Source organism: Acetobacter garciniae, from assembly GCF_017377735.1.
Taxonomy (GTDB): Bacteria; Pseudomonadota; Alphaproteobacteria; order Acetobacterales; family Acetobacteraceae; genus Acetobacter; species Acetobacter garciniae.
This window is the reverse complement of record NZ_JAFVMH010000001.1, coordinates 226,871-284,541: the sequence shown is the minus strand read 5'-3', so window position 1 is coordinate 284,541 and position 57,671 is coordinate 226,871. Positions and strand designations below refer to the sequence as shown.

General features: G+C 65.6%; 41 protein-coding genes (1 of these 41 cut by a window edge). 19 read left to right on the top strand and 22 right to left on the bottom strand.

Annotated features, from left to right (window positions below; all coding sequences use genetic code 11):
- The 4 genes from J2D77_RS01280 to J2D77_RS01265 all read right to left on the bottom strand — a co-directional run.
- Positions 1–357, bottom strand: the 5' end (the start) of a protein-coding gene (locus J2D77_RS01280) for a hypothetical protein (protein WP_207844320.1). 951 nt of this gene lie to the left of the window's left edge; 357 of the gene's 1,308 nt are visible here — the first part of the coding sequence; it begins with the start codon at positions 355–357; the stop codon falls past the left edge of the window.
- The gene (locus J2D77_RS01275) at positions 354–1,388 is read right to left on the bottom strand and encodes a hypothetical protein (protein ID WP_207844318.1); all 1,035 of its coding nucleotides are present in this window, start codon (positions 1,386–1,388) and stop codon (positions 354–356) included. Before J2D77_RS01275 ends, J2D77_RS01280 begins: the two co-directional genes overlap by 4 nt.
- 46 nt (positions 1,389–1,434) lie before the next feature.
- Entirely contained in the window at positions 1,435–3,465 is a 2,031-nt protein-coding gene (locus J2D77_RS01270; protein ID WP_207844316.1) for a hypothetical protein, read from the bottom strand.
- Positions 3,466–3,554: 89 nt separating this feature from the next.
- On the bottom strand, positions 3,555–4,463 hold the full coding sequence (locus J2D77_RS01265; RefSeq protein ID WP_207844314.1) for a class I SAM-dependent methyltransferase: 909 nt from the start codon (positions 4,461–4,463) through the stop codon (positions 3,555–3,557).
- Between the two features lie 125 nt (positions 4,464–4,588).
- On the opposite strand from J2D77_RS01265, the gene gloB reads away from it, so the two are divergent.
- The gene (gene gloB, locus J2D77_RS01260; RefSeq protein ID WP_207844312.1) at positions 4,589–5,314 is read left to right on the top strand and encodes a hydroxyacylglutathione hydrolase; all 726 of its coding nucleotides are present in this window, start codon (positions 4,589–4,591) and stop codon (positions 5,312–5,314) included.
- Positions 5,315–5,459: 145 nt separating this feature from the next.
- Here the strand turns inward: gloB and J2D77_RS01255 are convergent, their stop codons facing one another.
- Positions 5,460–6,617 carry a DUF2125 domain-containing protein gene (locus tag J2D77_RS01255; protein WP_207844310.1) on the bottom strand — a complete coding sequence of 386 codons (1,158 nt, stop codon included), beginning with the start codon at positions 6,615–6,617 and terminating at the stop codon, positions 5,460–5,462.
- A gap of 375 nt (positions 6,618–6,992) precedes the next feature.
- Entirely contained in the window at positions 6,993–7,703 is a 711-nt protein-coding gene (locus J2D77_RS01250) for a lysophospholipid acyltransferase family protein (protein WP_207844978.1), read from the bottom strand.
- Between the two features lie 258 nt (positions 7,704–7,961).
- Between J2D77_RS01250 and ahcY the strand changes: the two genes are divergently transcribed.
- Positions 7,962–9,251: an adenosylhomocysteinase gene (ahcY, locus tag J2D77_RS01245; RefSeq protein ID WP_207844308.1), complete on the top strand. Its 1,290-nt coding sequence runs from the start codon at positions 7,962–7,964 to the stop codon at positions 9,249–9,251.
- Positions 9,252–9,410: 159 nt separating this feature from the next.
- Here the strand turns inward: ahcY and J2D77_RS01240 are convergent, their stop codons facing one another.
- From J2D77_RS01240 to J2D77_RS01230, 3 genes are all read right to left on the bottom strand, one after another.
- Positions 9,411–11,936 (bottom strand): TonB-dependent siderophore receptor, encoded by a 2,526-nt coding sequence (locus J2D77_RS01240; RefSeq protein ID WP_207844306.1) that lies wholly within the window; start codon positions 11,934–11,936, stop codon positions 9,411–9,413.
- Positions 11,937–12,074: 138 nt separating this feature from the next.
- Positions 12,075–13,067: a FecR family protein gene (locus J2D77_RS01235; protein WP_207844304.1), complete on the bottom strand. Its 993-nt coding sequence runs from the start codon at positions 13,065–13,067 to the stop codon at positions 12,075–12,077.
- Between the two features lie 67 nt (positions 13,068–13,134).
- Positions 13,135–13,647, bottom strand: coding sequence for a sigma-70 family RNA polymerase sigma factor (locus tag J2D77_RS01230; RefSeq protein ID WP_207844302.1), 513 nt, complete (start codon positions 13,645–13,647; stop codon positions 13,135–13,137).
- A 161-nt stretch (positions 13,648–13,808) separates the two neighbouring features.
- Between J2D77_RS01230 and J2D77_RS01225 the strand changes: the two genes are divergently transcribed.
- Both J2D77_RS01225 and J2D77_RS01220 read left to right on the top strand, forming a co-directional pair.
- Positions 13,809–15,005 (top strand): PepSY-associated TM helix domain-containing protein, encoded by a 1,197-nt coding sequence (locus J2D77_RS01225; RefSeq protein WP_207844300.1) that lies wholly within the window; start codon positions 13,809–13,811, stop codon positions 15,003–15,005.
- Between the two features lie 220 nt (positions 15,006–15,225).
- Complete coding sequence (locus J2D77_RS01220; protein WP_207844298.1) at positions 15,226–15,399, top strand: hypothetical protein; 174 nt, start codon at positions 15,226–15,228, stop codon at positions 15,397–15,399.
- Positions 15,400–15,444: 45 nt separating this feature from the next.
- On the opposite strand, the gene J2D77_RS01215 is transcribed toward J2D77_RS01220, so the two are convergent.
- From J2D77_RS01215 to zapE, 5 genes are all read right to left on the bottom strand, one after another.
- A complete protein-coding gene (locus tag J2D77_RS01215; protein WP_230975452.1) occupies positions 15,445–16,437 on the bottom strand; it encodes a L,D-transpeptidase in 993 nt (330 codons plus the stop codon).
- Between the two features lie 675 nt (positions 16,438–17,112).
- Entirely contained in the window at positions 17,113–18,831 is a 1,719-nt protein-coding gene (gene lpdA, locus J2D77_RS01210; protein WP_207844296.1) for a dihydrolipoyl dehydrogenase, read from the bottom strand.
- An 80-nt stretch (positions 18,832–18,911) separates the two neighbouring features.
- The gene (gene odhB / locus J2D77_RS01205) at positions 18,912–20,126 is read right to left on the bottom strand and encodes a 2-oxoglutarate dehydrogenase complex dihydrolipoyllysine-residue succinyltransferase (protein ID WP_207844294.1); all 1,215 of its coding nucleotides are present in this window, start codon (positions 20,124–20,126) and stop codon (positions 18,912–18,914) included.
- 158 nt (positions 20,127–20,284) lie between these two features.
- A complete protein-coding gene (locus J2D77_RS01200) occupies positions 20,285–23,152 on the bottom strand; it encodes a 2-oxoglutarate dehydrogenase E1 component (protein WP_207844292.1) in 2,868 nt (955 codons plus the stop codon).
- A 203-nt stretch (positions 23,153–23,355) separates the two neighbouring features.
- Positions 23,356–24,576, bottom strand: coding sequence for a cell division protein ZapE (zapE, locus tag J2D77_RS01195; protein ID WP_207844290.1), 1,221 nt, complete (start codon positions 24,574–24,576; stop codon positions 23,356–23,358).
- 127 nt (positions 24,577–24,703) lie between these two features.
- Between zapE and J2D77_RS01190 the strand changes: the two genes are divergently transcribed.
- Positions 24,704–25,042, top strand: a complete 339-nt coding sequence (locus J2D77_RS01190) for a carboxymuconolactone decarboxylase family protein (protein ID WP_207844288.1) — start codon at positions 24,704–24,706, stop codon at positions 25,040–25,042.
- 53 nt (positions 25,043–25,095) lie between these two features.
- On the opposite strand, the gene J2D77_RS01185 is transcribed toward J2D77_RS01190, so the two are convergent.
- Positions 25,096–27,465 (bottom strand): ComEC/Rec2 family competence protein, encoded by a 2,370-nt coding sequence (locus tag J2D77_RS01185; protein ID WP_207844286.1) that lies wholly within the window; start codon positions 27,463–27,465, stop codon positions 25,096–25,098.
- Positions 27,466–27,611: 146 nt separating this feature from the next.
- Between J2D77_RS01185 and gltX the strand changes: the two genes are divergently transcribed.
- The 10 genes from gltX to J2D77_RS01135 all read left to right on the top strand — a co-directional run bounded on the left by gltX (position 27,612) and on the right by J2D77_RS01135 (position 42,403).
- Complete coding sequence (gltX, locus tag J2D77_RS01180) at positions 27,612–29,015, top strand: glutamate--tRNA ligase (RefSeq protein WP_207844283.1); 1,404 nt, start codon at positions 27,612–27,614, stop codon at positions 29,013–29,015.
- On the top strand, positions 29,008–29,949 hold the full coding sequence (locus J2D77_RS01175; protein WP_207844281.1) for an aspartate carbamoyltransferase catalytic subunit: 942 nt from the start codon (positions 29,008–29,010) through the stop codon (positions 29,947–29,949). The genes gltX and J2D77_RS01175 overlap by 8 nt, the downstream gene beginning before the upstream one ends.
- Positions 29,946–31,238, top strand: coding sequence for a dihydroorotase (locus J2D77_RS01170; protein WP_207844279.1), 1,293 nt, complete (start codon positions 29,946–29,948; stop codon positions 31,236–31,238). Before J2D77_RS01175 ends, J2D77_RS01170 begins: the two co-directional genes overlap by 4 nt.
- On the top strand, positions 31,235–31,879 hold the full coding sequence (gene plsY / locus J2D77_RS01165) for a glycerol-3-phosphate 1-O-acyltransferase PlsY (RefSeq protein ID WP_207844277.1): 645 nt from the start codon (positions 31,235–31,237) through the stop codon (positions 31,877–31,879). The genes J2D77_RS01170 and plsY overlap by 4 nt, the downstream gene beginning before the upstream one ends.
- Positions 31,880–32,032: 153 nt before the next feature.
- Positions 32,033–33,367: a DNA-processing protein DprA gene (gene dprA, locus J2D77_RS01160; RefSeq protein WP_207844275.1), complete on the top strand. Its 1,335-nt coding sequence runs from the start codon at positions 32,033–32,035 to the stop codon at positions 33,365–33,367.
- Positions 33,368–33,410: 43 nt separating this feature from the next.
- Positions 33,411–36,242 (top strand): type I DNA topoisomerase, encoded by a 2,832-nt coding sequence (gene topA / locus J2D77_RS01155; RefSeq protein ID WP_207844273.1) that lies wholly within the window; start codon positions 33,411–33,413, stop codon positions 36,240–36,242.
- A gap of 5 nt (positions 36,243–36,247) precedes the next feature.
- Positions 36,248–38,446, top strand: a complete 2,199-nt coding sequence (locus J2D77_RS01150; protein WP_207844271.1) for an RNB domain-containing ribonuclease — start codon at positions 36,248–36,250, stop codon at positions 38,444–38,446.
- Positions 38,447–38,609: 163 nt separating this feature from the next.
- Positions 38,610–40,697, top strand: a complete 2,088-nt coding sequence (locus J2D77_RS01145) for a S41 family peptidase (RefSeq protein WP_230975388.1) — start codon at positions 38,610–38,612, stop codon at positions 40,695–40,697.
- A gap of 8 nt (positions 40,698–40,705) precedes the next feature.
- Positions 40,706–41,047, top strand: coding sequence for a DUF1491 family protein (locus J2D77_RS01140; protein WP_207844269.1), 342 nt, complete (start codon positions 40,706–40,708; stop codon positions 41,045–41,047).
- Positions 41,048–41,176: 129 nt separating this feature from the next.
- Positions 41,177–42,403, top strand: coding sequence for an OmpA family protein (locus J2D77_RS01135; RefSeq protein ID WP_207844267.1), 1,227 nt, complete (start codon positions 41,177–41,179; stop codon positions 42,401–42,403).
- A gap of 80 nt (positions 42,404–42,483) precedes the next feature.
- Here the strand turns inward: J2D77_RS01135 and cysK are convergent, their stop codons facing one another.
- Complete coding sequence (gene cysK / locus J2D77_RS01130; RefSeq protein ID WP_207844265.1) at positions 42,484–43,470, bottom strand: cysteine synthase A; 987 nt, start codon at positions 43,468–43,470, stop codon at positions 42,484–42,486.
- 180 nt (positions 43,471–43,650) lie between these two features.
- Here cysK and J2D77_RS01125 point away from each other — a divergent pair, with 180 nt between their 5' ends.
- Entirely contained in the window at positions 43,651–44,103 is a 453-nt protein-coding gene (locus J2D77_RS01125; RefSeq protein WP_207844263.1) for an RrF2 family transcriptional regulator, read from the top strand.
- Positions 44,104–44,400: 297 nt separating this feature from the next.
- Here J2D77_RS01125 and J2D77_RS01120 read toward each other — a convergent pair whose 3' ends face one another.
- Positions 44,401–44,934, bottom strand: coding sequence for an Ig-like domain-containing protein (locus J2D77_RS01120; RefSeq protein ID WP_207844261.1), 534 nt, complete (start codon positions 44,932–44,934; stop codon positions 44,401–44,403).
- A 543-nt stretch (positions 44,935–45,477) separates the two neighbouring features.
- On the opposite strand from J2D77_RS01120, the gene J2D77_RS01115 reads away from it, so the two are divergent.
- From J2D77_RS01115 to J2D77_RS01105, 3 genes are all read left to right on the top strand, one after another.
- Positions 45,478–45,990 (top strand): hypothetical protein, encoded by a 513-nt coding sequence (locus J2D77_RS01115; RefSeq protein WP_207844259.1) that lies wholly within the window; start codon positions 45,478–45,480, stop codon positions 45,988–45,990.
- Positions 45,991–46,338: 348 nt separating this feature from the next.
- Entirely contained in the window at positions 46,339–48,363 is a 2,025-nt protein-coding gene (parE, locus tag J2D77_RS01110) for a DNA topoisomerase IV subunit B (RefSeq protein WP_207844257.1), read from the top strand.
- Positions 48,364–48,400: 37 nt separating this feature from the next.
- The gene (locus tag J2D77_RS01105; protein ID WP_207844255.1) at positions 48,401–49,318 is read left to right on the top strand and encodes an EamA family transporter; all 918 of its coding nucleotides are present in this window, start codon (positions 48,401–48,403) and stop codon (positions 49,316–49,318) included.
- A gap of 290 nt (positions 49,319–49,608) precedes the next feature.
- On the opposite strand, the gene J2D77_RS01100 is transcribed toward J2D77_RS01105, so the two are convergent.
- The 5 genes from J2D77_RS01100 to ileS all read right to left on the bottom strand — a co-directional run bounded on the left by J2D77_RS01100 (position 49,609) and on the right by ileS (position 57,543).
- Positions 49,609–51,165, bottom strand: coding sequence for a complex I subunit 4 family protein (locus J2D77_RS01100; protein WP_331000039.1), 1,557 nt, complete (start codon positions 51,163–51,165; stop codon positions 49,609–49,611).
- A 198-nt stretch (positions 51,166–51,363) separates the two neighbouring features.
- A complete protein-coding gene (gene mutL, locus J2D77_RS01095; RefSeq protein ID WP_207844253.1) occupies positions 51,364–53,517 on the bottom strand; it encodes a DNA mismatch repair endonuclease MutL in 2,154 nt (717 codons plus the stop codon).
- Positions 53,504–54,025 (bottom strand): DUF3035 domain-containing protein, encoded by a 522-nt coding sequence (locus J2D77_RS01090; RefSeq protein ID WP_207844975.1) that lies wholly within the window; start codon positions 54,023–54,025, stop codon positions 53,504–53,506. The genes mutL and J2D77_RS01090 overlap by 14 nt, the downstream gene beginning before the upstream one ends.
- A 72-nt stretch (positions 54,026–54,097) precedes the next feature.
- Positions 54,098–54,598 (bottom strand): signal peptidase II, encoded by a 501-nt coding sequence (gene lspA, locus J2D77_RS01085; RefSeq protein ID WP_207844974.1) that lies wholly within the window; start codon positions 54,596–54,598, stop codon positions 54,098–54,100.
- 11 nt (positions 54,599–54,609) lie between these two features.
- The gene (gene ileS, locus J2D77_RS01080) at positions 54,610–57,543 is read right to left on the bottom strand and encodes an isoleucine--tRNA ligase (RefSeq protein WP_207844252.1); all 2,934 of its coding nucleotides are present in this window, start codon (positions 57,541–57,543) and stop codon (positions 54,610–54,612) included.
- Between the last annotated feature and the right edge of the window lie 128 nt (positions 57,544–57,671).

Sequence of the window (57,671 nt, the reverse complement as noted above, 5' to 3'; positions counted from 1 at the left end):
TGTCTGGCGGCAGGCGACTGCCACAAGACCGGCCAGGGCCATGCACAGCCCGGCCGGAAAACCCGCAACGCCCGCGCGCATGGTGGTGAACTGCAACAGCACCATCAGCCCAAGGGCCACGAACGGCACCGCGGGCCGCGGGCTTTCGCGCGAGAGATCGGGCTGGTAGCGGCTCAGAAACACCAGCGGCAGAACGCCGATCAGCACGGCCAGGCCGGATGCTGCCTCACACACGGGATCGGGGTTGCCCAGAAGCATTGCTGCGGCACTGGCGACACCCAGGGCGGGCAGGAAACCCATGCCCCACACCACCATGCCCAGGGCAAGCAACTGCGCGATCATGGCAGCAAGCGTCATGACAGGCCCCCCTGGCCGTCGGGCACGCGGTCCGATGCTGCGGGAACGGGTGCGGCGCCCTCGCTTTCCTGCATGACGGGCTGGGGGGCCAGCGCCCATGTCACCTGCCAGGCCAACGCACCCAGGAGAAAAACCACCCCAAGCCTGATTCGTATGCGGCGCAGGGCCGGCAGCACAACCAGCCGCCCGAGTGCGAGAATGACTGCGGCCACCACCAGCTTGCCCAGCCACAGACCGGCCCCTTCGGCACATTGCAGCAGCCACGGCCCCACGCCCTGCCCGCCGGCGCCCCCCCCATTCTGCCCCGGCACACCGGCCAGGCTTGCCGACCACGCCACATCCGCTGCCAGGCTGACCCAGCAAAGCTGAACGCAATCCGCCGCCAGCAGCCACATGGCCCTGTCCGGCCCCGCCAGGGGTGCTGCCACGGCTTCGCGCTCCGCCCCCTGGGCGGACAGGGCTGTCACCACGAACAGGGCGACACCCGCCAGCACGTAGGGTGCGCCGTCCCGCAGGGGGGAAAGCGGGGCAAGACCCGCCAGAAAGGTGGACAGGTCCTGCGTGCCCGCCAGCAGCATGACCGGGCAAAGAACGGGCAGCAGCAGCGCATTGCCCAGCAGGGCGGCACTGCCGGGATAGGCCCCCAACCCGCCCTGCACGGCCAGCGGCAGGTCAAGCAGCAGCATGGCCACAACCAGCACGCAGCACACCAGCAGCAGGCCGGGGGCGGGAAAACCCGGGGGTGTCAGGGCAAACACCGGCACCAGCCCGCAGGCCAGGACCGCCAGGACCAGTGCGGAAAAACAGAACACGCCATTCAGCGCATCGGCCGGGCCGCGCAGGACCGGCCTGCGGGCCTGATGGTGGATTTCGGGCCAGCCTGCCCCTGCATGGAAGCGCTGCCGCCCGCTGACACGCCCTGCCAGGCGTTCGCACAGCCCGGCGAACCAGGGGGCCAGCACCACCATAAGCCCCGCCTGCACGGCCAATGCGAACAGCCAGGCCACGATCCAGCCTGCCTTCAGCGCCATGTCTTTATCCTGTCGGCACCCTGGTGGCGCCCTTGCGGTTCCTCTCTCATGTTCCCACAAACAGCCCCACCAGCAAACCCAGCCCCAGCAGCAGCACGACCAGCACCATGCCCTGGCTTTCGCACCATTGCGTATAACGAAAAACCAGGCGCCGCAGGGAGCGCGCCATCACCCTGCCCCGCCGGGCGACATCGCGCGCGGGGGCCCTGCGCGCATGCCGCCCGCCCCTGCCTGAAACCGTACCCGCAATCATGCCCGGCATAGTAACTGCAATCGTGCCACGGCCCGTATCCATGCCGCTCAACCCCATGACCGCGGGCCATAGCGGCATGACGGATGCGCCCTGGCCTTCGCCGGGCCCGTCGGAAGAAAGGGGGGCCCCCTGCCGCCAGAACGGCACGCGTACGACACCCTGCCCGAACGGAACAAACCCCAACGCCCGCACCAGCACAGCCGCCACGGCGACCGCGCCCAGCATGGCGGCCAGCACCAGCAGCGGCGTAAGCTGGCTTTCCCCCTGGGCCAGACGCACGACAAAACTGCTCCCCACTGTCAGGGGAAGTGGCTCATCCCCCATGGCGGTGGGGGCGACCATGGGGCCCGCGACGAACAGCCACACACCCGGAAAGGCCGAGACAAGGCCCGCCGCCCCGGCACAGATCCAGCCAGGCCATGCGAACGCCCCGGCCGGGCCAGCCCGGACAGGGGTAAAAGACAGTGTTTCGCGCGCGGCCGATGTGTCGGCGGGGGGCAGGACCAGTTGCAGCCCGGCCCGCAGCAGGCCGAGGCTTGCCAGCACGATCACCCCGGCCTGGAAGGCAAGGAGCACAACCACGCCCACCGCCACCACGGGCCTGGCCCCCTGCACGGAATAATCCCCCGCCAGCAGCAGGCTCCACAAAACTGCAAAAATGCCAAAGGGCGGGGCCGCCGAAAGCTGGCAAAGGCACAGCCCGGCCAAGACACGCCCACCGCGCCCCGCCATACCGACCGCGCCCGCCCCGCCTGCCGCGAAAGACCCGCCTGCCAGCCGGGCGGCCAGAAACTGCACAGCCAGCAACGCCAGAAGGGGTGCGCCCATACCCAGTTCCACCGCCATGCGAAAGGCATCCGCGCCGTCCAGGGCGGATGTCAGGGCCAGCACAAGGTCGATCACCAGCCCGCCATACCAGGCCGCGGCAAAGCCGCCGAGCATGGCCTGCACCGAACGTTCACCCAGCGCCCGCAGGCAGCCGCGCAGGGCCACCCACGCCCCGCACGCCAGGAGCACCGCCGTCTCCCCCACCGGCAACATCCCCATTTCCGCCAGGATACGCCCCAGCAGGAACAGCCCGATACAGGCGGGCAGCAGGGCCACGGGCCCCTTCTGGACCGACACCGCCCAGCCGGTCTGCACAAGGCTGAGGCACAGCAGCGGGACGGAAAGGATATTATCGGCCGAAATGCAGACCGGCAGCACGGCAAAAGGCAGCCACAGCGCGCGCCTGCCCCGCCCGTCCAGCAGGGCCAGCGCCATGGCGGCGAAAAGACCGAACACAAGTGGCGATAAAGCAAGAAAGGCGAACCCGGCCAGCACGCAGGCCAGGCCATGCGCCCCGCCTTGCCCCGGTCCCGTGGATGGCACGCCTTCCTGTGGCTGGCCATATGGCTGCACCATGGGCCGGGCCTGGGCCACAGAGTCGCTCCATGGCTGGTCCCCCTGCTGAACCGGCCCGTCGCCCGGCGCGTGATGCGTTGCTTGTTCCAGGGGCTGCGCCAGGGATTGGCCCGAAAACTGCCCCGCCGGCTGAATTATTCCATGCTGCCGGGGTCGCATTCCGCCTTGCAGGCCCCCGGCGCAGATACCAATAAAGGCCAGCAGCACCAGCATGGGAAGTGCCGGACCATCCAGCCCGAAGACGGGGAACCAGTCCGGCGCGCCCGCAAGCCCGAACACGGCACCCGCCAGGGCGCCTATGCCCGCAAGCCCCCACAGGCCGCCCGCCAGTCCGGGCCGCAGCAAGACGGCAAGCCAGGGGCGCGTCGTGCCTGCAAGGGATGGCGGCAGCACGCACAGGATACCCAGCGCGCCCAGCACAAGCAGCAGACCACATGTGACAAAAGAAACCAGAATGAAACCGCCCTACCCTGCCAACACAAAAAACCGCCACATGCCCTTCGATAACATCATGCGTGGGGGTTCATGGCAATCTGTTCAGCCCCATGCTGCGCGAGCCCATGCCGTTCAAGGCCAAGCCGTGTGGGCCCAAGCCGTCTGGGCCCGTGTGCCAGATCATCCTGCGCTCCCTGCCGCGCGGTACCCGCTGCGGGCAGCACAACGCGGGAGAACCAGCGCCGCCCGCGCCTGCCCGATGTTACGGGCTGTGCGAAATAGACATCGCGCACGGCTTCGACCAGAATCAGGCTTCCCGCCCCGGGACACACGATCCTGCCGATCCGATCGACCGACAGGCGACGATGCGTGGACGACCCACCCCCCAGCCGCGCCATCAGGGATGGCAGAACGCCACCCCGCCCAGCGCCGGCACCCGGCCTGACGGGCAGGAACAGGGCTTCATCCCAGCGTTCGGGGCGCAGCATGGCGGCGGCCAGCACCTGCCTGACCCCGCCGCGCGTAAATGCCGCATCCGCCCCGAAAGGGGTTTTGCGCAGCCTGGCCCGCCCCGCAAGGCGACTGGGGATGACAAGAAGCAGCCGCCCGTCATCCTTCATGACCCGGCTGGCCTCCCGCAGGACGGGCAGCGGATTGGCCCTGGCGCCCAACGCATGCACCAGCACAAGCCGGTCGAATTCCCCATCCTGGAAGGGCAGGCCGCATTCATCGGCAATGCAGGCCGGAACGGGGCAAGCCGGCGGCATGTCCGTGTTCGCATCCCAGGCGGTCCATGCGGCAATGCGGCGCGTGCCGGAATCACCCAGACGGAACAGGTAGGGTGCCGCATTCCCCACCCCCAGGACGGACAGCCCGCCCAGACCCGGCCAGATCCGCACCATCGCGTCCGCCACCTGGCTGACGCTGGCAAGCCCTTGCGGGGTTGTGTAAAAACTCTGTGGCGACTGCGTGACATCGGGCATGGTGCCTGCCTACCATAAGGCCCGTGCCCAAAGCCATGACCCTGCCGCTCCAGATGGTGCGCACCGGATGGCACGCTCCACCTGGCCCCCTCCACTTCGCACGCCGCATTTCCGGGAGAACCGCCGTGACCCTGCAAATCCACGCCATTCCCGTTCTGTCCGACAATTACGCATGGTTGCTGCACGACAGCACGGAAGGCACCACCGCCATTGTCGACCCCGGAGAGGCAGGGCCTGTGGAACGGGCGATCGAACTGCGGGGTGGCAGGCTGGACCTGATCCTGCTGACCCACCACCACCACGACCATACGGGCGGCACCCAGGCCCTGCGCGAACGCTACGGGGCGCGGGTGATAGGCCCGGCCAGCGAACAGGACCGCATGCCCCGGCTGGATGAAGCCGTAAGGGATGGGGACAGCGTGGCCGTGGGGGCAAGCATGGGCCGCGTTATCGCAACCCCGGGGCACACGCTGGGTCATGTGTGCTATTATTTTTCGGACCCGCCGGTCCTTTTCTGCGGCGATACGCTGTTCAGCCTGGGCTGTGGCCGCCTGTTCGAAGGCACGGCCGCCCAGATGTTCGACAGCCTGCACAGGCTGGACACCCTGCCGCCCGAAACACTGGTGTGCTGCGGGCATGAATATACGCTGAGCAACAGCGCCTTCGCCCGGCATGTGGACCCCGATAACGCAGCCCTGCGCAGCCGGATCGAAACCGTGCGCCGCCTGCGCCATGACGGCCAGCCCACCGTGCCCAGCACATTGGAGATCGAACGCGCCACCAACCCCTTCCTGCGCGCCCCCGATATCCAGACCTTCGCCCGGCTGCGGGCGGAAAAGGACAATTTCTGAGAAGCGGGATTCTGACGCGCCTGATTTTGACGCGCCGGATTCTGACACGACCGGCCCCAACCCGCCGGCTGACGCCCCCCGCTGCATGATTGTGTCGGCGGATTATGCCCCAGGTTATCCGCCACCGGATCATTATCCTGCTGGATCAGTGTCCCGTTGAGTTATTGCCCACCGCGGCATTACTCGCGGCCCGCAGGGCTGGCAGCACGGCGTCAAGCGGCAGCGTGCCCAGCCGCACTTCGCCCGCGCGCAGCATAAGCGGCACGGTGACCGCCCCCGCCTTCATGCCGCTCTGGCTGGCGAGCCTGTCCAGTGCGCCCTCAAACCGGTCCATCTGCGGTTCCGGCACCACGCTCTGCTGTCGCAGCAGGTGGGCCAAAGGCTTCCAGTCACGCAGGGTCAGCCAGAAATCGCCCGTGGGGGCTGCAACGTCACCACCAAGGAAATGGCCCGTCAGCGCAAGGGGAACGCCCCGCCATTGCCCGGACAGGTGCTGCACCAGCAGCGGCGGCCAAACCAGTGGCCGACCGGATTGGGCGATTGGCGGCCTTTCCTCCCCCGCGTTGGGGGCCTGTGGCACAACAAAAGGCCCGGGCATGGAAAACGCTGCCTGCACATGTTCGAATGCGACCTGCCCCGATGGCATCTGCCCGGCAGGAATAATGACCTGCCGCGCTGAAAGGGCGAGCCCCACGGCGCTGGCCTGTGGCGTGGCGTCGGTATTCCACAGGACATGTCCGTCCAGCCCGCGCAGGATAACGCCAAAGGGCAGCACATGCACAAAAGCGGCTTGCACGACACCCTGCCCCGCCCCTGTTGTCAGATGCGGCAGGACCACGTCGATCGGCTCGCCCTCAAGGCGCAACAGGCTGCGCAGGGCGGGCGGCGGCCCCGACTGGAACGCGTTGGGCTGGGGCGGACCAGACTGAAGGATCTGCATTCCGTACACACGCAGGGCCACCCCCGACGGCGCCCAGGGGCTGAGCGTCAGTTCCGCCCGGCTGGCCGCGTAGATCAGCTTGCCCGCCCTGTCCTGCCCCGCGAGCAGGGCGCAGGACAGTGCCGGATGGTCCAGAACGAGCCTGACCCGCCCCATGCCACGGAGTATGGTGCTGCCGTCATGGGTCAGGCGGCAGCCGGCGGGGGGGCGGGTTGCCAGCCGTTCAAGCCGCGTGGTGGCCAGCCTGTCGAACAGGGCATTCGCACCGACAAGGCCTGTCATGGCTACAACACCCAGCACCACTACCCACCGGGCGGTCCTTGATGCCATAAGCCCGGCGAACAGGCTGCTGGCCGCCTTCATGCGCGCTGTCTCATCGGGCGGGCCACACGGCCGGAAAGCTGTGGCGGGTCAGCGTTTTTCCCCAGCCCGGGCAAGATATCCACATTGCGCCAGCAAACCTCTCGCCCTGGGTCGTGAAGGTAGGCGCGGTGCCGTCCCGTGGCGGAAGGCTTGCGAAAATATTGAAAAAATTGCCGCTCCTGCCGTGCAGAAAGCGAATAATTCCATATTCGCCATGCGTTATAAGGATAAATGGTCCTGTCCCGGTTTTTATGCACAGGGCCTGTCCTGCCTGCGCGGATCAGGGCAGAGCACCATTCATCCACAAAGTCATCCACAGAGTCCACATGACATCCGCACGGCCCTGTGGGGCCCGCGCATACGACAATCCGCGCCCTATCCCGCAACGCCAAAACGCTGTTCCAGGCCGCGCCAGCTTTGTTCGATCTGGCCCAGAAGGTCCGCCCGGCGGGCTGGTCCCACGGCCGGGCCGATGGCCACCTGCAACACGCCGGGGCGTTTGAAAAAGGCGTTGCGCCCCCAGAACAGGCCCGAATTGGTGGCCACGGGAATAACCGGCAGCCCCACATGGCTGGACATGGCGGCAATGCCGGGCTTGAGCGCCACATGCTCGCCCGGGAGGGTGCGCGTGCCTTCGGGAAAGATCACGATCTGGCGCCCGGCCTTGATGGCCCTGTCCGTGCCATGCAGCAAAAGGCGCAGGGCCTTGGCCCCCGCCGCGCGCTCGATCGGCATCATGCCCGCCAGCACCAGCATGGGGCCCAGCAGCGGAATGCGCCGCAACTCCCCTTTCATGACATAGCACGGCCGGGGCAGAAGCAGCATCCAGACCAATGTGTCGAAGGCGGACTGGTGTTGCGATGCGATCAGGGCCGGGCCGGATGCGGGCAGGTTCTCAAGCCCGGTCACGCGCACCTGCACCCCGCACAGGGTGCGAAACAGCCACAGCACCGCGCGCGACCACAGCTTGGCATAGGCCAAAGCCTTCGCGCGCATGAACCAGCGGATGGGAAAAGCCCCCACCCCCATGACCCCGGTCAGCACGAACGCGACAACATTGAACAGGATGGAACGAAGCACAACCATGACATGCAACCCGGTATTGCCAGAATTCAACCCAAGCAGGTCCGGCTTGGACACCAGAAAAAAACCATTCTGGCAAGGCTTGGCCCGTATTGCCCTGCGGCCTGCCCCCTCCGCCTGCCCCTGGCCTGCCCTTAGCCTTCCCTCTGGCCATGGCCCCATGGCCCGCCCGGACATACCCCGGGCGCATCGGTTTCATCTGGCCAGCAAACGCCGCAGCCTGTATAGAAACCGACGATCTGCACAGGAAGACAGGACAAGATGACCGACTACAAGGTAAAGGACCTCTCGCTCGCCGAATGGGGCCGCAAGGAAATTTCCATCGCCGAAGGCGAAATGCCCGGCCTGATGGCGCTGCGTGAGGAATTCGGCAAGAGCCAGCCGCTCAAGGGTGCGCGGATCGCCGGTTGCCTGCACATGACCATCCAGACCGCGGTGCTGATCGAAACACTGATCGCGCTGGGGGCCACGGTGCGCTGGTCGTCTTGCAATATCTTCTCCACCCAGGACCATGCCGCAGCCGCCATCGCTGCCGCGGGCATTCCGGTCTTTGCCTGGAAAGGCCTGTCGGAAGAAGATTTCTGGTGGTGTATCGAAGCGACCGTGAAAGGCCCCGACGGCTGGACGCCCAACATGATCCTGGACGACGGCGGTGACCTGACCGTGCTGATGCACGACAAATACCCCGAACTGCTCGACCACGTGCGCGGCCTGTCGGAAGAAACCACCACGGGTGTGCACCGCCTGTGGGAAATGCAGAAAAAAGGCACGCTCAAGGTTCCCGCCATCAACGTGAACGACAGCGTGACCAAGTCCAAGTTCGACAACCTGTATGGCTGCCGCGAAAGCCTGGTGGACGCCATCCGCCGTGGCACGGACGTGATGATGGCCGGCAAGGTCGCCGTCGTGGCCGGGTATGGCGATGTGGGCAAGGGTTCCGCCGCGTCCCTGCGCAACGCGGGCTGCCGCGTGCTGGTGACCGAGGTCGACCCGATCTGCGCCCTGCAGGCCGCCATGGAAGGCTATGAAGTCGTCACCATGGAAGACGCCGCACCGCGTGGCGATATTTTCGTGACCGCGACCGGCAACGTGGATGTGATCACCCTTGATCACATGCGCGCCATGAAGAACCGCGCCATCGTGTGCAACATCGGGCATTTCGACTCCGAAATCCAGATCGACGCGCTGCGCAACTTCACGTGGGACAACATCAAGCCGCAGGTGGATGAGGTCGTGTTCCCCGATGGCAAGCGCCTGATCGTCCTGTCCGAAGGCCGGCTGGTCAATCTGGGCAACGCCACGGGCCATCCGTCCTTCGTCATGTCCGCGTCGTTCACAAACCAGACGCTGGCCCAGATCGAACTGTGGACCGCACCGGAAGGCAAATACGAGGTCAAGGTCTATACCCTGCCCAAGAAGCTGGACGAAAAAGTGGCCTCCCTGCACCTGGCCAAGGTGGGTGCGCATCTGAGCAAGCTGAGCGAAAAACAGGCCGACTATATCGACGTGCCGGTCAACGGCCCGTTCAAGCACGAAGAATACCGCTACTGATCGCCCTGGCTGTGCGTGCCCGGGCCTAACCGGCACGCATAGTTCGGCAGGGGCTTTAAGGGCACACACCTTTGCCCCCGCGCGGGTCCGATAGACGATAAAAAAAAACCGCTCCTTATGGAGCGGTTTTTTTGTGCCCGTTCCGAAAAGATCAGAAGCCTACCAGGTGTAGGTCACCTTGCCGATGACATTGCGGTTGGCACCGATATAGCAACCCGTATCCGCCGATGCGCAACCGGGATAATAGCGCTTGTTCAGCAGGTTCTGGGCCGTGACCTGAAAGAGCATGCCCTTCAGCCGTGGTGCTATGGAATCGAGCGCGTACTGAGCCTGTGCATCCACCAGCGTATAGCTGGGGGTGACATATTCCAGCGTGTTGTCCACCAGCGTATTGCCGTTGTAGCGCACACCCGCGCCAAAGCCGAGCCCGCGCAACGGGCCGTTATGCAGGTCATAATGCCCCCAGATGGAGAATGTCTGCTTGGGAACGGATGTCGGGCGCTCCCCTGTCAGGTCGCCGCTTCCCCTTGTGTAGGCCACGTCCTGGTACGTATAGGCCGCAATGACATTGAGGTTGCGGGTCAGGTCGACATGGGCTTCCACCTCCACCCCGCGTGAGCGAATGCCCCCGGTCTGGATATTGAAGTCCAGATGCTCGGGGTCGGTGGTCAGCACATGGGTCTGCTTGAGATCGTACAGGGCCAGGGTGAAAAAGCCGTTGAAACCATGCGGCTGGTATTTCAGCCCGACTTCGAACTGCCGCCCCCGCGTGGGCCGGAAGGGCGTGCCGTCGAACGACAGGGAATTGGTTGGCTGGAAGGATTCGGCATAATGGAAATAGGGAGAAAGCCCCATGTCGAACGCATAAAGTATGCCGCCGCGCCACGTCGTGGCCTGGTCCGTCTGGTTGAAGCTGCCATCATCCATCACATCCCGCGTGTCGATGCGCGACCAGTCATGCCGCACGCCGCCCTGAACATGCAGCCTGCCCCAGCTCATCTGGTCTTCGGCGTAAATGCCTTCCTGGTTCGTGGTAATGCCCTGGGCCGTGATTTCGGACAGCCCGTCCACCGCCACCCCGTAACTGGGTGAGAACACATCCAGTGCCGGGGCATCGCCTGCGTAAAGATTGGCCGAATCGCGGATGTTCTGCCAGTTGCCACCGATGATGACGTCATGCTTCACCGCCCCAGTGTGGAAATGGCCCAGGATCTGCTCCTCGACCGTCACCGTGTCGAAATGCTCTTCCGATGCATAGGCCTCGCGCTCAAGCGTGCGGTTATCGTCATCGAGCATGCCGCCCGAGGACACCTGCCGGAAAAATGCGCCCACATTCGCGTAGCGGGCCAGCGAACGGAACGTCCAGTTGGGGGCGAACCGGTAGTCCAGATGGTAATTGACGGCCGTCTGGGTGCGGCTATAGGTCTCGAAATTCGGATCGCCCGGGTAGAAATGCGTTGAAATCCGGCCGTTCGGGTTGGGCAGGATGGTGCCCTGCAACGGCGCGGTATCGAAATTGCCACCACGCGGGTCGCGTTGCCAGAAGGCGGAAAGCGTCATGCTCAGCCGCTCATTGGGCGTCCATGTCAGCGAGGGCAGAACACCCACCCGCTCGTTCCGGGTATGCAGGTCCTGCGTGCCCGACGTCGTGGCTGTTGCCGCGATTCGGTAGAGCCACTTGCCCTCCCTGTCGATGGGGCCGCCAAAATCGGCAGTACCGCGCACATAGCCGTACGTTCCCCCTTCGACCGAGACGGAATGAACAGGCGTTGCCACCGGCTGCTTTGTGGTCAGCACAATGGCACCTCCCGGATTGGACTGGCCATACAGGACGGAAGGCGGACCCTTGAGAATATCGATCCGGTCGAGCAGATACGGATCGATCTGCTGGGTTGCGTAATACGCGCCGTTGAACAGGCGCAGGTTGTCGACAAATTCGTCAGCCCCCGCGGCACCCTGGAAACCGCGAATTTCGACCATATCGAAACGGGTCGTATAGCCTGACGCGACATCGCCCGAAACACCGGCATTGTAGCGCAGCGCCTCGGCTATGGTGCGGGCATTCTGCTGATCAAGCTGCGCGCGGGTCACGACCGAGACGGATTCCGGCGTCTCGATCAGCGGCGTGTCGGTCTTGGTGGCGGCGCTGGAATTCTTGGGCACCAGCCCGGCGCGGCGCGACAGGCCGAAAACCGAAATCCGCTCCGCCCATTGTTCATCCGCCAGATCCTTCTTCGAACGCGCCTGGCCTTCCACCCGCACGGGTGCCAGGGCGATGGCCGAACTCGGCCGGGTCAGCACCACCGAACGGGCCCCGGTTTTCTGGTAGGCAATGCCCGTTCCACCCAATAGCTGGGACAAGGCCTGTTCACCGGTCATGCGCCCGGCAACGGCCCCCGATGTCACGCCCGACACGGTCGCACTGTCGAAGGCGATCTGCATGCCGCTCTGTTCACCAAATGCCGCAAGCGCGCGCGGCAGCGACTGGGCCGGAATGTTGAAATACACCGATTGTGACGACGCCCCCGCCCCACCCGATACCCCACCTGATATCCCGCTGGCCGCCACTGCCTGACGCGTGGCAAGGGGGCAGGCAACGGCCAGCAGCAGGGAAGATCCGCAAAGCAGAACGCGCGGGGAATGCCGCACAGCCTTGCGGTGGGAGGGCGGAAAAACACACAGCATGGTTTGGTCCCACGGACGAACGGTTATCAAAAGATGCAAACGAATTGCATTCGCGTATATCCATGTCCGTTGGGGCGTCTGTTTTTTAACGGGGGTGGGTGATTTTTTTTCACGCGGCCGCATGGCCGGGCAGATGGATCAGGGTTTTGCAGGCCCCGGCAAAGCCAAGACAAAGCCCGCGGGCAGCGAGACAAGCCGCCCCCCATGCACTGCGCAAAGCGCTTGCAGCGCCTCCAGCGGGCGGTGAAGGTCATAAACACCGCCGATCGGCGTCCTGTCCCGGCCCAGCCCGTGTGTCAGGACCGTTCCAGGGTAATAGCGCCCCAGCACATCCACCGCTTCGGACAATGTAAGCCCGTCCAGCACCAGATGGCCCGACTGCCATGACCCCACGCTGTCGGGATCGACCTGGCTGCTGCCGACCCGGCCTGTCTGCCGGTCCAGCGTCCATTGCTGGCCGGCATTCAGGCGGCGGGGGATGTCCGCAGCCGTGCGGGAGACACTGACAACCCCTTCGCGAACAGCAACGGCCACGTGCGGCCCCGCCATGCGCACATCGAAAGCCGTGCCGATATCGCGGGTGGTGACACCCCCCGCCGTGACGGCAAAACCGCGTGCCCCGTCATGCGCGACCCTGAAAAAGGCTTCCCCCGCCAGAAGGGCCACGCCACGCTCTTTGGCGGAATACCGTAACGCGATGGCCGATCGCGCCGCCAGAACGACGGATGAGCCGTCGGCCAGGACGATGGTGCGGGTCTCGCCCGTTGTCGTGTAGTAATCGGCTTGCCAACGCAGCAGAAAATCCGGCGGGGCAAAAGCCAGGAGACAGGCCAGGACGGGCACGATCGCACAGGCCGCAAGCCGCAGGGCCCGCCCCCCGACCGTGTGGGGCGGTGGCGCGGGTAACGGCCCGACTGGGTAATCGGGGGGTGCCGTATTATCCGCCAGCATGGCCGTGGCGCCCCAGACCTGCTCCATCTTGCGCCAGGCCCGATCATGACGCGCATCCAGCCCGCGCCAGGCTTCGAATTCCGCTGCCAGGCCCGCGTCATGCGGGTTCTCGTGCAGGCGGATTTTCCAGGTGGCCGCCTCCAGCATCGCACTATCGGCCTTGCGGTTCTGTGTGCTCATGCACGGGCACTCCCGCTAACCCGCACGTTCAGGCGCAGACTGTTTCCCCGCAAGGGGGGCTGATGCATCATGGTTCCGCATCCGGCAGGGCAGCGGCACAGGCGACCAGCGCGATCTGGATCATCTTGTGAACACGCGGGGTGGATACGTCCAGAACGCAGGCGATTTCGTGCAAGGTGTAGCCGCCGATACGGTACATCTCGAAAGCACGGCGCGTGCGGGGGGGCAATGCCGCCAGCGCCTGTGCGACAGTGTCCAGCTCCTGCCTGTGTGCCAGTTGCGTTTCCGGGCAGGGGGTGCTTGCACCGCTGACCGCCAGCATGGCGTGGTCGATCGGGGTGGGAACCTGCCTGCGGGCCGCCCGCATATGATCGAATGCCAGGCGACGAACGATGGTTGTCAGGTAGGCAAGCGGGCTGAAAACGACCACGCCCTGCTTTCTGGCCGAGGCAAGCTGGATAAAGGCGTCCTGGACGATGTCCTCCGCATGGGCGGTGCACCCGACCATCGAGGCCGCAAGCGAGACAAAACGCGGGCGGTTGGCAAGATAGGCTTCCAGAAGGCGATCGGTGGACACCACGGCCTGAAGTTTCCCTGACAGAGTACTCCAGCAGCGCTGTGCCGCCCCTGGGCTCCGCCTGTGCGGGGTGCCCGAAGCGGGAGCAGGCACGTCTTTTATATGCGATTTATTCTTAGTTGCTTCTATTGCCCCTTTTTGCCCGACATGGCAAGCCGTGGGGAATGGCTGTCCTGACCCTGAAAACCATTCGCCCCACCCTTGTGCGGATGCACCGCTATACGGGCCTGCTCCTGGCCGCCATCCTGTTCACGGCTGGCCTGACGGGAAGCCTGTGCGCTTTCCAGGGCGAGATCGACGCCGCACTCAATCCCGATCTGTTCAGGGCCGCCCACCCTGACGGGCATCTGGCACTCTCCCACGTGGTGTCGCGCCTGAACGCGCAACGCCCGGCCGCACAAATTACCGCCCTGCTCTACCGGCCCGCACCCGGCCACGCGATCGAGGCCTTCGCCACCGAAGACAGGCCCGGCCAGCCAGCCCCGCTCGAGACCGAAATTTTCCTAGATCCGTCCGATGGCACAATCCAGGGAATGCGCGCGACGGAAGGCTGCTGCCTCAACCGCCGGGCCCTGATGCCGTTTTTATACCGGGTTCATTATTCGCTCGACCTGGGCAGGACCGGCACATGGATCATGGGGCTGAGTGCGATCCTGTGGTCGGTCGACTGCGTTGTCGGGCTGATCCTGACACTGCCCCCCCGCCCTGCGCCTCTGCGCCCGGCAGGGTTCTGGCGCCGGTGGGGCAAAAGCTGGAAGATTGCCATGGGGCGGTCATCGATCAGGCTCGCCTTCGACCTGCATCGGGCCATCTCCCTGTGGCTGCTGATCGTCCTGCTGGGTGTGGCTATCAGCGGTGTGGCGCTGGCTTTGGGTGATGAAATTTTCAATCCCGTCGTGCGGGCCGTCCTGCCCACAACCCCACCGATCGCGGCAGTACAGGCCGACACACCACCGCCACGCGCCGTCACGCTTGATGAGGCCGAAGCCATAGCCGCGGCGTTTACCCGCACCCATGGCGATCGGGAACCACCCGCCGCAGTGCTGCTGGCCCCCGACGGATCGAGCGCTACGTTCTATCTTTTCAGCCATAACGGCGCCCCGCCACCCGGCCTGGGCAGTGCGCGGCTGAGCGTGGACCTGAAAACAGGCCGAGTCACCGAAGCGGAGATTCCCGGCCAGGGCAGGCTCGGCAATCTGGTTCTTCAGATGCAGTTCCCCTGGCATAGCGGGGAAATTGCCGGGCTTTTCGGGCGAATCGTCATCTGCACATCAGGCCTTGCGGTCTGCGTGCTTACGGTTACGGGCGTCATGATCTGGTGGCGCAAGCGCAAACCCGCAAGAACGCGGCACCCACGCTGAATTTCAAAACCCGCAAATCTTTCTACGCCATTCGCTGGACGCTCCGTCACGAGGTCATGCCGCCCCCAGGCGGTGTTACGACCACGGGGCAGCAGGGAGGCCACGGCTGTGAGGGATTCATATTGGAGGCCCACCACTTTCGCGGATCGGTGCTGTGGAAACCGCCAGCCGCCCGGCAGGGCCGTGCCAGCACGGTTCGAACCACCTGCCACCCCGATGCATGAGCCGATCCGGCGGGCTGGTGGCTGGTGGCTGGTGGCTGGTGGCTGGTGGCTGGTGGCTGGTGGCTGGTGGCTGGTGGCTGGTGGCTGGTGGCTGGTGGCTGGTGGCTGGTGGCTGGTGGCTGGTGCAAAAATCAGCAGCGCGGAACCGGCAAGTGATTTTTCACGCCTGACCCGGGCCGCCACACCGGGCAGGGGCGGTTTCCGATACCGTTCCCTTACCCGTTGGCCGGTGCCCTGTGCGCTGCCTCATCCCGCAGGCCCGCCGTTTTTCTGGCGTCCGCAGGGGGTGGGGCGGTATCCAGCACCAGCACGGCCAGCCCCGCCAAGGGCGAGGGCGTTCTGTCAGGCCGCAGCAGGGCGCGAAAACGCCGGTCCACCGCCGCCTTCTGTTCGTAGGCGACATCCAGCAGGCCGTGCCGGTCCAGAAAGACATTCAGCGTTGCGGGAATGCGAATACACCCTTCGGATGCGGTGCGGCCTAAACGGCGTTCCAGAAAATCGGGGTCGGTCGCGTGCATTTCAAGCCGGATCTGCCCTTTTTCGCGGCTGGGCAGCCAGCCTTTTTCCGCCCATTGCCACCCGAAATCCCACACGCGCATGCCCTTCGCACCAATGCCCCTGATCCCGTTCTCGTTCTTGGTACCCAAAGCGCGATAGCCCAGCCGATCCGCCGTGTTGGTGAAAATCCCGGTCGGGGTGATGTAGTAATATTTGCGTCCCGTCGTGCCGGTTGAAACACGCGTGCCGCCAATGACCTGCCAGTCCGCCTGGCCGGGCATGACCAGCAACAGGCACAGGCGCTGCACGGCCGGGTTGCGGTCAACCACGATCATGACCTGGGGCCGGTCTATCACGTAACCGGCCTGCTCGACCTGCTGGCGCGCCAGTGCGATCCACTGTGCCTGCTGCTCCGCCGTCAGATGCAGCGCCACGGGAACTTCCCTGTGAAAATCCGCACGCAGCCGCATGGCTTCTTCGAACGCCTGGCCCTCATCCAGCATGGGAATGGGGGGAAGAGGAACCTCCGCCCCTGGCGCGGGAGAACCGGCGGCCACATCCGAAGGTGGCAACGCGGATGCCGGCGGTGGCAGGAGCGGGGCCGACTGATCCAGACCCGGCGCGGCTTGGGGCGGCGGGGTCTGGGCTGATGGGGTCTGGGCTGGTGGGGTCTGACCCGACTGGGCCTGAACCGGCGGCAGCGGCGGCAAAGGCTGAGCCTGAACCGAACGGGACGCTGAGGGAGCCTGAACCGCGCCATATACGGGCTGCGACACCGGAGCCGGGGACTGAGCCGCATAGGCGGACGGAGACGGCAGCCCAAACCGGGACTCCGGCTGAGCCTGCGCCGACGTGGATGCCTGTGCGGATGCCTGCGCCAATGACGCTGCGGGCGGAGTGGCCAGCCCCGGCTGTGGCGTGGCTGTCAGCGTAGGGGAAGGCAATGCGGCATGCGCGACCTCCGAACCCGAAGCCGGTATGACCGGGCGAGAAGGGGACGGCAGCGGTGGCAAGGGCACCGAAGGCGGAACCGGCCGGGGTGTCAGCGGTAACGTGGAAGGGCTGGCTGGCGAGGTCGGATGTGACAAAGCCGCCGGAGCAGATGCCGCCCCGCCCACCGGCGCCGACCAGCCTGCCCCCACATCCCCATCGGGGAAAAACGCAGGCGGGGGCTGCCCGGAATCGGTTTTGGGGCGGCTGGCCACCCCGTTTGCCGGGGCGGGGCTTGAAAGGGCGGGCGCGGTCGCGGTCTGTGCTACCGCCGGCATGGCCTGCACGGCCAGCAGGCCGCCAACCGCCAGACATTTCAGCGTATTCATGCCGTAGTCTCTCCCGCAATCCAGTCAGCAGAGACTACGCCATTTCTTCTAACAGGAGAAAAACAATCACATATTCAATGCACGATTATCGGCAGCCAGGGCAGCTTCCTTCACGGCTTCGCTCAGTGTCGGATGCGCGTGGCAGACACGGCCGATATCTTCGGCGGACGCGCCGAATTCGATCGCCATGGTTGCCTCGGCAATCAGCTCACCCGCCGCCGGGCCGATGATGTGCACACCCAGAACGCGATCGGTCTGCTTGTCAGCCAGCACTTTGACAAAGCCGTCCGTCATGCCCAGGGCGCGGGCGCGGCCATTGGCCAGGAACGGAAACTTCCCGACCTTGTAGGCCACGGATTTTTCCTTGAGCTGCTCTTCCGTAAAGCCGACGGACGCCACTTCAGGCCAGGTGTAGATCACGCCGGGAATGGCGTCGTAATTCACATGCCCCGCCTGCCCGGCCAGAATTTCGGCCAGGGCCACGCCTTCTTCCTCGGCTTTGTGGGCGAGCATGGGGCCCGCGATCACGTCGCCAATGGCGTAAATGCCCGGAACACTGGTGGCGAAATGGGCATCCACTTCCACACGGCCACGCTTGTCCAGCGCAATGCCGGCTTCTTCCAGCCCCATGTTCTTGCTGGCCGCGGTCCGGCCCACGGCCACCAGAACCACATCGGCTTCAAGCGTTTCAACCGTGCCACCGGCGGAAGGTTCGATGCTCAGCACCACACCTTTCTTGGTTTTTTCGGCCTTTGTCACCTTGTGGCCCAGCTTCATCTTGAAGCCCTGCTTGACCAGCAGCTTCTGGAACTGGGTGGCGATCTCGTTATCCGTGCCGGGCACCAGACGGTCGAGGAATTCCACAACCGTCACATCCGCACCCAGGCGGCTCCAGACACTGCCAAGCTCAAGCCCGATCACGCCGCCGCCGATCACCACCATGCGCTTGGGCACTTCGGACAGTTCCAGCGCACCCGTGGAGGTGACGATAACCTTCTCATCCACCTCGATCCCCGGCAGGTTCGCACTGTCGCTGCCGCTGGCGATGATGATGTGCTTGGCGGTCACCGGCTTGCCGTCCACGCTCAGGCGGCCCGTGCCTTCGACCTTGCCGTGGCCTTTCAGCCAGGTAATGCCGTTTTTCTTGAACAGGAATTCGACACCCTTCACGTTGGCGCCGACAATTTCCGCCTTGCGGGCCTGCATGCGGGCCAGGTCGAGCTTCACGCTGTCGATCACCACGCCATGGGTCGCGAAATCATGCCCCGCCGCGTGATAGTTTTCGGAAGACTGCAACAGCGCCTTGGACGGAATGCACCCGACATTCAGGCACGTGCCGCCCAGCGTCGCGCGCTGTTCGACGCAGGCCACCTTGAAACCAAGCTGCGCTGCGCGAATGGCGCACACATACCCGCCCGGCCCGGCCCCGATCACGACCACGTCGTAATCGGTTTCGGCAGGGGCCGGTGTTGCGGCAGCCGGTGCGGGGGCAGCGGCCTTGGGCGCTTCGGCCTTGGGGGCGGGGGCTGCCGGCGCAGCACCTGCGGCACCCGCTTCGAGCGTTGCCAGCACGGCACCCACTTCAACCTCGTCGCCTTCCTTCACGGCGTGGCTGACCAGCCGACCGGAGGCAGGGGCGGGAACCTCGACACTGACCTTGTCGGTCTCGAGTTCTACAATCGGTTCGTCTTCCTTGACGGCGTCACCCGGCTGCTTGAGCCACTTCCCCACCGTGGCAGTGGTAACACTTTCGCCAAGGGTGGGTACTTTGATTTCAGTCGGCATGGATCTTGTCTCGCTCACGTTTGGGGGCAGAAAGGAACAGGCCGGGCGCGCGTCTGGTGCGCCACCCGGCCGGGCCGGCCTCAGACCACAATCAGCAGGCGGCGCGGGTCTTCCACATTCTGCTTCAGCCTTACCAGGAAGCTGACAGCTTCCTTGCCATCCACAATACGATGGTCATAGGAAAGGGCCACATACATCATCGGGCGGATGACAACCTGCCCGTTCACCGCCACCGGGCGTTCCTGGATGGAGTGCATGCCCAGGATACCGGACTGCGGCGCATTCAGGATCGGGGTGGACAGCAGGGAGCCGTAGATCCCGCCATTGGTGATGGAGAAGGTGCCACCCGAAAGTTCATCAAGCTTGAGCGTGCCTTCACGCGCGGCCTTGCCGAACCCCGCAATGGTTTTCTCGATCTGGGCGTAACCCATCTTGTCCGCGTCACGGATGACGGGAACAACCAGCCCGTTGGGGCCACCGACCGCAATGCCAAGATTGACGAAGTCGCGATAGATCACGTCTTCCCCATCGATTTCGGCATTGATGGCGGGGAATTCCTTGAGGGCCGCAATGACAGCGCGCGAGAAAATGGACATGAAGCCCAGCTTCACGCCATGCTTCTTCACGAAGCTTTCCTGATATTCGGCACGCAGCGCCATCGCGCCCGACATGTCGATCTCGTTGAACGTCGTCAGCATGGCCGCCGTGTTCTGCGCTTCCTTCAGGCGGCGGGCGATGGTGCGGCGCAGGCGCGTCATTTTCACGCGTTCTTCGCGCGGGTCGTCATTGCGCGGCGGCTTGGGTGCTGCTGCGGGGGCCGTGGCCTGCGGCTGCGCCAGAAAGCCCAGCACGTCGCCCTTGGTCACGCGGCCGCCAAGGCCCGTGCCCTGGCCAAGCTGCTGGGCATTCAGGCCGTTTTCGGCCATCAGCTTGCGGGCGGCAGGCAAAGCAGCCGCGGCATCGACCGCGGGGGCCGCCTTGGGGGCGGGGGCTGGCGCGGGTGCCGGAGCCGCCTTTTTCTCGGGAGCAGCAGCCTTGGGGGCTGTGGTGCCCGCGGCACCGGGTTCGAGCGTGGTCAGCAGCGCACCCACTTCCACTTCGTCACCTTCCTTGGCGGCCTGCGGGCCGAGTGCTCCGGCCTGCGGCGCGGACACTTCCACACTGACCTTATCGGTTTCAAGTTCGACAATCGGTTCGTCTTCCTTCACCGCTTCACCAGGCTGCTTCAGCCATTTGGCGACTGTCGCGGTTGTCACGCTCTCACCCAGTGTCGGCACCTTGATCTCGACTGACATCCTGTTCCCCATTTCTTTTCAGAAATCCCTGACACGGCGCGCCATTTTTTCGCGCCGCACCAGTCCTGTCACCCGTGCTGGGCACGGGTGGCCCATGAATTGACGTATTCTCCGACCCGCGCTTTAGCCTTGCACGGGCCGGTGTTTCAGACCCGGTCTCAGGCCGTGGTTTTCAGCCCGAGTGCCCGTGCAACCAGATCGGCCTGCTCGGCCGCATGAATGCTGGCAAGGCCGGTCGCGGGGCTGGCGGCAGCCGCACGCCCGATATAGCTGGGCCGCCCCGCCTTGTGCCCGGCCTTGAGCAGAGCGCCCTCGATCCGCCGATCGACAAAATACCAGGCACCCCCGTTCTCCGTTTCTTCCTGACACCAGATGATATCTGCTTCAGGATAGCGCTTCAGCTCCGCTGCGAGAGCCTCTTCGGGGAAGGGGTAGAGTTGTTCCAGACGCAGGATGGCGACATCCTTGATCCCTTTTTCGCGGCGTTCGGCCAGTAGGTCGTAATAGACCTTGCCCGAGCACAGCACGACGCGACGGATCTTGGCATCGGGGTCCAGCGTGTCGATTTCGGGCAGGACCGGCGTAAAGCGCGTGCCCGGACCGAAATCCGCCAGGGCGGAAACGGCAAGCTTGTGACGGAGCAGGGATTTCGGCTCCATCAGGATCAGCGGCTTGCGGTAATCCAGCTTCAACTGCCGGCGCAGGGCGTGGAAGTAGTTGGCCGGCGTGGTGATGTTGCAGACAAACATGTTGTCTTCAGCACAGAGTTGCAGATACCGCTCAAGCCGGGCGGAGGAGTGTTCAGGCCCCTGCCCTTCGTAGCCATGGGGCAGCAGCATGACCAGGCCGGACATGCGCAGCCACTTGGTTTCGCCCGAGGCGACGAACTGGTCGATGATCACCTGCGCGCAGTTCGCGAAGTCACCGAACTGGGCTTCCCACAGGACGAGGTTCTGCGGGTTGCGCAGCGAATAGCCGTATTCGAAACCCAGCACGCCATATTCGGACAGGAGCGAGTTCCAGATCTCGATCTTCGCCTTGCTGCCTTCGATGGAATTCAGCGGCGTGAACTGCGTCTGGTTGACCTGGTCGGTCCAGGTCGCATGACGCTGGCTGAACGTGCCGCGCTGGCAGTCCTCACCCGACAGGCGCACGCGGTGGCCTTCGACCAGCAGCGAGCCAAAGCCCAGTGCCTCGCCCGTGGCCCAGTCGAAGCCTTCGCCCGAGCTGAACATGGCGGCCTTGGCCTTGAGCTGACGCGCGATCTTGGAGTTCAGGTTGAAGTCCGCCGGAACCGTGGTGATGGCGACACCGATCTTGCGCAGCACGTCCTCGGACACGCCGGTTTCGGGGAAAGCCTTCTCGGACTTGTGGCCCGGGGCGGTCATGCCCTTCCAGCCACCTTCCAGCCAGTCTGCCTTGTTGACCTTGTAGGACTGGGCGGCCTTGTAGTCTTCGTCCAGCTTTTCCTGGAACGCATCCCACTGGGCCTGCACTTCGGCTTCGGTCGCGGCCCCGACCTGGACAATGCGCTTGGCATACAGGGCATGCGGCGTTTCGTGGCTGGCAATGGCCTTGTACATCACCGGCTGGGTGAAGACCGGCTCATCCGTCTCGTTATGGCCGTGGCGACGATAGCAGACGATATCGAGCACGATGTCCGAAGCGAATTTCTGGCGATAATCCGCCACCAGGCGCGATGCGTAGATCACGGCTTCGGCGTCGTCGCCATTCACGTGCAGGACGGGCGCGTTGATGGACTTGGCAATATCGGTGCCACGCAGGCCCGAATGCCCGCATTCCGGGTTGGTGGTGAAGCCGACCTGGTTGTTCACCACGATATGGATGCTGCCACCCGTCCGGTAACCGGGCAGTTGCGACATGGCGAAGGTTTCATACACGATTCCCTGGCCTGCGAAGGCGGCGTCACCATGAATGACGATGGCCATGGAATTGTGACGGCCTTCGGTATCGCCCGAATCATCCTGGATGGCGCGCACCTTGCCGCACACGACCGTATCCACCGCCTCGAGATGCGAGGGGTTGGGCTGGAGCGAGATATGGACCGGCTTGCCGCCCACTTCCACATCGGTCGAGGAACCCAGATGGTATTTGACGTCGCCCGAACCATCGACATTGTCAGGCTTGAAGGAGCCGCCCGCGAATTCGTTGAAAATCGCCACATAGGGCTTGCGCACGACGTTGACGAGCGTGTTCAGGCGGCCGCGATGGGCCATGCCGATGGCAACCGAGGTCACGCCCTGGCTGGCGGCCTGGTCGATGATGGCATGCAGCGAGGGAATGGAAATTTCGCCGCCTTCAAGACCAAAGCGCTTCGCGCCCACATAGCGCTTCTGGCAGAAGGCTTCGAACCCTTCGGCTTCCGTCAGGTTCTTGAGAATGCTCTTGCGTTCCGCGACCGAGACATTGGCCTGCCAGTTATCGCCCTCGAGCCGCTGGCGGAACCATTCGCGCTGTTCATGCGTAGGGGCCTGCATGTATTCCGCACCGATCGTGCCGCAATACACGCCGCGCAGCGCCGCGATGATGTCCTTGACCTTCGCCGTCGTCTTGCCCGACAGCAAAGGCTCCATCAGCGAGCCCATGAACACTTCGCGGTCCAGGTCCTTTTCGCCAAAACCGTAGCTGGCGGGGTCCAGTTCCTCGTGCTTGGCGGGAACTTTCAGGCCCAGCGGGTCCAGGCTCGCTTCAAAGCTGCCGTATTCGCGATAGGCGCGGATCAGGCGCGCGACGGCCAGGCTGTCCTGCGCGGAAAGCCCGCCCACGGCAGCACCCTTGGGTGCGGGTGCGGGTTCGTCCCCCGTGATGATGGACGCCCGGGGCGCCCAGGATGCACCGATCGCGTCCTGCAGCACGGCGGCTTCGTCATCCCCCAGCGAACTGAAGAGAATATCGAACGACGGATCAACGCTGGCGGGGTCCTTGACCCACTGGGCGTACAGATCCGCAAGGTAAGCGATATTGGCACCGTTCAATGCGGTTGCCAGCATGTCCGTGACCGCCATCTTACATTCCTCTTTGCTGCGGATCCTGTCCGCGCTGCTGACCAGATAGTTTGTCACACGCCAAGGTAAGGCAGACCATCTTTACTCCCGCTCCGGGCCGGAACCCCGAGCGCCCTTGAAATCCTGCGCCGGACCCTGCTGGCCCGGCCGCTGTGTTCCAAAGAGCTAGACCCGCCCTGTCGCGGGAACAAGATCGGCTTCTGTCACGCTCTAGAGAGGCTATGGGCTGCCTGGGCTGCCTGGGCGCCATGTTCGAGCCAGCTTTCGCTTCCCATTTCCGCCAGACGTGATGCGGTACGGGCGAATGCATCGGAACCTTCGCCCTGCGTAAACAGCTTGTCGGGCGGGGCTTCCGCTGACGCAAACAGCAGATTTCCGTTGTCGTACAAGGCATCGATCAGGGTAATGAAGCGCCGGGCCAGATTGGCATCGTCCTGGCCCATGCAGGGAATGTTCTCGATCACGACAACCGGAAAGCGCCTGGCGAGGGCGAGATAATCGTTCGGTCCAAGTGGCTTGCCACACAAAGAGTTGAAATCGAACTGGCACACGGGCCCCGCCGCCTGTTCGATCTCGAAGCTGCGCCCGCTGTATTGCAGCGTGACCGGCGCGATCTTCTGCCCGGCCGCATAACGCTGGAACACGCGCTGGAGTTGCTGGTGCGCACGGGAATCCGCCGGGACCACCCAGGTTTCCTGGTCCTGCTCGCGCCCACGGCGGTAATCGCGCGGCGAATCCAGTTCGATCGTATCAAGCTCGCGCCGGATGATGGCGATGAACGGCTTGAACGCATCCGCCCCGGGGCGGTTCTGGAACAGTTGTGACGGCTCGGTGTTGGATGTGGCGACAATGACCACCCCGCAGGCGAACAGGGCTTCGAACAGGCGGCCCAGGATCATCGCGTCGGCAATGTCGTTCACCTGGAATTCGTCAAAGCACAGGAGCCGCGCGCGGGAGGCAATGCTTTTGGCCAGCGGCGGGATGGGGTCGGCCATGTTGGGGTTGTCGCGCTTGAGTTCGAACAGCCTCTGGTGCACGTCCTGCATGAAGCGCAGGAAATGCAGGCGTTCCTTCTGGCGCACCGGCGCGCAGGCATAGAACAGGTCCATGACCATGGTCTTGCCGCGCCCCACCCGGCCGACGATATACAGCCCGCGTGGGCGGGCGGGCTGGGACGTTGCCGCCTGCGGGCGCAGCCGGTTGACCAGCCCCGAGAACAGGCCGCGTGCCCCGGTTTCCGCCGGGGGTGGGGGGGGCTGGTCCGGCATGGTGGCAAGTTCGCGCCACAACTGGTCGAGCCGTTCGATCACACGGGCCTGGTCCGGATCGCTATTGAGTTCACCCGCCGCCACACGCTGCCGGTAAACCGCCAATGGCCCCTGCCGTGTGCTGGCGGCAGGCGCGCTCATGTCTGTCTGTATCATAACTTGCCCGATACCGGCAGGAGAGCGCCTTTCGCAAGCGTCCTGACCTCTCCTAACCGTGTCGTGACAGGAAGAAGCGCCTCTGCTGCACTTATTCTACCCGCAAACCGCTTTGAAAGCTCAGATCATGACCGATTGGAACGCCTACCGCGCCGATATGCAAAAGAACGTGAAGACGCTGGCAAAGCTGACCCCCAACACGCTGAGCGGACTCCAGACTCTGGAAACCCCGTTGCCCGAAACCAAGCACCTGGACGCCAAGACGCGCGAACTGATCGCCCTGGCGGTTGCCGTCACCACCCGCTGCGACGGCTGCATTGCCGTGCATTCCGCAGCCGCCAAGAAGGTCGGCGCCAGCAAGGAAGAAATTGCCGAAGCGCTGGGCGTTGCCGTGGCCCTGAACGCGGGGGCCGCCCTTGTCTATTCCAGCCGGGTGATGGCCGCATTCGAAAGCGTGGCCGACTGAAAGCCCCCGCCACGGGCTTACCCGGCGCGTGACATAAGCCGGGTGTGAAGAGGCTATTCCGCCTGGGCGAGTGGCAGCAGGGGGGTAGCGTGTCCGCCGGGCCGAAGCATCCACGGGCGGCTTGCGCCATAGGGCCGAGCCGCCAGCACGCGCACCTGGCCGGACAGGAACACCGCCTGCGCGCCCTGCCACCATGTGGCCGTGCGGTCCAGCCGCAGGGGCGCGGTGGGGCAGATCAGGCCGAACCGCGCGGTGCTGACAACCCCGTCCGCCCCCGCGCAGAGAGCGGCCAGCGGGCCGCCATCCGCGCCTGTGTTCCCCGCATTTCCGCCCTCGGTATTGCCGGGTGCCATTTCATCCGCCTGCGCCCCTGTCCCTTCGCTGGGCGGGGGTGGATGCAGCACCAGCACGATCTCATGCCCATGACGGATCAGCAGGCAGATACCGGGCACCCCGTCTTCCCCGCAGGTGAGCGCGCCGTCGGGGGTCTGGAAGGCGGTCTGTGGGGATACCGTGCGGACGGGCAGGCCGAGGGCCTGGGCCCATGCCTTTTCCACCGCGCCTCCGTCACGCGACTGGCCCATGACAAGAACGGCATCCGGCCCGCGTATGCCCAGCATGTCGCCGTCGGGGCTGACAAGCAGGTCCGGGCGGGGTGCCAGCCAGGGGGACAACATGCCCAGAACCAGCCCCACGCAACCCAGCCACCGCCAGCCCCGCCGCCACAGGCAGAGCCAGCATAACCCCAGCAATGCGATCGCAAGCCCCCAGCCCGGCATAAGCGGAACCGCCAGCTTCGCGCCCGGCCAGTGGGCCACCGTATGGGCCATCCACAACACGCAGCGTAGGCCAAGCCCCATCAGGCGCAGGCACCATGCATCGGCATGCACAGGCATGCAGCAGACCGCCAGCAGGCCCAGCGGCATGATCCACACCGCCATGAGGGGGACCGCCACCAGATTGGCCAGCACGAAATACGGCTCAACCACCCCGAAATGCGCCATGACGACCGGCAAGGTCGCACACCCCGCCAGCAGGCTGACCAACGCCAACCCGCTGACATGGCCGAGCAGCCAGCCCCACACACCCGTAACCCTGCCCAGCCATGGGGCAAGCCGGGGCTGGAGGGATTCGTACCCCGCGATAAGCGCCATGACGGCGGCCATGGACATCTGAAAGACAACGCCCGTCACCACCTGCGGCTGGACGGCTTCCAGCGCAAACCCCGCCAGCGCCAGGCCGCGCATGGAAACGGGCCGCCGCTGCGTGGCCAGGCCCAGCACCACCACGCCCGCCATCAGCCATCCGCGCTGGGCGGGCAGGTGCGCGCCGGTCAGCAGCACGTAAACCCCTCCCGCAAGCCATGCCACCAGGGCCGAAAGCGCCTTGGTGGGCCAGCGCAGGGCCGCGAATTCCCACGCCGCCAGCAAAAAACGGCACACCCCCATGACCACAGCCATGACGAGCCCCAGATGCAGCCCCGCCACCGCCAGCAGATGGGCAAGCCCCGAGGCCGCAAAATCCTCCCGCACGGCGGGGGCGATGCTCTCGCTTTTGCCGTCCAGAAGGGTCGAGGCCACAGCCCCGCTATCACCGGGCAGCACGGCACGGATGCGGGTATCCATGCGGGTACGCAGCCCTTCCAGCCATGTGCTCCAGCGGGCGGCGAAGGTCCAGGGGGCGAGCCCGGGCGACGGGATGCCACCGGCGGCCTCCGCCTCGGAACCGGTTTCCTGGGTGGCCTCGATCTTTACGGGAGCAAGCAGCATGCCACTGCCCGCCAGGCCGGAAAACCAGGCTTCGAACTGCGGGTCGCGCCCGCCGGGCAAGGCGGGGTCAGGCGGGGGGCGCAGCACGGCCCGCACGCGCAAGCGTGCACCGGGCGTGATGGGCGTGGTATCGCCCTCGCGCAGCCTCAGGCGCAGGGTACGGGGCAAAGGCTGCATGTCTTCGGTCAGGTAGGTATGAAAAACCGGCGCACCCAGTTCCAGCCAGCGGATATCGGGGCTGCCCGCGACAACTGGAGCCGCATGGGTAATGGCCCTTGCCACGCCCGATATCTCCACCGCCCGGCGGGGCAGTTCGGGCATGGGCGGCTGGCGGTGCGTGGTTTGTGCCGCCAGCAGGAAGCCTGCCGCAAGGCTTACGCACCCACCCGCGATAACGCGCACGCCCAGCCTATGGCGAAACCACAATGCGGCCATGACCGCCCCACAGGACATGCCCAGCGGCCCCAGCACCCCACCCGCCAGCCCGGGTTCGACAGGCAGGGCGAAATACCCCCACGCCCCCGCGGCAACGCCCACCGGCACCCATAGTACAAGGCGGCGCTGCTCGGCAGCCAGAAGGGAGGACAGCAGGATCGGCAAAAGGACGAGCCAGCCCGCCACGATACGCGCCGGCCTGCCGCCCGCCCGGAGCATTCCGCCAGGCGTCCCCCGCCGCGTTCCCGCGCGCCCGGCCGTGCGCGTTCGGGCACCCGGCAGCATGCGGGCGGCAGCCTTTACGGTGGCTGGGATCAGCCCTCGCATATGGCTCCGCGCGGCCGCGCGTGATAAGGATGCGCCCCATGACCATCCGCACGCGTTTCGCCCCGAGTCCGACAGGCCTGCTGCATATTGGCAATGCCCGCGCAGCCCTGTTCAATTTCCTCTTTGCCCGTCACCATGGCGGCAAGTTCCTCCTGCGTATCGAGGATACCGATCGCGAACGTTCCACCCAACAGGCCGTCGATGTTATTTTTCAGGGCCTGGACTGGATGGGCATTACCCCGGACGAGGAACCTGTCTTCCAGTCCACGCGGGAGGGCCGCCACCGCGAGGTCGCGCTTGAACTGCTGGAAAAGGGGCTGGCGTACAAATGCTATTGTACGCCCGAGGAACTCAAGCAGATGCGGGAGGACGCCGTAAAGAACGGCAAGCCGCCCCGCTATAACGGCATGTGGCGTGACCGCGACCCGCAGCAGGCCCCCGCAGGTGCCCCCTATGCCATCCGTATCAAGGCCCCGCGTGAGGGCGAGACCGTGATCGACGACCTGGTGCAGGGCGAGGTACGAGTCGCCAATGCCGAACTGGATGACATGATCCTGCTGCGGTCGGACGGCACACCCACCTACCAGCACGCCGTGGTGGTGGACGACCATGACATGGCCATTACCCACGTCATCCGCGGTGACGACCACCTGACCAACACCTTCCGCCAGGCCATGATCTATCGCGCCATGGGCTGGGACCTGCCGCGCTTTGGCCACCTGCCGCTGATCCACGGCCCCGATGGCGCCAAACTGTCCAAGCGGCACGGCGCGCAGTCGGTGGTGGAATTCCGCGACCAGGGCTACCTGCCCGAAGCCCTGTGCAACTATCTGCTGCGCCTGGGCTGGGGGCATGGCGATGCCGAAATCCTCTCGCGCGAGGAGCAGATCAGACTGTTCGACATCGACGGCGTGGGCCGCGCGGCATCGCGCATGGACTATGCCAAGCTCGAACACGTCAACGCCGTGTGGCTGCGCCAGACAGACGATACCCGCCTGACCGATGACGTGATGGAACGGCTGAAAAGCGTGGACGGTGTCAGTGTGGATGAAACCACCCGTGCCCGCGTGCTCGCCCTCATGCCCGGGTTGAAGGAGCGCGCGCGCACGCTGGTCGAACTGACGGAAAACGCCGCTTTCCTTGGTCGGCACGTGCCCCTGCCCATGACCCCCAAGGCGGAAAAGCTGCTCACCCCCGAAGGCCGCGCGCTGCTGGGCGAGCTTGCACGGGATCTGGCGGTGGTCAGCCCCTTCACGCCCGAACAGATCGACGCCGCCCTGCGCCGCTTTGCCGAAAACGGTGGCCACAAGCTGGGCCAGGTCGCACAGCCTCTGCGCGCGGCTGTGACCGGCTCCAACTCATCGCCGGGGATCGATGCGACCCTGCACGCGCTGGGGCGGGATGAAACACTGGCCCGCATAGGAGCCGTGCTGCATGGCTAGCGCCCTCTTACGCCATAACCGGCACCTGCTCGGGCTGGAAGGCATGACGCCGGACCAGATCGAGCCCCTGCTGGACCTGGCCGAGAGCTATGCCCTGCTCAACCGTTCGCGCAAGGTCCCGCGTGACGTGCTGCGCGGGCGCACCCTGATCAACCTGTTCTTCGAAGACAGTACGCGCACGCGCACCTCCTTCGAACTGGCGGGCAAGCGGCTGGGGGCGGATGTCATCAACATGTCCGTCGCCCAGTCATCGGTGAACAAGGGCGAAACCCTGCTGGACACGGCGGCCACGCTGAACGCCATGCGCACGGACCTTCTGGTGGTGCGGCATTCGCAGTCGGGGGCCCCGGCCCTGCTGGCCCGCAAGGTGGAAGCCTGCGTGGTCAATGCGGGTGACGGCATGCACGAACACCCCACCCAGGCTTTGCTGGACGCGCTGACCATCCGCCGCCACCTTGGCACGCTGGGGGGGCTGAGTGTCGCCATTTGTGGCGATGTCGCGCATTCGCGCGTCGCACGGTCCAATATCCACCTGCTGACCACCATGGGCAGCAACGTGCGCCTGGTAGGACCGCCAACGCTTGTGCCCGGTGCGCTGGGCAGGCTGGGGGCCGAGATTTTCCACAGCATGGAAGAAGGGCTGCGCGGGGTGGACGTGGTGATGATGCTGCGCCTGCAGCGTGAGCGCATGTCATCGGGCCTGGTACCCAGCGCGCGCGAATATTTCCGCTTTTTCGGCCTGGACCGCAGGCGGCTGGAACTGGCCCGGCCGAACGCGCTGGTCATGCATCCCGGCCCCATGAACCGGGGTGTGGAAATAGAAAGCAGCGTTGCGGATTCCACGCAAAGCGTCATTCAGGAACAGGTGGAAATGGGTGTGGCCGTTCGCATGGCCGTGCTCGACCGCCTGACCCGCGGCAGGCACAGCGCATGAACAGCATGGTTTTTGACAATGTCCGCCTGCTCGATCCGTCGGCAGGGCTGGACCAGCCCGGCAGCCTGCTGGTCCAGGACGGGGTGATCGCAGGAATTGGCAAGCCGGGGGGAGAGGGCGTTCCCGAAGGCGCACAGGTTCTGGACGGCAGGGGCGCGGTCCTGTGCCCCGGCCTTGTGGACATGCGGGTCGAAATTGGCGAACCCGGCTTTGAATACCGCGAAACCATAGCGTCGGCCGCGCGTGCCGCTTCCGCCGGCGGAATTACGACGCTCGCCGCCCTGCCCACCTGCAAGCCTGCCATAGACAACCCTGCCCTGGTGCGCATGATGCGCGTGCGCGGGGAAGAAACAGGTGCCGTCACCATCCTGCCCTATGGCGCGCTGACCAAGGGCTGCGAAGGCAAGGAACTGGCCGAGATCGGGATGCTGCACGAAGCGGGTGCCGTGGCCTTTACCGATGGCAACCGCGCGGTGGACCCCGCGCGCCTGATGCGGCTCGCCCTGTCCTACGCCAGCGGTTTTGGGGCCATGGTCATCCAGCATCCCGAAGAACCCTCGCTCGCAGGGTCTGGTTGCGCCACATCCGGGGCGATGGCCACGCGGCTGGGGCTTGCTGGCATACCCACCGCGGCTGAAGCCATCATGATCGCGCGGGATATCCGCCTGGCGGAGCTGACGGGCGGGCGGCTGCATTTCGCCCATGTTTCCACTGCCGAAGGGATCGAACTGATCCGCCAGGCCAAGGCGCGGGGCCTGCGTGTGACCTGCGATACGGCGCCGCCCTATTTCGACCTGAACGAAAACGCCATTGGCGATTTCAGGACCTATGCCAAGTTCTCGCCCCCCCTGCGCAGCGAGGACGACCGCCTGGCCGTCTGCGCCGCCCTGGCCGACGGCACGATAGACGCCATTGCATCGGACCATCTCCCGCGCGATGCGGATGACAAGCGCCTGCCCTTCGCCCAGGCCGCAACGGGTGGCACGGGCATGGTCACCCTGCTGGGCGTGACCCTGGCACGCGTGCATGACGCAACACTGGACCTGTCGCGCGCCATCGGGCTGCTTACGCACCGCCCGGCGGCCCTGCTGGGGGCTGCGGCGGGCACGCTCGCACAGGGGGCGGCGGCCGATCTGTGCCTGTTCGCACCCGAACAAAGCTGGCTTGTCCGTGCCGGGGAACTGCCCGGCCGGGCCCAGAACACACCCTTCGACCGCCGCCCGCTGGAAGGGCGCGTGCTGGGCACCTGGAAAGCGGGCCGCCGCGTTTACGAAGCGGGGAACGCATGACCGACGCACTGCCCACCTACGCCCTGTGGCTGATCGCGGCCATGGCCTTCCTGGGTTACGTGCTGGGCAGCGTGCCCTTCGGCCTGCTGCTGACCAACCTTGCGGGGGCAGGTGATCTGCGCAAGATCGGTTCGGGCAATATCGGTGCGACCAACGTGCTGCGCACCGGCCGCAAGGATCTGGCAGCCGCCACCCTGGCCCTGGATGCCGCCAAGGGCATGCTGGCCGTGGTCACGGCCTGGATCATGACCCCGCCCGATTTTTCTGACTATACGAGCACGGTTGCCGCCATTGCCGCCGTGATCGGCCATTGCTACCCGATCTTCCTGGGCTTTCGGGGTGGGAAGGGCGTTGCCACCGGGCTTGGGGTCATGCTTGCCCTCTCGCCCCTGACCGGGCTTGCGGGCTGCGCCGTCTGGCTTGGGGTTGCGCGGCTGACGCGTATTTCATCCGCCGGAGCGCTGTCGGCCTTTATCGCAATGCCTGTCGTCATCCTGGCGCTGTATGGCTTTTCCTTCCAGACATCGCCCAAGCCGCTGGCCACAGTGCTGATCAGCCTGCTGGTGCTGGCCCGCCACCATGAAAACATCGGCCGTATCCTCAGCGGCACGGAACCCAGGGTCGGTGAGAAAAAACGCTAGGACACGGCCTGGCCCCTCATCAAGGCCAGGACCTGGTTACGGGCCTGAAGCAGGGCCCTTGCGGAATCCCGGGCGCAATTTGGGGTGGACCCCGGGCTGCAATCCAGCCCGGCAACGGGGGCCGGGCGTAAGGCTGGTTTCCCGAGCATCGACATGAACAGCCTTGCCGCCTGCCTGCGTCTGGCCCGAACCGAACAGATCGGCCCGCGAAGCTGGCGGCGGCTGGTAGCCCAGCATGGCTCGGCCCAGGCAGCGCTCGACGCCCTGCCCGGGCTTGCCGCACGGGGCCGGCGCCCTGTCATCATTCCCCCACCCGATGCCATCGCGCGTGAAATAGAGGCCACGTTCAAGCTGGGCGGGCATATTCTCACCCTGCTGGACCCCGCCTATCCCGCGCTTTTATCCCAGGTGCCGGACGCACCCCCGGTGCTGAGCGTGCTGGGTGACATCGCCTGCCTGGGCCAGCCCGCCATAGCCCTTGTGGGGGCGCGCAATGCCTCCGCCCCCGGCTTGCGGCTGGCCGAAAGCCTGGCCGCCGAACTGGCGGCTGCGGGGCTGGTGGTGGTATCCGGCCTTGCGCGGGGTATTGATTCGGCGGCCCATCGGGGTGCGCTGTTTCGCCAGGGGCTGACAATCGCCGCCATAGCCGGTGGGCTGGACTGCCCCTACCCGCCTGAAAATACGGGCTTGCAGGCCCGCATTGCCGAACAGGGCGCTGTCGTGACCGAGGCCCCCTTGGGCACCACCCCGCTGGGCCGCCATTTCCCGCGCCGCAACCGCCTTATCGCAGGGCTGACGCTCGGCTGCGTGGTGGTGGAAGCCGCCCTGCATTCGGGCACGCTGATCACCGCCCGCATGGCCGCCGATTACGGGCGCGAAGTTTTTGCCGTGCCCGGCTCGCCCCTGGACCCGCGCTGCCGGGGCAGTAACGACCTGCTGCGCAAGGGCGCGGTGCTGACCGAAATCGCAGCCGATATCGTGCAGCACCTGCCCCCGCTCGACATCCGCACCGGCACGGCGGGCGCCTCGCCCACAGGCACAACCACCTTGTCCCCTCCCCCGTCTTCCGTTGCGCCCTCCAGCGCAATCGCCGTCCCGCCGACTGCCATCGCCGCTGCATCCGCCCCCGACACCGCCCGGCCTGTCCGCGCGGGACACACACCAGGCATGCCAGACCTGTTCGTGCCCGCCGATGCCGAACCCGCCGCAGGGGCCACGCCCGAACACGGCAAGAAGGCAGCACGTGCGGCGCAGGTCCCCTCCGCCACCCCTGTTTCGGGCCCGATTTCGCCTTCCGGGCGGCAGAGTTGCGTGCTCGATCTTCTCTCCATTACGCCCATAGCTGTTGACGATCTGGTAAGGCGCTGCCAGTTCTCGGTTTCTGCCGTTCTGATCGCGCTCACCGAACTTGAGCTTTCGGGCCGCGTCATTACCTATCCGGACGGCCGGGTAGGCCTTGCCGGCACACAGGCGGACGAGCGGGCGTAAACGAGTAGATAAGTGCGCTGCCTCCGGGCAGGTCGGAGTGAGTATGACTGACGTTGTTGTGGTCGAGTCGCCAGCCAAGGCGAAAACGATCAACAAATATCTGGGCGATGGATATACGGTGCTGGCGTCGTTCGGCCATGTGCGCGACCTGCCGCCCAAGGACGGATCGGTGCGGCCGGACGAAGGCTTTGCCATGTCCTGGCAGTCGGACGAACGCGGCACCCGGCAGGTGAGCGCGATCATCAAGGCGCTCAAGGGCGCGCGTCATCTCTATCTCGCCACCGACCCGGACCGTGAGGGCGAAGCCATTTCGTGGCATGTCCGCGCCATGCTGGAGGAACGCAACGCCCTTAAAGGCGTGGATGTCCAGCGCGTGACGTTCAACGAAATTACCAAAAGCGCGATCCGCTACGCGATGGACCACCCGCGCGAACTGGATTTTCCGCTGATCGAGGCATATCTGGCCCGCCGCGCGCTGGATTACCTGGTGGGGTTCACGCTTTCCCCCGTACTGTGGCGCAAGCTGCCCGGATCGCGCAGTGCCGGGCGCGTGCAGTCCGTCGCGCTGCGGCTGATCTGCGAGCGCGAAGCCGAGATCGAGGTGTTCAAGCCGCGCGAATACTGGAGCATCACCGCTTCCCTGCTGACCCCCACCAACGCGCCCTTCACCGCCCGGCTGACCCATCTGGCGGGCAGGAAGCTGGACCAGTTCGACCTGGGCAACGCGGAACTGGCGGAAGCTGCGAAAAAAGCGGTGGAGGCGGAAGCGCTCAGCGTACGCTCGATCGAGCGGCGCAAGGTGCGGCGCAACCCGCAGCCGCCCTTCACCACCTCCACCTTGCAGCAGGAAGCCTCCCGCAAGCTGGGGATGAGTGCGCAGGGCACCATGCGCACCGCCCAGCAGCTTTACGAAGGGATCGACCTGGGGGGGGAGACGGTGGGGCTGATCACCTATATGCGAACCGATGGCGTGACCATGGCGCAGGAAGCCATACAGTCCATCCGCCAGCATATCGGCCGCCAGATCGGCATGCAGTACGTGCCCGAAAAGCCGCGTGTGTATACGTCCAAGGCCAAGAACGCGCAGGAAGCGCATGAGGCCATCCGCCCGACGGACATTACCCGCACGCCCGATTCCGTGGCCCGGCATCTCAACCACGACCAGCGCCGCCTGTATGAACTGATCTGGAAGCGCGCCATGGCCAGCCAGATGGAATCCGCGGCCCTGGACCAGGTGGCGGTGGATATTTCCGGGCCTTCCGGCCAGACCGTGCTGCGCGCCAATGGCTCCATCATCACGTTCGACGGCTTTCTCAAGCTCTACCGCGAAGGGCGTGACGATACGGACAAGCCCGCCGACGATGACAGCCGCATGCTGCCCCCCATGGCCGAGAAAGACCCGCTGAAGCGTGAAAAGGTCGAGGCGGACCAGCACTTCACGCAGCCGCCGCCGCGCTATTCCGAAGCGTCGCTGGTCAAGAAAATGGAAGAGCTGGGCATTGGCCGCCCGTCCACCTACGCCTCCATCCTGACCGTGTTGCAGGACCGCAGCTACGTGCAGCTTGAAAACCGGCGCTTCGTGCCCGAGGCGCGCGGGCGGCTGGTCACGGCGTTCCTGGTGTCGTTTTTCGAACGCTACGTGGATACCGGCTTTACCGCCAATCTTGAAGAACTGCTGGACGATATTTCGGCCGGCCAGGCGCAGTGGAAAGATGTCCTGTCCTCCTTCTGGCAGGATTTTTCCAAGGCCGTGGCCGACACCAAGGACCTGACGATTACCGACGTGCTCAACGCGTTGGACAAGGATCTGGGGCCGTTCTTCTTCCCGCCCCGCGCGGATGGGTCTGACCCGCGGCACTGCACCTCCTGCGGGACGGGGCGGCTGGGGCTCAAGCTCGGGCGGTATGGCGCGTTCATCGGCTGTTCCAACTACCCCGAATGCCAGTACACCCGCCGCCTGACGGTCGACAGCGCGGAAGATGGCGAAAACGGCGGCACGCTCAAGGACGGCATGCGGCTTTTGGGCCAGCACCCCGAAACGGGGGAGGACATTACCGTCCGCCAGGGGCCGTGGGGGCTTTACGTGCAGCAGGGCGAACCCGACCCCGCCGACAAGAAGGCCAAGCCACGCCGCGCATCCCTGCCCAAGGGCATGGACGGGCAGAGTATTACGCTCGACCAGGCGGTGGGGCTGCTGTCCCTGCCCCGGCTTGTGGGCATTCACCCCGAAACGGGCGAACCGATCGAAGCCGGGCTGGGCCGCTTTGGCCCCTACGTGAAAATGGGCGCGGTCTACGGATCGCTGGACAAGGATGACGATGTCCTGACCGTGGGGCTGAACCGCGCGGTGGACGCACTGGCCAAGAAACTGGCCTCCATCCGCACATTGGGCAACCACCCCAAGGACAGCGAGCCGGTCATGGTGCGCAAGGGCCGCTTCGGCCCCTATGTGCAGCACGGCCAGATGATCGCCACCCTGCCGCGTGGCACGGATATGGACGATGTCACGCTGGATCAGGCCGTGGCCCTGCTGGTGGAAAAAGGCAAGCCGCTGAAAGGCAAGGCCGGGGCGAAAAAGGCGGCACCCAAGAAAAAAGCCGCCGCCAAGACGACCAAGACCGCCGCCAGCAAAACCACCACCGACAAGGCCACCACGGGCAAGGCCAGCACAGGCAAGACCAGTGCTGCCAAGACGGGTGCTGCCAAGACCAGTACCGCCAAGACAGGCACAACCAGGGCAGGAACCAAGACGGCGAGCCGGACAGCCGCCAAAGCCACGACCGCAACCTCTGCGGGCGAAGGCGAGGCCAAGCCCAGGGCGCGCAAGACCGCCGCCACCAAGCCTGCCGCCACGCGGACAAAGAAAGCCGACTGAGCATCATGGCTTACGGGGCTGAACGAACGGCCCCGCCCTGCGCGGCGGCCGTGCTGGCCGTACTGCGCGGGGAAAACGCGCCCGGGGTGCCGCCCTCGACATCCGCAGGCATGCGGGCGGGGAATCCCCCCAGTAAGCCCATGGGTGGCCAGGCGGGTGGTTCCGTGGGCACACCCCTGGGGCTGTCGGATATCCTGCGCGCCCTTGGCCTGCCCGTGGGCCGCAAGGCTGCGCTGAAAACGCTGCTGCATGACCTGGCGGTGTCTGGCGCGCTCATCGACCTGCCGCCCAACCGCCTGAAAGCCGCCATCGGCCTGCCGGAGGTCGCGCGCCTGCGGGTCACTGCGATCGCGGCCAACGGCACGGCACAGGGTTTTCTGCCCGACTACCCCCGCACCCCGCGCGCCACCCTGCTGGCCCCCCCGCCCGACTGCCCGGCCCTGCTGCCTGCGGATCTGGTCCTTGTCCGCCTGCGGCCCGCCGATGGGCCGCGCCTGCGTGAGGCACGCGGCCTGCGCCTGCTGGAAGGGGCACCGCGCCAACTGGCCGTCACGGCCGTAGCCGCGGCAGATGACGCCCCCGCAACGCTGATGGCGTGCGATGCACGCCTGGCGGCGCCCTTGCACGACGCCACGCCCCCGCCGGCAGGCAGCAGCGTTGCGGCCAATGGCATTGCCCCTCCCGTTCCTCCTCTGGCCCCGGGGGAAATCGCACTGGCCGACCTCCGGCCCGGGGCGGGGCAGCCGTATCGCATATGCCTGCACACACGTCTGGGCCATGCCGATGCCCCCGGCATGGCCGCACGGCTGAGCCTGCTGACCCATGACGCGCCAGTCGCGTTCTCCGCCGCCGCGCAGGAGGAAGGAAAACGGGTGCAGCGGGCCGCCACGGCCATGCAGGGGCGTTCGGCGCAGGACTGGCAGGCACAGGGCCGCCAGGACCTGCGCCACCTGCCCTTTGTGACCATAGACGACGCCACCGCACATGATTTTGACGATGCCCTGTGGGCCGAACCGGCGGGGGACGGATGGCGGCTGGTCGTGGCCATTGCCGATGTCAGCCATTACGTGGCCGAAGGCTCGGCACTGGACGAACAGGCCCGCGCCCGGGGCACATCCATTTACCTGCCCGGCCAGGTGGTGCCCATGCTCCCGCCCAGCCTGTCGGAGGATGCATGCTCCCTCCTGCCCGGCCAGGACCGGCTCTGCCTGTTCGTTGACATGCATGTCGGCGCGGATGGCACGCTTGGCCAGTGCCGTCTGGGGCGGGGGGTCATGCGCAGTGCCGCCCGCTTGACCTATGAGGACACACAACACGCCCTGGACGGCGCCGGCCTGCCCGCTGGCCATGCCATCCATGCCCTGCCCACAGCCCTGCTACCCACCCTGTGGGCGGCAAGCCACGCCCTGGCCCAGGCCGACACCCGCCGCGGGGCCACCCGGCAGGACGAAACCGCCTGGACCGTAACGCTGGACGATGCGGGCCTGCCCGTGGCGTTCACCCAGCGCCAGCGCCTGCCGGCCCATGACCTGGTGGCGGCGTGCATGATCGCAGCCAATGCCCGTGCCGCCACCATGCTGCATGACCACCAGCTTGGCGGGCTGTTCAGAATCCACGCCGCCGCTACGGCTTCAACACCCCGGCCCATGGCCTGCTACAGTGCCACACCTGCGCGGCATGCGGGGCTCAGCCTGCCGCTTTACGCGCATTTCACAAGCCCCATCCGCCGCTACGCCGATCTGTTGAACCACCGCCTGCTCAGCGCGTTATGCGAGTCCGCCCCCATCGCCGGGGGCCCGCTTTCCCCCCCGCGCAACGTTGCACAACGGCAACAGGGTGTGGCCACACTTGCAGTGCACCTGAACTTTACCCAACGCCGCGCGGACCAGATCGGGCAGGACTGCCAGAACCGCCTGGCCGCACTTTTCCTGGCCCCGCAGGTGGGCAAGTGCGTGAGTGTCCATGCCATGACAGCAACGCGGAACGGCCTTCGCGTGCGATTGACGAAAACCGGAACTCCGTCTTTTCTTTCCTGGTCAGCTTTTCCTTCCCGCAGGGACGGGCCTGACGACTCGCTGCACGGCGGCGCCGCGCCACGCCGTTTCACCCCTGATGGGGGCGGGAGCGTATTTTCAGCAGTTCTGCTGGCAACCTGCCCGGCGCGGGGCACTGTAGTTCTGGCTTCTCCCACTCATGCGTGCTGACCTGCCTTTTCGTAGCGCCTGCGCCCTTCGCGGCTTGCCCGCACGCAGTACGCCCGTACGCGGCCCGTCCCTTCGGGGCGTGCCTGCAAGGGGAGTATCCGCACGGCATGGGCGTGTACGGGGGCCGCGCGCACGGGCCCTGCCGCTCTATGGCCTGCCGGTCATGATTGTCGCGGTCCTGCTGCTCTGCCAGCCCGCCACCCTGCACGCGCAGGATGAAAGCCCGGGGCAGAGCCCCTTCACCCCGCCCAGCACACCGCCAGCGGGCTCAGGAGCGGCTCCCGCACCTTCCCCCACAGGGCGGGCCGGCAAGGTGGCCGGAGCTGCCTCCACCGCCACGCAGGCACCCGCCAGCCAGCCGGACGGGAACGCGGCCGCCACCGTGGTCCCCTCGGTCGTTTCCGCCCCCGTCGGGGCAATGGACGCAAAGGCGGCTGCGGGCGCGTCGGCCACCCCCGGAGCCAGCCTGCCCGATGCGGCGGGAGGGGGCGCACCGGCTGTTCATTCTTCCACCGCTGCCACCACGCCCGGTGCAAATTCCGCTGCCAATGGTGCTGGGGAAAATGGCGCCGCCGCTGGTAGCGCAACTTCGGGAAATGCCGCCGCCGGGAACACATCTGCGAATGCTACGGCGGGAAATGGTGCAGCGGGGGGTAGTTCTTCGGGGAATGCGACTTCGGCGGATGGTTCTTCCACAGCCGGCGCGCCCCCCGGTTCCGCCGCAACTGGCCCTGCTACGGTTGCTGAGGCCAGTGCTCCGGACCAGCCGCCCGCGAGCGACCTGCCGCTGATCCGCTCGGTTATCGGCACGGCACTCCAGTTCCTGGGGCCGCGCACGCTTGAACCGCATAGCAGCCGGGACTTCACCCTATGGGGGCTGGGGTGCCTGACGGCACTCGACCCCTCACTGGCCTTCGATACACGCGGGGCGGATATCCAGCTTTTATCCGGGCAGAGCCATCTGCTGTCACGCCCTGCCCCCGCACAGGACAATATCGACGGCTGGGCGCAGCTTGCCACCGATTTCCTCGATACGGCGCGCGCGCATTCCGATGCGGTGCGCACCGCCAGCCGTGACGACCTGCTCCAGGCGTTTTTTGACGAGCTGTTCAATCATCTCGACCCCTATTCGCGCTATATCGGCCCGTCCTCCGCCGCCACGGACCGCGAAGCCCGTATCGGTGGAGAAGCCGATGCCGGGGTCACCTTGGCGCAATCGGGCAAGCATGTGGTCATTGCCGCGATCAACGCCAACGGACCGGCCTGGCCCGCCGCGATCGAGACGGGGGACCGGATTTTAGCGGTCAACAACCGCTCCACCGCCGGCCAATCCGCCGCCACGGTCAGCCAGTGGCTGTGCGGGCCAGAGGATTCCCGGCTGGTGCTGCGCCTGCTTACCCCGGGGCAGGCCCGGGCCCGCACGGTGGTGCTGCGGCGCGCCAAGGTCCCGCCCGAGACGGTTTTCGCCTTTGCCAGCGGCTCCATCATCGTGCTGCGCATTACCGCGTTTTCATCCGACACGGCCGAGGAACTCAGCCAGTATCTGGATCAGGCGACCCAGGCCCCGCACCTGAAAGGGCTTATCATCGACCTGCGCGGCAACCGCGGCGGCGTGCTCCAGCAGGCCGTGACGGCGGCAGCCCTCCTGCTCGACCACGGCGTTGCCGCCGTTACCAGCGGGCGCGACCCGCAGGCCAACCATATCTGGGCCGTGCAGGGCGGAGACATGACCGGCGGGCTGCCCATTACCATCCTGGTCGATGGCCGCACGGCCAGTGCGGCCGAAATCCTGGCCGCGGCCCTGGCCGACCACCGGCGCGCGGTGGTGATCGGCAGCGCAACACTGGGCAAGGGGCTGGTGCAGACCGTGGCCCAGTTGCCCGATGAAGGGGAACTGTTCGTGACCTGGAGCCGTGTCATCGCCCCGCTGCACTGGCCCTTGCAGGGGCTTGGCGTCATGCCCCAGATCTGCACCAGCCTGGGCGAGGCCGACCTGGCCCGCACGCTGGCCGACCTGCCCACAGGCCGCCTGGACAGCCAGGCCGCGGTCGCGGCGTCCCGCGCGGCGCGCTATCCGCTGCCGGTGTCGCGCATCCTGGCCATTCGCAAGGCCTGCCCGGCAGCCTTGGGGAGCGATCGGGACCTGAACGTGGCCCGCGCTTTGCTGGAAAACCCGGCCTGGTACAAAACCGCGATTGCCGCCATCCCCGATGAGGCGGCGTCAGCCCCCATCCTGTCCACCAATAACTGACGGTGGACATGGCCCCGCCCCCGCGCCTGCGCAGCGACCTGATCGCCCGCGCCATCATACGCCAGTCCGCCATGGACGGGCGCATGGCCGTGATCGCCCGCAAGGGCGACGCGGATGCGGGCAGTATTCTGGTGGTGCTCAATGGCAGGGGGGGTCAGGGCGTCGTACTCAGCCAGACACGAACACAAGATGGTGAGAATGCCTGGCTGCGGGCCACGGGGCCGGACCCGGTAGGGGAAAGCGAAGTGCAGGACTATGTCGCGCGCCAGCTTCGTTACGATCCCGATCTATGGGTGCTGGAGATCGACGCGGCCGATTTCAGCCCTCCGTTTCAAGCAATACTGCTTTGATACAGGCAGATACATTGTGACCTATGTCACACGGATGCACGATTTATTGCCGACAAAAACGGCCCGTTTGGGCAAACTCGCCCTTCTGCCTGTTGCGCCGCGGCCAACTTTACAGCAAAGAAGGCAAGCATGTGTGCCGTCCTTTCACCTGACGTCGGACCCGACGTATCGCACTGCCACAGCGGGGAGAAAACCATGAAGCCGCGCCAGACTCTGCTCGCGCAAACGCTGCTTTCTGCGCCCCTGGCCGCTGGGCTTCTGTTTTTTGCCGCCGCTGCGCACGCGCAGCCGGTGCAGGGTCTGTACGTATCGGGCGAAGGGGGGGCGACGTTCAACCAGGACCAGCGTGTCCGCGCGAACACAGCCTTCCCCAGCGGGCGCGACAAGTGGAGAACGGGTGGGGTGGGCATTGGCGCGCTCGGCTGGGGCCTGGGCAACGGCTTTCGGGTCGAGGTCGAGGGCGATTACCGCAGCATGGCCTACAGGGGGCTTGGGAACGACGCGGTGCAGACCCAGGCGGGCGGTCGCCGCCAGACCTATGGCGTCATGGCCAACGCGCTGTTCGACATGGATGTGGGCAGCCCCTACATCTTCCCCTATTTCGGTGCGGGCATAGGCTATGGGTGGACGGCCCTGCGCACGTCGCTGACCATGCCGAACAACCAGTTGAACGAGCATGTGGGCGGCACGTTCGGCAATTTCGCCTATCAGGGCATTTTCGGCATGTCCTTTCCCCTGCCCGGCGCTGTCGGCCTGTCGGCCACGGCGGAATACCGGTTCTGGACCATGCTGGGCCCGCAGTCGCATACGGCTTCTGGCTGGGGCACGGTTGGCGGTTCCCTGGGCGGGATGAGCCAGACACACGCCTATTCCTTCGCCAGCAGCAACCACGACACCAAGACCGACTTCAACCATTCGCTCATGCTGGGCCTGCGGTATGAATTCAACCCGGCACCCCCGCCGCCCCCGCCCGCCACGGCACCCGCCGTGCCCGCACCCCAGGCCACGCGCAGCTACCTGGTCTTTTTCGACTGGGACAAGTCGGAACTGACCGATCGGGCGCGCGCCATCGTCAACACGGCGGCACAGGCCGCAACCCGCGTGGCGCTGACCCGTATCGTCGTATCCGGCTATACGGATAATTCATCCGCCCATCCGGGTGAGGCTGCGGGGGCGAGCTACAACATGAAACTGTCCCTGCGCCGGGCGGAAGTGGTGAAGGCCGAACTCATGCGCGACGGCGTTGCGGGCTCCACCATCGATGTCCATGCCTATGGGGAAGCCAACCAGCTGGTTGCCACCGGCCCCAACACCAAAGAGCCCCAGAACCGCCGGGTGGAAATCGTCTTCCGCTGAAAACCGGCCTGCACTGACATAAAAAACCGCCCCTTTGCAGGAGGCGGTTTTTTTTATGCCCAATGACCCGGCCGGGCGGGTTACAGCCCGTTAAACAGCGAGGTAGACAGGTACCGTTCCGCAAAGGACGGGGTGATGACTACAATGGTCTTGCCCTTGTACTGATCCTTGGCCGCCAGTTGCAGAGCCGCATGCAGCGCCGCCCCCGATGAAATACCGATGGGAATGCCGTCCAGCCTCGCGCAGCGGCGGGCAGCGGCAATGGCTTCGCGCTCCGTCACGGTCAGCACCCCATCGAGCAGGGCAGTATTGAGGGTGCCCGGACAAAAGCCGGGCCCAATGCCCTGGATGCCGTGCGGACCGGGTTCGTCCCCGTTCAGGATGGCGCTTTCGGACGGTTCGACCCCGAACACCTCAAGCCCCGGGCGGCGCGGCTTGAGCGCCATGGCAATACCCGTGGCCGTGCCGCCGGTGCCCACGCCGGCCACCACCACATCGACCTCGCCCGCCGTATCGGCCCAGATTTCCTCGGCCGTGGTTGCGGCATGCACCGCCGGATTGGCCTGGTTGTCGAACTGATCGGGCATCCAGGCATCGGGCGTTTCGTTCAAGATTTCGTTAGCCCGGGCAATCGCCCCGGCCATGCCCAGGCGCGCGGGCGTCAGCTCCACCTGCGCATCCATCAGCCGCAGCATGCGACGCCGCTCGATCGATGCCCCTTCGGGCATGGTCACGACCAGCCTGTAGCCACGAGCGGCAGCCACAAAGGCCAGGGAAATGCCCGTATTGCCCGATGTGGGTTCCACCAGCAGCGTACGCCCGGGCGTGATCAGCCCCCGGCGTTCGGCATCCAGCACCATGGCGGCGCCGATTCTGTCCTTGACGGAGCCCAGCGGGTTGAAAAATTCCAGTTTCAGCAGCAACCGGCTTTTCAGCTCGTCTTCGTGCATCAGGCGTGGCAGGGCGACAAGCGGGGTGCCGCCAACGACATTCACGACCGAATCGTAAACGCGCCCACGCGGTGCGGCAAAGCCGTATTGCTCGTTTTTCTGCGTTGTCGCTGTCATTCAAAGCCCCGAAAGAACTGTTTACGAGATATGCGTTTATAATACGAAATTACAACGTAGATAAACCGGCATTCTCCTGCTATAGCGTATTCTGGACAGGAAAACAGCAATCTGGCGGGCAGGCATTGCCGCACCACAGCGCATGGCAGGCCATACCGGGCCAAAGGAAGGATACAACCCATGATTCTGCGTCGTGACAGGGCAATGACAGCCGTTCTCATCATGCTGGATGTCGCCTTTTATGCCGGGCGGTCCGGCACTGTCAGTGCTGCGGATATCGCGGAACGCTCGGGCCTGGTGCGCCGTGGAATCGAACCGCTGCTTCAGGCCCTGTCGCGCTCGAAACTGCTGGAGAGCATTCGCGGCCCGCGTGGCGGCTACAAGCTGGGTCGCCCCCGGCGCGATATTTCGCTGGTGGATATTATCGAAGCCGTCGTGGGCGATGACAGCCAGGGCGACGGCGAAAACGCCCCCGGCCCGCTGCTGACCAAGATCATAGAGCCATGTTGGGCAAAGTTCGACCGCAAGCTGACCGAGCAGATGCGCCAGACCACGCTGGAAGACCTGGTACGCCAGGCGGAAAAAGCGGGTCTCAAACGCCCGCTGAGCGAACCGATCACTTTTTCGATCTGAAGGGCCCCAAACCCGCGGGATCGGCCAAGCCGAATCTTTCAGGCCGGAATGGGGGTGGTTTTCACGCCACAAGCCTGTCCAGCCCGGCATGTGCGAGTCGGGCCTGCTAATCTGCCAGGCGGGGTAAGGCCAGGGTACGGCCGCGCTACCGTCGGGCGACAGGTTTTGCCCGGCCCAACCCGCTACCCCGTGCGCCGATCGAACCCGTATGAGCCGGTCGGGATGGTGCGCAGACCCGTTCCACACTCCGCGCCAACCGGGCCCGCATGACGGGCCGGCCGGGCGGGTGGATAGCGGTTATTTCTGGTGTGTCGCAGCCTTGCCGCGGCTGGTCGTCTTTTTCTCTTTCGCACTGGCAGGCGTGGGTGCGCTGACTGCTGGATGCGGAATATACACGCCCGTGGCGTCCACCTGTGCTGTGACCGTCAGGCGTGTGCGCGGCAGGCCGCGACCGGGGATAAGGACGACCGTGAACGTATCCTGCCCCGCATAGCCCAGCGTGGGCGTATAGGTGACATGGGTATTGTCATCGAGCGAATACAGGAACGCCTTGCCGTGATCGGGCGGCGGTGTCACGCCGAAGCTGGCATAAGCCTTGCCATTGGGCTGGGAGATCAGCAGTTCGCACAACCCGTCATCCGAACGGACCGTCATGGTCGTGGAAAGCTGGCCGTCGGCCCCTTTTTGCACCGGCGTTGTCTTGCAGACAGCCGATTTCTTCATGTAACCGAACGGATTGGGAGATCCGAGATGAACAGGGCCACCTGTTGTCGCACAGCCGGCAAGCATACTGCCAGTTAATGCCAGTCCGGCAATTCCTCGTAAGCGCACTCCGCAGCTCCGCTTCATTCTTGTTGAACATGCACCAGCTTCATGCGCCTGCCAGCCACGCCACCGGAACCAGATCTGTCCGTGGTGGCGAACCGTCGCGCAGCGTAAGCCGTGCTTTGCCTTTAAATCATCCCGCACCGGGAAGAAAGGGGCATATCCCCATCCTTTGAGCACGGCTGCATCGCTTTGGCGAGAGCTTTGGCCCTGCTGCATGAAACATAGCGGGCAGCCATGATTTCGCCGCAAACATGGCTCTTAACAGCTACCGCCTTTTTGCGCGGGCACGAGCCTTGTCTGCAGCCCACCATAACGGGCTGGCACCGGCCGGGCCATGGCGCCAAGCTGGCGGGATTGTACCGCGTTCCGGCCCTCCGAACGCCCTGGGGTACACCCGGGAACGCCCCGGGGTACACCCGGGAACGCCCCGGGGAACGTCCTTGGGCAAGCCCGGCGGTGGGCGGGAAGGCGGTATAACAAAAAATACCGGTTTCTTTCTTGCGTGGATACGCTATTGCGTTGTGCTGCATTTGTCGGAGGTACCGTATGTCCTTTTCCCGTCTTCTCGCCGCGGGTGTCCTGGCCGCGGGCATGGTCCATGGCACGATAGCGCTTGCCGCAAGCCCCTGTGGCCATTCCCCCGTGCATGAGGCCTTCAATGTGCTGGGCCTGAAAAGCGAGCTGATGGTGACGGCGCTGTCGTGCAAGACGCAGGACCGCTACAACGACATCGTCGCGAAGTTCCGTCCGATCCTGCTGAAGGAAGAAGACAAGCTCAACGCCTATTTCCGCTCCACCTACGGCCGTAGCGCGCAGCACGAATACGACGACTACATTACCCAGCTGGCCAATGTACAGTCCGAGAAAGGCCTGCAATCGGGCACGATCTTCTGCATGCAGCGCATGGCCATGTATGACGAGGTCAGCGCACTGGAAACGGCGGAAGACCTGTCCAACTATTCCGAAGGCAAGGATGTGGTCCAGCCTGCCTCCTTCGAAAGCTGTGCAGCCCCCGCGGCAACCTTCCGCCCTGCACGCCGGAGTGCGCGCAAGGCCTGACCTGTTCCGGCCCTTGCGCGCGAAATACCGGCCGGGGCCTGAATACAACGCTTGGGGCATGCCATCAGGCCCGGCCATGGCCTGAGAGAGGCCGAACCGCGCCACTGAATGCCCTGTCTTGCACCCAGCCCGAAGCCGGGTGGCCGGAGCGACGCTGGCCCGGGCTGGTGCACCCCACCTTGGCCGTCAAGCGCGACCTGCCGCTCTGGTCCGTCTGTCCGGCGCGCCCTTGTGGGGACCAATCCCTCCGCGCGGTTTGCCCGCAAAAAGACTTTACCAAAAAACAGTTTGCCCGGGCGGTATTACCGCGCTTGACGAATCAACGCCAAAGCAGGACAGACTTTGCGCATGAGCGACCTGTTTTCCGCCCCCCCGCCAGCCCGCAAGCCCGCAGCCTCCCCGACCCGCAAGGCGGAGGCCGAACCCCAGGCCTATGACGCCAGCGCGATCGAGGTGCTCGAAGGCCTTGAGCCCGTGCGCCGCAGGCCGGGCATGTATATCGGCGGCACGGATGAAGGGGCCCTGCACCATCTGGCGGCGGAAATTCTCGACAACTCGATGGACGAGGCCGTGGCGGGCCACGCCACCACCATCGACGTGCGGCTCGATCCCGGCAACCGGCTGAGCGTGCGTGACAACGGGCGCGGCATTCCCGTGGACCCGCATCCGCGCTTTCCCGACCGCTCGGCGCTGGAGGTCATCCTGACCACGCTGCATGCGGGCGGTAAATTTTCCGGCAAGGCCTACGCCACATCGGGCGGCCTGCACGGGGTTGGCTCCTCTGTTGTGAATGCGCTTTCGGCCCGCATGGATGTCGAAATCGCGCGCGACCGTATCGTGTGGCGCCAGTCCTATGAGCGCGGCAAACCGGTCACGGCCCTTGAACAGGTCGGCAACGCCCCCAACCGGCGCGGCACGCAGATCACGTTCCAGCCCGATCCGGAAATTTTCGGCGCCCATGTTTTTGCGCCTGCCCGGCTGTACAAGCTGTGCCGGTCAAAGGCGTTCCTGTTCCGTGGTGTGACCATCCGCTGGTCATGCGATCCCGAGCTTATCAAGGCCGGGGATGACACGCCGGCCGAGGCGGTGCTGCATTTCCCCGGCGGGCTGGCGGACAGCCTGGCGGACGAGCTGGGCCCCAACGCCCCCCTGCTGGCCCCCATCTGGGCGAGTGACGCCCAATTGCCCCCAGCCGCCGATGGTAGCGAAACCGGCAAGGTGGAATGGGCCATAGGCTTTCTTGAAAGCGGCGCTGCCTCCCTTGTGTCGTACTGCAACACCATTCCCACACCGCTGGGCGGCACGCATGAGACCGGCCTGCGCAATGCGCTGGTCAAGGGCTTTCGCGCCTGGGGGGAGCAACGCTCGATCAAGAAAGCGGCCAGCATTACCGCCGAAGACGTGCTGGGCATGATCGCGGCCAGGCTGTCGGTTTTTATCCGTGACCCGCAGTTCCAGGGCCAGACCAAGGAAAAACTGACCACCGCCGAAGCCAGCAAGCTGGTGGAGACCGCCCTGCGCGACCGGTTCGACCACTGGCTGGCGCAAAACCCGCCCCAGGCGGACGCATTGCTGGCCTTTACCATCGAACGGGCCGAAGAACGGCTGCGCCGCCGCGAACAGAAGGACACGCCGCGCAAAAGTGCGACGCGCCGCCTGCGCCTGCCCGGCAAGCTGACCGACTGCACCAAGGAATACGCGCCCGAGACCGAGATTTTCCTTGTCGAGGGCGACTCCGCCGGTGGGTCGGCCAAGCAGGCCCGCAACCGTGAAAACCAGGCCGTGCTGCCGCTGCGCGGCAAGATCCTGAACGTGGCCAGTGCTACGACCGAGAAGCTGCGCGCCAACCAGGAACTGCGTGACCTGATCGAGGCCCTGGGCTGTGGTTCGGGCGACGGATTCGACCTGGCCAAACTGCGCTACGGCCGCGTCATCATCATGACGGACGCCGATGTGGACGGGGCGCATATTGCCTCCCTCCTCATGACGTTTTTCTATCGTGAACTGCCCGAATTGGTACGCAGCGGCCATCTGTACCTGGCCCAGCCGCCGCTGTACCGCCTGACACAGGGGGCGCGCAGCGTGTACGCGATGGATGACGCCGACCGCGACCGCAAGCTGAAAACCCTGTCCAAGGGCCGGGGCAAGATAGATGTGTCGCGCTTCAAGGGCCTGGGGGAGATGCCTCCCGCGGATCTGAAGGAAACAACCATGGACCCGTCACGGCGTACTCTGCTACGCGTCGTGACACCGGTGGAAGAACGGCTTAATACCCGCGAACGGGTGGAAAGCCTGATGGGCCGCAAGCCGGAACTGCGCTTTGCGTTCATTCAGGAACATGCCCGCAGCGTGGACGAACTTCTCGATATTTGAAACCAGGACATTCCAGCAAGAATTGAGCTTACGAGCCATGTCGTTTCCTTCTCCTGCCGTATCCGCGCGGGATCGCATGCTGGCACTTCTACAGGTTACGGGCGGCATGATCAGCGTTCAGCTTGGCACATCGCTGGCCAAGCTGCTGTTCCCCGTTTTCGGGGCGGGCAACATGCTGGGGCTGCGGACCTTTTTTGGCTCCGTAGCACTGGTGCTGTTTTTTGGAAGCTGGCGCTGGCACGGGCTTTCTGTGCGGGTTCTGCGCCTGCTGCTGCCCTACGGCATTGCGCTGACGGGCATGAACGCCATGTTCTATCTGGCACTCAACCGCCTGCCGCTGGGCATTGCAGTCGCCATCGAGTTCATTGGCCCGCTGACCCTGGCCTTCCTGAGTTCGCGCCGCGTGACGGACGTGCTGTGGATTGCCGTGACTGTGGTGGGGCTGGCGCTTCTGCTCAAGCCGCAATCGGCCGTAACGCTCGACCTGCTAGGGGTGGGCTACGCGCTTGTCGGGGCGGGGTTCTGGACCAGCTATATCGTCATCTGCCGCAAGCTTGCGCATAAGGTGCCGCCCGGCCATGCCTGCGCGGTGGGCATGGGCATAGGGGGGGTCATCCTGCTGGTGCCCTGCACCCTGCCCGCACTGGCCATTGGCCTGCACCAGCCCACCATGCTTGCGCTGAGTATCGTGGTCGCTCTCAGTTCCTCCGCCCTGCCCTACGCGCTGGAAATGCGGGCCATGCACCGCCTGACCACACGCGAATTCGGCCTGCTCTGCAGCCTTGAGCCTGTTTGCGCCACGTTGTCGGGCACCCTGCTGCTGCACGAAATCCCTTCGCTGCGCCAGTTATGCGGTATTTTATGTATCGTCACCGCCTCCGCCGGAATCGTGCTGGGTCCAAGCCAGAACCGTAAAGAGGCCCTACCGTCCGAACTGCCCGAATTGCTGGATTAAGAGGCGACCAACGTCTGCGCCGGGCAGACGGGCAAAAGCCCCTTCACGCTAGAGCAGAGAGGCGAGCATGGGCAGCCGCACGGCGACGAACATGCCCTGCGCGTCTGCCCCCCTGACAGAGCCGACTGGCAGAGCCGATCCGGCCTGTCATCCAGCCAGCCGGAACCCGGGCACCCCGATCTTCTGTTTGCAGCATGTCAAAGAAAAGGGCAGGACCGGGTCTGCCCCCATCCTGCCCCAACTGGCTTGCCCCTGGGGGAAACTCCCCCAAGGATCGCGGTTGGTGGCCCTTACCGGCTGGCCAGCTTGACGACATCCGGCGCGTGAACCGGGTGGAGCACCCCGCCATGTGTGGCGGCCGATGCCGCAAGTCCGTCCCCCATGGCTGAACCATGCACGGCCTGCATCACCACCGGGTCGAACAGGCGGGTGAAGCTGCCGGGGTGCACGCCCATCCATAATGTGACCACCGCCAGGGGCACCAGCACGGCCATTTCGGCCGCCGTCAGGTCACGCAGCAGCCCGACAGTGCCCTTTACGCTGCCGAACAGCACCCGCCGATAGAGCGAGAGCATGTAGACCGCGCCCATGATCATGGTGCCACCCGCCAGCAGGGCGACCCAGATGGAGACATGCACCGCCCCCATCAGCACCAGCAACTCACCCACGAAGGAGCCCGTGCCCGGCAGGCCCACATTGGCCATGGTGAACAGCATGGCCAGCAGGGACAGGACGGGCATCTGCCGCGCCACACCACCCAGGGCCGAAATCTGCCCGGTTTCCGCCCGCCATGCGACAGCGGCCACGCAGAAGAACAAGGCCGCGATCACCACGCCATGGGACAGCATCTGGAAAATGGCGCCGTCGATCCCTTCGGCCGTCAACGTGAACAGCCCGACCGCGATCATGCCCATATGCGAGAAGGACGAATACGCGATCATGCGTTTCATGTCGGTCTGGGCGAAGGCGACAAAGGCCGCGTACAGAATGGCCACCACGCCCAAAGCCAGAACGTAAGGGGCGAACAGGCGCGCCGCATCGGGGAACATCAGCACGCCAAAGCGCAGCAGGCCGTAAGCCCCGGTCTTGGACAGAACGCCCGAAAGCATGGCCGAGGCCGGCGTCGGCGCTTCGGAATACGCATCGGGCAGCCAGCCATGCAGGGGAAAGAGCGGCAGCTTGACCCCGAAGGCAAGAACGAAGGCCAGAAGCAGCCAGCCTTGCAGGGGCTGCGAAAAACCCGCCTGCATCAGGGCGGGAATATCGGTCGTGCCCGCATGCAGCCACATGGTGATCAGCCCGACCAGCATGAACAGCGAGCCACCGAAGGTGAACAGGAAGAACTGGAGCGACGCCCAGACCCGCTTGGGCCCGCCCCAGATCCCGATCATGAGACTGCCCGGAATAAGGGTCGCTTCGTAAAAGACGTAGAACAGCACCAGGTCCTGGGCGGAAAACAGGCCGAACAGGGCGGTTTCGAGCAGCAGCATGGCGGCGACGAAGTCGCGCCCCTGCGTCTGCACGCTGCGCCAGCCCGCACCCAGGGCAAGCGGGGTCAGGAACGCCGTCAGCAGGATGAACACCAGGCTGATGCCGTCTATCCCCGTATGGTAGGTAATGCCGTAATCGCCCATCCAGCGCAGGCGCGTTTCAAACTGCACGCCGGGCACGGTCGGGTCGAACCAGAGCCAGAGCAGAACGCTCAGCCCCAGGGTCAGGAGGGTTGTCCACAGGCCAAGCCAGCGTGCGGTGCGATCCCGGTCCTCGGTTCTGCCGGGACACAGGAACGCCACCAGCGCACCGGCGAGGGGGAGATAGGTTATCAGCGAAAGGAGGATCGGCTGCACGACTTCACCTACCGTAGGTTGGATGACAGAGTGCTAGAATACTTGCGCCATTTTAGGGCCATAGGCCAGCATGTGGCAGTTCACGTTCTGCCGACCACGGCTTTTGTGCTTGCAGGCGGGCCCCAGACCCGGTGGGGGATGGCGGGCACGGGAGTGTCCGGGATCCCCCTTTTTTGCAGCCTTTCCATGCGGCCTTTTTCAGCGGCGGCCGAACAGTTTTTCCAGATCGGTGCGGCTCAGCTTGAGCCAGGTCGGCCGGCCGTGCGAACACGTGCCGGCGCGTGGCGTGGCCTCCATCTGCCGCAGCAGGGCGTTCATTTCCTCCGCCGTCAGCCTGCGCCCGGCGCGAATGCTGCCATGGCAGGCCATGCGGGCGATCACGGCATCCAGGCGGCCGTCAAGGGCTGCCATTTCGTCGGGGGCGCCGTGTTCGTCCCGCTCCAGTTCATCGGCCAGATCGCGCAAAAGGCCCGATGCATCGGTGCCCCCCAGCATGGCGGGCAAGGCGCGCACCAGCACGCAATCCCCGCCAAAGGCTTCCAGTTCCACCCCGAGTCTCTCCAGCACGGGCTGGCAGGCCAGCAGGCTTTCCACCTGCGCGCGGGGCAGGTCCACCACATCGGGCACCAGAAGGCGCTGGGCCTGCACCCGCCCGCCCAGAAACTGCGCGCGCAGGCGTTCATGTGTCAGCCGTTCATGAGCGGCATGCTGGTCCACCAGAACCAGGCTGCCATCCGCCGCTACGGCCAGGATATAGGTGTCCAGCACCTGTGCGACCGCCGCCCCGAGCGGATGCGCGCCACCGGGATCGGCGACAAACGCGCTGCCAGCGTCTCCATCCCCCGCAGGCGAGCCCTCCCCCCCTGGCGGCAGCGTGAAGTGGGCATCTGACGCGCCGGGCAGAACTGCCGGGTAAGCAGGGGCGATCGTGCGGGCCTGTGGCGTATCCCCGAATTGCAGGCGGGATTCGGCAAAGCCCGAGGTCGCATCGCCCCCCTGCCCGGCCTGAAGGGAATGCATCTCGCCCACGGACGAGCCAAGGGACAGACCGGAAGATGCCGCCGGGGGTTCCCCATGGGACGACCCGCCCGGCCCCCCGGTCATCGCCCCGCCAGGGCCAGGTGAAAAGCGCGCCATGTCGGGCGTGGTCAGGGGCCGGTTTTCGGGCGGGTACCAGATTCGCGCCCCGCGGGAGGCAGCGGAGAATACCGGCCGCACCCCTGCGACACCCGCCCCGTGTTCGAGCGCGCGCTGGATGGTGCCGATCACGAGCGAGCGGACCGCCGCTTCATCCGCAAAGCGCAGTTCGGTCTTGGCGGGGTGGACGTTCACATCCACCATGGTGGGCGGCACGTTCAGCATGATGGCCACGACCGGATGGCGACCCGCCTCGATAACCCGGCGATAGGCCACGCGTACCGCCGTGCGTAGCACGGGGTCCACCACCGGCCGGCCGTTCACCAGCATGAACTGCCCGCTGGCCGTGGCCCGGTGCAGGGATGGCGGGCAGATGAACCCTGTCAGGGTCATGCCATCGCGCGCACCTTCTATGCTGATAAGCTCGTCCGTCTGGCTGGCGTCGAGCAGGGCCGCCGCCCGCGCGGCCATGTCCTGGGCGGGCAGGTCCAGCACCACCCGGCCATCAAGCACGAAGCGCAGGGCTGTCTGCGGCACGGCCAGCGCCAGCCGCCGCACCACGTTTTCGACATGGCGGCCTTCGACACGGGCACTTTTAAGGAATTTGCGTCGGGCGGGGGTTGCGAAAAACAGGTCCTCCACCACCACGGTGGTGCCTGGCGCACCGGCTGCGGGTTCGGGCGGGCTTGTCGCCCCGCCATCCACCCTGATCCGCCACGCCCCCGCCTGTTCCGTCCCTTGCCGGGCGGGCTGCGTGAGGCTGCGGCGGCGCGAGGTAATGCTCAACCGCGCGGCTGCCCCGATGGAGGGCAGGGCCTCCCCCCGGAAGCCGAGGGTCGCGATATGGACCAGCGTTTCGTCACGCAGTTTGGAGGTGCAGTGCCGCTCCACTGCCAGGACCAGATCGTCAGGCGTCATGCCCACGCCATCGTCGGTGACGATAATGCGTTCCACCCCGCCGCCTGCAAGGATGATTTCCAGCCGCTTCGCCCCGGCATCTATGGCGTTTTCAGCCAGTTCCTTCACGGCGGCGGCCGGGCGTTCTATGACCTCGCCCGCGGCAATGCGGTTGACGATCACCTCGGGCAGGCGCCTGACCGGCTGGGACCGCGTGGCTGTGGGGGCATCGGCCCCGGCGGGGGCGGCCAGATCCGGGCCGCGCCGGGCCGATCCCGTCAGGAGAGGGTGTTCAGGACCGGATTTATTGGCGGGCATTCGTGGTGGGGGTAGCACCCTTCGTGGGCGGCTTGCCCAGTGCTGCGTTGGTTTTCAGCCGCTGGTTCTCGGCCTTGGCATCCACCACGGTGCCCGAATGCCCACCTTTCCAGAACATCAACTGCTCGACAAAGCCGGAACCGGAAGACGCCAGTTCCCCCGTATCCACCGTATCGGACGCGGCGGCGGCTTCGTTCACCAGAATGGTCTGGCCTTCGCTCGTATCGCCGTTGGTGCCGCGCAGCGCCACATCGGGGGAGAGCGTTTCAAGCGCTTGCAGGCGTTCGCTTTCGTCCTGGCGGCGTTCGTCCCCGTTGCGGGTGGGCTTGGCCAGTTCATCGGATGTGGGCATGGAAAGCGGGGCACGGGTCGTGACGGTGTATTCGTCGGGCATGCTGCGTTCCAGCCCGAACGCCCGCGCGGCGTCGGTGCCCGAACAGCCGCTGAGCATGACGCAGCTACCAAGCAGCAGCAACGGAGAAACCAGGGTTGAAACACGGCGCGCCATCATCTGCTTTCTACTCATCCTGAAAAAAGCCGCAGGGACCGTCTGCGGGCTGGCTGTCCTTGAAGAGGACGATCATTGAGATGCCTTGCTCCCGCCCGACAGGGAATTCTGAAGCAGCAGCACGCATACCGAACACACTATAGCCGAATCAGCGACGTTGAACACATACCAAGACCAGCCGAATGCATGTGCGTGCACAAAATCCACCACCGCGCCGTAGCGCACGCGGTCGATGGCGTTGCCCACGGCCCCGCCGGCCACCGCCCCCACGCATATCGCGGTCAGCCTGCTGGGGGTGCGGAACATCCACACCAGCAGAGCGGCCGCGACCACCAGAGAGATCACCGAGAACACGACACGCCCGGCCCCGCCCAGCCCGCCGAACATCCCGAATGTCACGGCGTGGTTCCACACCATGGTGAAGTTCAGGAACGGCAGCAGCCGCACGGAACCCTTGTCGGGCAGGTCCAGCCCGTAGAGAATCCAGTATTTGCTCAACTGGTCGGCCGAAAGGACAAGGGCCAGGGCCAGAAGGCCCAGACCGAAGGGCCGCAGCATGAAGGGCCTGCGCATGACCTGAACGCTCACGCGCCCACCGGGGGTTCGCCCGTTGCAGGTTCAGTCATCGGGGTGTTGGCGGCCTGCTCCACCACATCCGCGCAGCGCAGGCACAGGCCGGGATAGTCGGCACGGGTGCCGGTTTCGGGCAGCACCTTCCAGCACCGCGCGCATTTTTCGCCCTCGGCCACGCGCACGACGGGCGCGCCATGCAGTTCGCCCCCTTCCTCGCCCTGCACATAGACAGAGGACGACGTCGGATCGATCACCACATCCACATGCGAGACAATGGCCAGTTCGCTCCAGTCCACACCCGCGAACAGCGCGGCTTCCTCCTGCGAGAGGGTCAGTTCCACCTGTGCCTGGAGCGATGAACCGATCAAGCCGTTCCGGCGCGCGCCCTCGATCTCGGTGGTGATGACACGGCGCACACCGCGAATGCTGGCCCAGCGTTCTTCCAGTTCGGGGTTCATCCATTCCACCGGCATGTCCATGAAGGCCTGTTCATGCACGCTGGTTTCGGTCCCGAAGCGCGCGGCCCAGGCTTCCTCCGCCGTGAACACCAGAACCGGGGCCAGCCATGTGCTCAGGCAGCGATGCAGGATATCCAGCACCGTGCGCACCGCGCGGCGCGTGGGGCTGGAAGGCGCGTCGCAATACAGCACGTCCTTGCGGATATCGAAGTAGAAGGCCGAAAGATCGGTCGTGCAGAAGCCGTGCAGGGCCGGATACACGCCAACCCATTCATGGGTTTCCACCGCACGGGCCATCAGCCCCGACAGTTCGGACACACGGTGCAGCACCCAGCGTTCAAGCTCGGGCAGTTCGGCGTAGGGCACGGTTTCGGCTTCAGTAAATCCGTCCAGCCCGCCCAGCAGCCAGCGCAGCGTGTTGCGCAGGCGGCGATAAAGCTCGCCCTGCTGCTTGAGAATTTCCTTGCCGATTCTCAGATCATCATTGGTGTCGGAATTCATCACCCACAGGCGCAGCACGTCCGCACCCAGGCTGTCGTTCACGTCCTGCGGGGCCACGACATTGCCCAGGGACTTGGACATCTTGCGGCCCTGTTCGTCCAGCACGAAGCCGTTGGTCACCACCGCCTTGAACGGCGCCACACCGCGCGTGCCCACGCTTTCGAGCAGGGAGGACTGGAACCACCCGCGATGCTGGTCCGACCCTTCCAGATACAGGTCGGCGGGAAAGCTCAGCCCCGGCCGCCCCAGCACGAAGGAATGGGTGGACCCGCTTTCGAACCAGACATCGACAATATCGAAAACCTGATCGTAATCCTCGGCCTTGCGCTCTGCACCCAAAAAGCGTTCGGGCGGTGAACTGTACCACGCATCCGCCCCTTCGGTGCGGAACGCATCGACAATGCGGGCCATGACCGCGGCGTCGCGCAGGACCTCGCCCGTGCGTTTTTCCACGAACACGGCAATGGGCACGCCCCATGCGCGCTGGCGGCTGATGCACCAGTCAGGCCGGGTGCGCACCATGGAGGTCAGTCGGTTGCGGGCCTGGGCGGGCACGAAGGTGACGTTTTCAAGCGCCTTGAGCGCGTTTTCGCGCAAGGAGTCCTCGCCATCCATGCGGATGAACCATTGCGGCGTGGCCCGGTAGATGACCGGCGCGCGCGACCGCCAGGAATGCGGATAGGAATGCACGATCTGCCCGCGTGCGATCAGCCCGGCAGGGGCCGTGCCCGCCGCGTTGGCGCGCTCCATCGCATCGACCAGGGTCGCGCAGATGACATCGGCCGCCTTGAACACATGCACACCGGCAAAGCCCGGCACCCAGGGCGCGTAGGTGCCATCGGCCTGCACGGCTTCGGGTATCTCGATGCCATTGGCGCTGCACAGCAGGAAGTCATCCTCCCCATGGGCGGGGGCCTGATGCACCAGGCCCGTTCCGGCCTCGGTCGTCACGAACTCGCCCGGCAGCATGGGCACGTCGAAATCGTACCCCGCCCCGCGCAGCGGATGCGCACAGACAACGCCCTTCAGCGCACTGCCCGGCAGGGTGTACAGCACCCGGTGGGCGGCCACATGGGCCTGCTGGCAGAAATCGTCCACCAAGGCTTCGGCCACCAGCACCCTGGCACCGGGTTCGAGCAGCGCCCCTTCGGATGTTTCATCCACCCGCAGCACCACGTACGTAATATCGGGCCCGTAGGCCAGCGCGCGGTTGGCGGGAATGGTCCACGGTGTCGTGGTCCAGATCACGACCGAGACATCGGCCAGGGCATGGGCCGCCGTGGGATCCTTGATTACGGGGAACGCCACGAAAATGGTGGTGGAGGTATGATCGTGGTATTCGATCTCGGCCTCGGCCAGGGCGGTTTTTTCAACCGGGCTCCACATGACCGGGCGCAGGCCGCGATACAGCTTGCCATTGAGCAGGAACCGACCGATTTCCTCGGCAATGGCCGCTTCGGACGGGAAATCCATGGTGGCGTAGCGGTTGTGCCATTCGGCCTGCACGCCAAGGCGCTTGAATTCCTCCATCTGCACGCCCAGCCAGTGCGCGGCATAGGCCCGGCATTCAGCACGGAATTCCAGCACCGGCACGCCGTCCTTGTCGCGCTTGGCCTTGCGGTATTCCTCTTCCACCCGCCATTCGATCGGCAGGCCGTGGCAGTCCCACCCCGGCACGTAGCGCACGCCATACCCCGCCATGCGGTGAGCGCGGTTGATCACGTCCTTGTTGATCTTGTTCAGCGCGTGCCCGATATGCAGGTTGCCGTTCGCATAAGGCGGGCCGTCATGCAGCGTGAAGGCGGGCCGCCCCTCTGCCTGGGCGGCCAGGCGCGCATCCAGCCCGGTTTCCTGCCAGTGCTTCAGCCATTCGGGCTCCTGTTTGGGCAGCCCGCCGCGCATGGGAAAAGACGTGCGCGGCAGAAACACCGTATCGCGGTACTGATCGGCGGGAGATGTCTTGTCCGGTTCACTGGATGAGGTCATGAGCGGCGGAAATCACTTCGGTTCGGGTGCGTGGTCCAACGAACAGGCACGGCGGAAAACAGACACGGCAGAAAGCGGGCGGGTGGCCAGCGCGCCGCGCCATATGGCATGGCAGGCGGGGTCATGGC

What these genes read in the sequence shown, in the direction of transcription:
- J2D77_RS01275 (WP_207844318.1), bottom strand. Translation starts at nt 1,388, where the DNA reads ATGGCGCTGAAGGCAGGCTGGATCGTGGCCTGGCTGTTCGCATTGGCC.
- J2D77_RS01265 (WP_207844314.1), bottom strand. Translation starts at nt 4,463, where the DNA reads ATGCCCGATGTCACGCAGTCGCCACAGAGTTTTTACACAACCCCGCAA.
- J2D77_RS01255 (WP_207844310.1), bottom strand. Translation starts at nt 6,617, where the DNA reads ATGAAGGCGGCCAGCAGCCTGTTCGCCGGGCTTATGGCATCAAGGACC.
- J2D77_RS01250 (WP_207844978.1), bottom strand. Translation starts at nt 7,703, where the DNA reads ATGGTTGTGCTTCGTTCCATCCTGTTCAATGTTGTCGCGTTCGTGCTG.
- ahcY (WP_207844308.1), top strand. Translation starts at nt 7,962, where the DNA reads ATGACCGACTACAAGGTAAAGGACCTCTCGCTCGCCGAATGGGGCCGC.
- J2D77_RS01240 (WP_207844306.1), bottom strand. Translation starts at nt 11,936, where the DNA reads ATGCTGTGTGTTTTTCCGCCCTCCCACCGCAAGGCTGTGCGGCATTCC.
- J2D77_RS01235 (WP_207844304.1), bottom strand. Translation starts at nt 13,067, where the DNA reads ATGAGCACACAGAACCGCAAGGCCGATAGTGCGATGCTGGAGGCGGCC.
- J2D77_RS01225 (WP_207844300.1), top strand. Translation starts at nt 13,809, where the DNA reads ATGGCTGTCCTGACCCTGAAAACCATTCGCCCCACCCTTGTGCGGATG.
- J2D77_RS01220 (WP_207844298.1), top strand. Translation starts at nt 15,226, where the DNA reads ATGAGCCGATCCGGCGGGCTGGTGGCTGGTGGCTGGTGGCTGGTGGCT.
- lpdA (WP_207844296.1), bottom strand. Translation starts at nt 18,831, where the DNA reads ATGCCGACTGAAATCAAAGTACCCACCCTTGGCGAAAGTGTTACCACT.
- odhB (WP_207844294.1), bottom strand. Translation starts at nt 20,126, where the DNA reads ATGTCAGTCGAGATCAAGGTGCCGACACTGGGTGAGAGCGTGACAACC.
- J2D77_RS01200 (WP_207844292.1), bottom strand. Translation starts at nt 23,152, where the DNA reads ATGGCGGTCACGGACATGCTGGCAACCGCATTGAACGGTGCCAATATC.
- zapE (WP_207844290.1), bottom strand. Translation starts at nt 24,576, where the DNA reads ATGATACAGACAGACATGAGCGCGCCTGCCGCCAGCACACGGCAGGGG.
- J2D77_RS01190 (WP_207844288.1), top strand. Translation starts at nt 24,704, where the DNA reads ATGACCGATTGGAACGCCTACCGCGCCGATATGCAAAAGAACGTGAAG.
- J2D77_RS01185 (WP_207844286.1), bottom strand. Translation starts at nt 27,465, where the DNA reads ATGCTCCGGGCGGGCGGCAGGCCGGCGCGTATCGTGGCGGGCTGGCTC.
- gltX (WP_207844283.1), top strand. Translation starts at nt 27,612, where the DNA reads ATGACCATCCGCACGCGTTTCGCCCCGAGTCCGACAGGCCTGCTGCAT.
- J2D77_RS01175 (WP_207844281.1), top strand. Translation starts at nt 29,008, where the DNA reads ATGGCTAGCGCCCTCTTACGCCATAACCGGCACCTGCTCGGGCTGGAA.
- J2D77_RS01170 (WP_207844279.1), top strand. Translation starts at nt 29,946, where the DNA reads ATGAACAGCATGGTTTTTGACAATGTCCGCCTGCTCGATCCGTCGGCA.
- plsY (WP_207844277.1), top strand. Translation starts at nt 31,235, where the DNA reads ATGACCGACGCACTGCCCACCTACGCCCTGTGGCTGATCGCGGCCATG.
- dprA (WP_207844275.1), top strand. Translation starts at nt 32,033, where the DNA reads ATGAACAGCCTTGCCGCCTGCCTGCGTCTGGCCCGAACCGAACAGATC.
- topA (WP_207844273.1), top strand. Translation starts at nt 33,411, where the DNA reads ATGACTGACGTTGTTGTGGTCGAGTCGCCAGCCAAGGCGAAAACGATC.
- J2D77_RS01150 (WP_207844271.1), top strand. Translation starts at nt 36,248, where the DNA reads ATGGCTTACGGGGCTGAACGAACGGCCCCGCCCTGCGCGGCGGCCGTG.
- J2D77_RS01145 (WP_230975388.1), top strand. Translation starts at nt 38,610, where the DNA reads ATGATTGTCGCGGTCCTGCTGCTCTGCCAGCCCGCCACCCTGCACGCG.
- J2D77_RS01140 (WP_207844269.1), top strand. Translation starts at nt 40,706, where the DNA reads ATGGCCCCGCCCCCGCGCCTGCGCAGCGACCTGATCGCCCGCGCCATC.
- J2D77_RS01135 (WP_207844267.1), top strand. Translation starts at nt 41,177, where the DNA reads ATGTGTGCCGTCCTTTCACCTGACGTCGGACCCGACGTATCGCACTGC.
- cysK (WP_207844265.1), bottom strand. Translation starts at nt 43,470, where the DNA reads ATGACAGCGACAACGCAGAAAAACGAGCAATACGGCTTTGCCGCACCG.
- J2D77_RS01125 (WP_207844263.1), top strand. Translation starts at nt 43,651, where the DNA reads ATGATTCTGCGTCGTGACAGGGCAATGACAGCCGTTCTCATCATGCTG.
- J2D77_RS01115 (WP_207844259.1), top strand. Translation starts at nt 45,478, where the DNA reads ATGTCCTTTTCCCGTCTTCTCGCCGCGGGTGTCCTGGCCGCGGGCATG.
- parE (WP_207844257.1), top strand. Translation starts at nt 46,339, where the DNA reads ATGAGCGACCTGTTTTCCGCCCCCCCGCCAGCCCGCAAGCCCGCAGCC.
- J2D77_RS01105 (WP_207844255.1), top strand. Translation starts at nt 48,401, where the DNA reads ATGTCGTTTCCTTCTCCTGCCGTATCCGCGCGGGATCGCATGCTGGCA.
- mutL (WP_207844253.1), bottom strand. Translation starts at nt 53,517, where the DNA reads ATGCCCGCCAATAAATCCGGTCCTGAACACCCTCTCCTGACGGGATCG.
- J2D77_RS01090 (WP_207844975.1), bottom strand. Translation starts at nt 54,025, where the DNA reads ATGGCGCGCCGTGTTTCAACCCTGGTTTCTCCGTTGCTGCTGCTTGGT.
- lspA (WP_207844974.1), bottom strand. Translation starts at nt 54,598, where the DNA reads ATGCGCAGGCCCTTCATGCTGCGGCCCTTCGGTCTGGGCCTTCTGGCC.
- ileS (WP_207844252.1), bottom strand. Translation starts at nt 57,543, where the DNA reads ATGACCTCATCCAGTGAACCGGACAAGACATCTCCCGCCGATCAGTAC.